The organism is Hyphomicrobiales bacterium (assembly GCA_030688605.1).
Lineage (GTDB): Bacteria > Pseudomonadota > Alphaproteobacteria > Rhizobiales > NORP267 > JAUYJB01.
Genome location: JAUYJB010000042.1, coordinates 1 through 50,255 on the forward strand (window position 1 = coordinate 1; position 50,255 = coordinate 50,255).

Sequence of the window (50,255 nt, forward strand, 5' to 3'; positions counted from 1 at the left end):
AATTCGTCTCGCTCGCTCTCCGCAAGCACCAGTTCTCTTTCCTGAGGTCGTCCAATGCGCGCCATGATCCCCTCCCTGGCAGGAGCGAATCATGAATCCGTTCGCAAGATATGTAAATTTATTAATGGGACAGAACACTAGCAGGCTGTTGAAAAAGTCGTTTGTTCACGAAACGTCATAGAATCTGAGCATGAACAGACCAGAATCATAACGCGAACATCGTTCCTTTTTCAACAGCCTGCTAGAGCGCTTTTCGTGAAACCGGAGTCACTCAAAGCGCTCTAACTTCTTTATTTTACGCGCATTTTTGTCCGAAAACCGGTTCCCACTTTTCGGAATGCGCTCTAGTCCTCGAACGGGTCGTGGACGAGGATCGTGTCCTCGCGTTCGGGGCTGGTGGAGAGCAGCGCCACGGGCGCCGCGATCAGCTCCTCGAGACGGCGGATATATTTGACCGCCTGGGCCGGCAAATCGGCCCAGCTGCGAGCGCCCGCCGTGCTCTCGCCCCAGCCCTCGAGCGTCTCGAATATCGGCTCGACGCGCGCCTGGGCGCCCTGGGAAGCCGGCAGATAGTCGATCTCGCCGCCGTCGAGCTTATAGCCGACGCCGACCTTGACCTCCTCAAAGCCGTCGAGAATGTCGAGCTTGGTGAGCGCGATGCCGTCGATGCCGCTGGTGCGCACCGTCTGGCGCACCAGCACCGCGTCGAACCAGCCGCAGCGCCGCGAGCGCCCGGTGACCGTTCCGAACTCGCGCCCGCGCTCGCCGAGCCGCCGGCCGATCTCGTTCGCCTGCTCGGTCGGGAACGGCCCCTCGCCCACCCGTGTCGTATAGGCCTTGGTGATGCCGAGCACATAGTCGATGGCGCGCGGACCGACGCCCGAGCCGATCGCCGCCTGGCCCGCGACCGTGTTCGACGAGGTGACGAAGGGGTAGGTGCCGTGGTCGATGTCGAGCAGGGCCCCCTGGGCGCCCTCGAACAGGATGCGCTTGCCCGCCCGCCGCTCGCCGTCGAGCAAGGCCCACACCTTGTCCATGTAGGGCAGCACCTTGGGCGCGACGGAGGCGAGCTCCTTGTAGAGCGCGTCGGCGCCGATCTCGTCCTGGCCGAGGCCGCGGCGTAGCGCGTTGTGGTGGGTGAGCAGGCGCTCGATCTTGCCCTTCAGCGTCGGCAGATTGGCGAGGTCCATGAGCCGGATGGCGCGGCGCCCGACCTTGTCCTCGTAGGCCGGGCCGATGCCCCGCTTGGTGGTGCCGATGCGGGTGCCGCTGGTCAAGGATTCGCGGAAGGCGTCGAGGTCGCGGTGCAGCGACAGGATCAGCGGTACGTTCTCGGCGATGCGCAGATTGTCGCGCGAGACGCTGACGCCGAGCGCTTCGAGCCGGCCGATCTCGTCGACCAGCGCGTGCGGGTCGAGAACGACGCCATTGCCGATCACCGCGAGCTTGCCGGGCCGGACCACGCCGGCGGGCAGCAGGCTCAGCTTGTAGGTCGTCTTATTGATGACAAGGGTGTGGCCGGCATTGTGACCGCCCTGGAAGCGAACCACGATGTCGGCGCGCTCGGACAGCCAGTCGACGATCTTGCCCTTGCCCTCGTCGCCCCATTGCGAGCCGACGGCCACCACATTCGCCATGCCTCAACGCCCCTTTATGCCGCGCGGCGCCCTTAGTCCGGGCCAACCGGGACTTCTGCCACACTCAACGGCAATTGAAAACGCCCGAGCGCGCATCGCGACCATTCGTCCGGCCGCCTTTACAGCGCAGCGGCAAGCCTTTACCAACCGAGCGTTTTGCGGGAGCCCATGAATGACCGACCCGGTCCGACGCGCCTTCGTCTGGTCCTACCAGCAGCCGACGCTGCTCGCGCTCATCACCATGCTGTGCTGGGCGGGAAACTTCATCGCCGCGCGCGGCGTGCGCGCCGACGTACCGCCGATCACGCTGGCCATGATCCGTTGGGTCGGCGCCTTCGTGGTCCTGCTGCCCTTCGCCTGGCCGCATCTGAAGCGCGATCTGCCGACGATCCTCAGGCGCTGGCGCATCATGCTGGTGCTCTCCGTCATCGGCATCGCCTGCTTCAATACATTCGCCTATATCGGCCTGCAATACACGGTGGCGATGAACGCGGTCCTGCTGCAATCGAGCATGCCGGTTCTGATCGCGCTGGTCGTATTTGCGACCTATCGCGAGACGCCGACCCTGTTCCAGGTCATCGGCGTGGCGGTTTCGCTGACCGGGGTCATCTATGTCGTCGTTCGCGGCGACCCGGCGGTGCTGCTGACGCTCGACCTCAACCGCGGCGACCTGTGGCTGCTGGCGGCCATGTTCAGCTGGGCGGCCTACACCGCCTGGCTGCGCGAAAGCCCGCAGATCCACTGGCTGAGCTTTCTCGTCGCCACCTTCTTCATTGGCTGCCTGGTGCTGTCGCCGTTCTGGGCGATGGAGCTTGCCGCCGGCCGCACCGTCAATCCGACCTGGGCGGCGGCGGCGGCAAGCCTCTACATGGTCCTGTTTCCCGCAGTCATCGCCTATACGTGCTACAACCGCGCCGTGCAGCTTGCCGGCGCCAACTGGGTCGCGCCGTTCTTCCATCTGATCCCCGTTTTGGGCTCGATCCTCGCCATCCTCATTCTCGGCGAGCGCATTCAATTCTATCACGCGCTCGGCTTCGTCCTGGTCATGAGCGGCATCGCCATTGCCAGCCGGCGGAAGGCTTCCGGCGCCCCTGTGTGAGGGGCGCGGCGCCGAAAGCGGCCAAAAAGGGCCAGAAACATTCCGGGTTTCTGGACTCCCAAACATAAGCGCACGACAACTGATCAAAAAGCGCGAAAAGAGGGGCCCCCGCGCGCAGGAACATCCCACCGGCATTGCTGACAATTCAAATCAACCAGCGCGACGGCAAGGGCAGTCCTGGATTTTTGCAGAACCGGAAGAAGGCATGCGCGGCGGCCGAAAAATAGAGCAACAACGGCTAGCAGGGCAGAATTCCTTCACCCTCCACAAAGAAGGGGCAAGCGCGCGCACAATTGCGCCACATTGGAGGATACGCTGACGCTGTCCCCCGGATGGTCAATGATGGCTCTACTCCACCGCTGCCCGATGCGGAAGTCGCAAAGACGGCTGTAAGCGCGCGTCTTGTCACGTCAACGGCCACGGCGGTCGCCCAGCGCGGCCCCTGACACCTTGTTCTAGCTGCCGAAACGCGACACGTTCTCGCCCCTCTTCACCGCGGCGCGAACCTCCTCGCGCTTCTCCGCAGAGAGCGGAATGAGCCCGCCTTCGGAAAGATAGCCGTCGTCGCCCATCGACTGTTCGGAAACATACTCGGTGACGAACTCCTCAAGGCCGGGGATGACGCCGCGATGCGCGTTCTTGATGTAGAAGAACAGGGGCCGCGATACCGGGTATGAGCCGTCGGCGATCGTGTCGATGCTCGGCACGATGCCTCCTATCGCAACGCCCTTCAGCTTGTCCTCATTCTCGTGCAGGAAGGAAAAACCGAAAATGCCGAAGGCGTTATGGTCGGCATCGAGCCACTGGACGATGAGATTGTCGTTCTCGCCGGCCTCGATGAAGTGGCCATCCTGGCGCATGCGCGCGCAGGCCGCCTTCCAAATGCGGTTCTTGTCGAGCTTCTTGATGGCCGCAAACTCCTCGCAGCCTTGCTCCATGACGAGCTCGACCCAGGCGTCGCGTGTGCCGGAAGTGGGCGGCGGTCCAAACACGGTGATCGGCGCATCGGGCAGCGAAGCGTCGATGTCGCTCCACTTTCTGTAAGGATTGGCGACGATCTTGCCGTCGACCTCGACTTCGGCGGCCAGAGCCTGGAAGAGCTGCTTCTTGGCGAGGACCATTTCAACGCCGCTGCGCGCGTGCGCGAAGGCAATTCCGTCGAAGCCGATTTGAACCTCGGTGATGCTGTCAATGCCGTTGGCCACGCAAGCCCTGTACTCGGACTCTTTCATCGGCCGCGACGCGCCGGTGAGGTCCGGATGGTCCGGGCCGATGCCGCCGCAGAACAGCTTCATGCCGACGGCGGTGCCGGTCGACTCGACGACGGGTGCGGCCTCACCGGTCTTGTTGGCGAACTTCTCGGCCACGGCCTGCGTGAACGGGAAGACCGTCGAGGAACCGACGATCGATATGCGGTCGCGGACGGCCGCCGCATACAGGGCGGTACCTATAACCAACGCAGCAAGAACGGTGAGGACCTTGGATGTCACCTGCGCCTTCCTTGATTACTCGACACTCGGCGATTGACGCCGGAGGCAAACCTCATCGACGCGATTCCGCCTGCGCGGGGACTTTAGTGCAGCCACATCAAGCTTGTATGAAGCTCACGTGATGATTGGATGACAATCCAACGCCTTGATCGGTCTTCTTTTTTCCAGTCTTTCGCGGGAGATCATCGCGATCGCCACCCGCAATCCTTGCCGATCGCCCAAAGCGGTGGGCCGACGGCGAAGATGGCCCATTGGCCTTGAACCGAGAGCATCAGAAAGGCGCCCCTGTGCGAGGAGTTCCCTCTGTCTGCTCATTGTCTCGCCGGTTTTTGCCGGATTGGTCCGGGAGACGACGTGCCCGGCCATCTGACCGGCGCCTCCGGGGGCAGCCTCTTCTCAAGGAACCGGCAGGGGCGTTTCCTTCCTCAGTGCCGGAAATTTCGACGCTAATCGCTGTCGAACCGACGAAGGAGACGTGCGCCGTATGCCCGCTTGAGGTCAGACCCGCTCGTACGAGTTGCAGCCCCTGCGGCGTCCGCCGCTCAATATGGCAGCAGACCAACTCTGCTCCGCCACCGCATGTCCCGTCTCGGCGCATGGCGGTCCCTTCCGAGCGCAAGACTCCATCTAAAACCGCAGCGGTTTGACCTGGCGGATATGCGGCAAGGCGCTGACTTTCTTCAGCGTTTCGGGGTCGAGCGGCTCGTCGATCTCCACGAGCGAAATCGCGTTGCCGCCGGCCCTGTCGCGGCCGAGATTGAAGGTGGCGATGTTGACGCCGGCATTGCCCAGAGTGGTCCCCAGCGCGCCGATGATGCCCGGCTTGTCGTCGTTGGTGATGTAGATCATGTGCGGCTTGAGCTCGGCGTCCATATTGATGCCCTTGACCTGGATCAGCCGCGGCCTTCCGTCGGAGAAGACGGTGCCGGCCACCGAGCGCTCCTGGCGGTCGGTGATGACGGTCAGCCGGATATAGGTCTCGTAGGCGCCGGACTGGGCGCGGCGGATTTCCTCGACCTTCATGCCGCGCTCGCGGGCCATGATCGGCGCGCTCACCGTGTTGACGTCGTGCAGGAGCGGCCGCAGCAGGCCGGCCAGCGCCGCGTTGGTCAGCAAGGTCGTGTTCATCTCGGCCACGAAGCCGTCATATTCGAGCCGGACGGCCTTGATCGCGGTCTCGGTCAGTTGGCCCGCGAACAGGCCAAGCTGCTCGGCAAGGGCGCAGAAGGGGGCAAGCCGCGGCGCCTCCTCGGCCGAGATCGACGGCGTGTTGACGGCGTTGACCACCGCGCCGGTGAGCAGATAGTCGGACATCTGCTCGGCGACCTGCAGGGCGACGTTCTCCTGCGCCTCGCGGGTCGAGGCGCCGAGATGCGGCGTGCAGATGACGCCGGGCACGCCGAACAGGATGTCCTCGTGCGCCGGCTCCTCGACGAACACGTCGAAGGCGGCCCCGGCGATATGGCCGTCCTCGAGTGCCACCTTGACGGCGGCCTCGTCGGCGAGACCGCCGCGCGCGCAATTGATCAGGAAGGCGCCCTTTTTCATCTTCTTGAGGGCCGCCGCGTCGATGATGTTGCGGGTCTTGTCGGTCAGCGGCGTGTGCAGAGAGACGAAGTCGGCACGGCTCAAGAGCGCGTCGAGCTCGACCTTTTCGACCCCGATCTGCTTGGCCCGCTCGTCCGACAGGAACGGGTCGTAGGCGATCACCTTCATGGCCAGGCCCTGGGCGCGGTCGGCGACGATCGAGCCGATATTGCCGCAGCCGATGATGCCGAGCGTCTTGCCGGTGATCTCGACGCCGATGAATTTCGACTTTTCCCATTTGCCGGCCTGGGTCGAGGCGTCGGCGGCGGGGATCTGGCGGGCCAGCGCCAGCATCAGCGCGATGGCGTGCTCGGCCGTCGTGATCGAATTGCCGAACGGCGTGTTCATCACGATGATGCCCTTCTGGGAGGCGGCCGCGATGTCGATATTGTCGACGCCGATGCCGGCGCGGCCGATGACCTTCAGCCGATCGGCCTTGGCCAGCACCTTTTCCGTCACCTTGCTCGCCGAGCGCACGGCAAGCCCGTCATAACCGCCGATGATCTCGGCGAGCTCCTCCTTGGAGAGCCCGGTCTTCACATCGGTCTCGATACCGCGCTGCCTGAAGATGCCGACCGCCGCGGGGCTGAGCTTGTCGGAGATCAATACCTTGGGAGCCATGCTCTTGTTCCTCTTGCGGTCCGCCGCGCGGAGATCGAGCGGCAGTCTCTGATGATGGGAATGGACGAAGGGTCGGTCAGGCGGCCGGGACCGAGGCGCCGGCCTCGGCAAAGGCCCAGTCGAGCCATGGCGTGAGCGCCTCGATGTCGCCGGTCTCTACCGTGCTCGCGCACCAGATGCGCAGTCCCGGCGGCGCGTCGCGATAGGCGCCGATGTCGTAGGCGACGCCTTCCTGCTCGACGAGCCGCACCAGGGATTTGGCGAACGCCGCCTGTTCCCCGGCCGGCAGGCCGGCGATGCCGGGATCGACAATGGTTAGGCATACCGACGAGTTGGAGCGGGTTTGCGGCTCGCGGGCGAGAAAATCGACCCAGGGGGTTTTGGCGACCCACGCGCTCACCGCCTTGAGGTTGGCGTCGGCGCGGGCGATAAGCGCGTCGAGGCCGCCGATCTCCTGCGCCCAGTTAAGCGCGTCGAGATAGTCCTCGACGCACAGCATCGACGGCGTGTTGATCGTTTCGCCGACGAAGATGCCCTCGATGAGCTTGCCACCCTTGGTCAGGCGGAAAATCTTCGGCAGCGGCCAAGCCGGCGCGTAGGTCTCGAGCCGCTCGACCGCGCGCGGCGAAAGTACAAGCATGCCGTGCGCCGCCTCGCCGCCCATCACCTTCTGCCAGGAGAAGGTGATAACGTCGAGCCTGTCCCAGTCAAGCCTCTGGGCGAAGGCGGCCGAGGTTGCATCGCAGATGGTGAGGCCGGCGCGGTCGGCGGCGATCCAGTCACCGTCGGGAACCCGCACGCCCGACGTGGTGCCGTTCCAGCAGAAGACCACGTCGCGGTCGAAATCGACCGCGCCAAGATCGGGCAAGTCGCCGTAATCGGCGGTGAGCGTGCGCACGTCGGGAAGCTTCAATTGCTTGGTCACGTCGGTGACCCAGCCGGAGCCGAAACTCTCCCAGGCCAGCAGGTCGACGCCGCGCGCGCCCAACAGCGACCACAGCGCCATCTCCACCGCACCGGTGTCCGACGCCGGCACGATGCCGATGCGGTAGTCAGTCGGCACGCGCAAGATGTCGCGGGTCAGGTCGATGGCGCGCTTGAGCCGCGCCTTGCCTTCCTTGGAGCGATGCGAGCGGCCGACCAGGGCTTGTTTGAGGTTTTCGAGGGACCAGTCCGGCCTCTTGGCGCACGGACCGGAGGAGAAGTGCGGATTGACCGGCCGCACCGCCGGGCGTTGTTGCGTCATGTGGTTCTACCCTTCCAGATAGAGGCCCCTCGTTGGGGAGGGGTGTCCCACGGACGCTGCTACGCCCCCGCTCCTGTCATGTCAATGGTCAGAACGCGATAGACTGTCGCGCTACCAGCCGGGCAGTACGGCGGCGCCGATGATCGGCCCGGCGTAGCCCGCCTGCAGCAGCACCGCGCAGCCGTCATAGCCGCGGCCCCGCACGTCGCTCTTCGGCAAGTCGACGCTCATGGCCTTGCCGTGCCACATGCCGATCGGGCTCATCTCGCGCACCACATTGTAGTAGCGGATGGTCCTGCCGGCATTCTCGCCGCGCTTGATGCTGACTTCCTCGACCTCGGAGTAAAGCACCAGCCACAGCGTCCCGGACCCGTAGCGCGCCTCGCCGTTCGAATCCGCCGCGTGCACCCGCAGCATGTCGCCCTTGCTGTCGACCGAAATCGGCACCCATTCATCCTCGAGCCGGTCGCGCGCGTCGGCGGACGCCTCGGCCACACTCGCCGGATCGTTGCCGGCGGCATGGACGACGCCGTTGACCACCACCTGCGGCGTATACACGGCGCGGTCGTGGCGGGCATGGGCGTAGGCGCGCTGGCGGGCGGAGTTTGCGGGGCTGGCGAGCGTGTCCTTCCAGCCGAGATAGTCCCAATAGTCGACCGGCAGGGACAGCGCCACCATGTCGTCGCGCCTGGCGAGCTTGCCGAGCAGCGCGTCGGCGGGCGGACAGGAGGAGCAGCCCTGGCTGGTGAACAGCTCGATGACGGTGGTGAAGCCGCCCCCCGCGGCAGCCGGCCCCGCGGCAGAAGAGGCGGCGATGCCCACAAGTAGCGCCACAGTCGCGCGAAACGTTCCTGCCCGGTGTGTTTTCATCGACCTTGCGCCCGAATTCGCCCCCGCGGCGAGCCGACCGCGTTTGCACAATCAATAGGCGCGTGGCCGCTCACTTGCGAGTCACGATCGGGTGAGGCGCGCGGGAGGTCCCCCGCTCAGGCGGCTTCCGCCATGTTGCGCAGCACGTAATGCAGGATACCGCCATTCTTGAAATAGTCGATCTCGTCGAGCGTATCGATGCGGCAGAGAAGCGGCACCGACTTCTTGCTGCCGTCGGCATAGGTGATCTCCGCCTTCATCTTCTGGCGCGGCGTGATCTCACCCGAAAGGCCCTTGATCGTCACCGTCTCGTCGCCCTTCAGCCCCAGTGACTGCCAGGAGGTTCCCTCCTCGAAGGTCAGCGGCAGAATGCCCATGCCGATCAGGTTGGAACGGTGGATGCGCTCGAAGGACTGGGTGACGACGGCGCGCACGCCGAGAAGCCGCGGCCCCTTGGCGGCCCAGTCGCGGCTTGAGCCGCTGCCATCTTCCTTGCCGGCGAAGACGACGAGCGGCACGGCCTCCTTCTGATAGCGCACCGCCGCGTCGTAGATCGGCATCCGCTCGCCCGAGGGGTAATGCACCGTCACGCCGCCCTCGATGCCCGGAACCATCTGGTTCTTGATGCGGATATTGGCGAAGGTGCCGCGCATCATCACCTCGTGGTTGCCGCGCCTCGTGCCGTAGGAGTTGAAGTCCCTCGGTTCGACGCCTCGGGCGACGAGATATTTGCCGGCCGGGCTGGCGGCGGGGAAAGCGCCGGCGGGCGAGATGTGGTCGGTGGTGATCGAATCCAGGAACAGGCCGAGAATGCGGGCGCCGACAATGTCGGAGACCGGTTCCGGCGCATGCGTCATGCCGTCGAAATAGGGCGGGTTGCGGACATAGGTCGAGGCGTCGTCCCAATCATAGTTGAGGCCTGCCGCAACCTTGATCTTGCGCCAGCTCGCGTCGCCCTTGAACACGTCCCCATAGCGCTTCTTGAACATCGAGCGGCGCACCGATCTGCGCACCGTGTCGGCGACTTCCCGCGCCGACGGCCAGATGTCCTTCAGATAGACGGGCCGCCCCTTCCTGTCGGTGCCCAGCGGATCGCGCGCGAGGTCGACATTGAGGCTGCCGGCGAGCGCATAGGCGACGACCAGCGGCGGCGAGGCGAGATAGTTGGCGCGCACGTCCTGGCTCACCCGGCCCTCGAAATTGCGGTTGCCCGAAAGCACGGAGCAGACCGCCAGATCGTGCTTGGCGATGGCCTTGGAGATCTCCTCCGGCAACGGCCCGGAATTACCGATGCAGGTGGTGCAGCCATAGCCGACGAGGTTGAAGCCGAGCTTGTCGAGCTCCTTCTGCAGATCGGCCTTGTGGAGATATTCGGTGACCACTTGGCTGCCCGGCGCGAGCGAGGTCTTGACCCACGGCTTGACCTTCAGCCCCTTGGCGTTGGCGTTGCGGGCGATGAGGCCGGCGCCGAGCATGACGCTCGGATTGGAGGTGTTGGTGCACGAGGTAATCGCCGCGATGACCACGTCGCCATGGCCGAGATCGTAGTTCTTGCCGGCGACCGGAAAGCGCTTTTCGGCCTCCGCCCCCTTGCCGTATTCCTTGGCGAGCGCCTCGCGGAAGGCAGTGCTTGCATCCTCGAGCCGCACCCGGTCCTGCGGCCGCTTCGGCCCGGCGAGGCTCGGCTCGACGCTGCCGAGATCGAGCTCCACTGTTTCGGTGAACACCGGATCGGGCGTCGTCTTGGCCCGGAACAGGCCTTGGGCCTTGGCGTATTTCTCGACCAGCGCCACGCGCCCCGGCTTGCGGCCGGTCGCCTTCAGATAGGCGATGGTCTCCGCGTCGATGGGGAAGAAACCGCAGGTGGCGCCATATTCCGGCGACATGTTGGCGATGGTCGCCTGGTCGGCCAGCGACAGATGGTCGAGGCCGGGCCCGTAATATTCGACGAACTTGCCGACCACGCCCTTGGCACGCAGCATCTGGGTCACGGTCAAGACCAGGTCCGTCGCGGTGACGCCGTTCTTCAGCTTTCCGGTCATCTTGACGCCGATGACCTCGGGGATCAGCATCGAGATCGGCTGGCCGAGCATCGCCGCCTCCGCCTCGATGCCGCCGACGCCCCAACCGAGCACGGCAAGGCCGTTGACCATGGTGGTGTGGCTGTCGGTGCCGACCAGCGTGTCCGGATAGGCGACATCGACTCTGGTCTTGCCCTTGCGGCCGGCCCGCTTCTCGCGCCGGGTCCACACGGTCTGCGACAGATACTCCAGATTGACCTGGTGGCAGATGCCGGTTCCCGGCGGCACGACGCGGAAATTGTCGAACGCCTCCTGGCCCCATTTGAGGAAATTGTAACGCTCGCCATTGCGCGCATATTCGAGCTTCACATTGCTCTGAAACGCGCTGGGCCTGCCGAAGGCGTCGACCATGACGGAGTGGTCGACGACGAGGTCGACCGGGACCAGCGGATTGATCCTCTTGGCGTTGCCGCCGAGCGCCGTCATCGCGTCGCGCATCGCGGCAAGATCGACCACCGCCGGCACGCCGGTGAGGTCCTGCATCAGCACCCGCGCCGGACGGAAGGCGATCTCGCGGTCGCTCTTGCGGCCCTTCAGCCATTTGGCCATGGCGCGGATATCATCGGCTTTGACCGTGCGTCCATCCTCGTGGCGCAGCAGGTTCTCGAGCAACACCTTGAGCGAGAAGGGCAGTTTCGAGATGCCGGCAAGGCCGTTCTTTTCCGCGGCCTTCAGGTCGAAATATTCGTAAACCTTGTCGCCCACCTTCAGCTTCTTGCGGGCCTTGAATGTGTCAAGCGAGGTCGAGGGAGTTGTCACGGTGTCCTTACCCTTATGTCGTCATGGCGCCGTTTATGAGTTCGGAGGAACTCTCCGCCGCTGCTGCCCGGCTCGGAGCATGCAGGACATGGTTTTGGCAGGCATCGACGATGCCGCCTAACCGGTGTTGCGGGTAGGCGCGCCGTCGCTGGCCTTATATAAGAATTCCGCGACGGCTGCCAACCGAAGGAATGGTGCGGAGAAGAAGGGACGCGTGAGGATGACAACCAAGAAAACGGCCGTCCCATGCGCCTGATCGGCGAGGGGCTCACCTGCGAGCGCGGCGGACGGGAGCTGTTTCATGGCGTCGGCATCCGGCTCGCCTCCGGCGAGGGGCTGCTGATCGAGGGTCCCAACGGCAGCGGCAAAACGACGCTGATCCGGGCGATCGCCGGCCTCGGCCGCTTCGCCGCCGGCAGCCTGAATCTCGAAGGCGGCGAAGCGGAGGCCTCGCTCGGCGAGCAGGCGCATTATGTCGGTCACGCCGACGCCACCAAGGCGCAGCTTACGGTTGCCGAGAATCTCGCCTTCTGGACGCGCTTTCTGGGCGGCGGCGACATCTCCGAGGGGCTAGCCGTTTTCGATCTGAACGATATCGCCGACCTTCCGGCGCAGTTTCTCTCCGCCGGCCAGCGGCGCAAGCTTTCCCTGTCGCGTCTCAAGCTGGTGCCGCGGCCGATCTGGCTCTTGGACGAGCCGACCGCCTCGCTCGACCGGATGGCGCAGGAACGCCTCGCGCGGCTGATGGACGATCACGTGGCCACAGGCGGGATCCTGCTCGCCACCACTCACATGGAGCTTGGCGCCAAATTCGCCCAGCGCCTTTCGCTGGGGGGAACGGCGCCATGAGTTTCACCGCTCTTCTCAAGCGCGACCTGCGGCTTGCCGTGCGCCAGGGCGGCGGCGCCGGCATGGCGGTCGGCTTCTTCCTGATCGTCGTGTCGATGATCCCGCTCGGCGTCGGGCCCGACCTCAATCTCCTGTCGCGTGTGGCGCCGGGGATATTGTGGGCGGCGCTGCTGCTGGCGGCGCTGCTGACGCTCGACCGCATCTTCCAGGCCGACTATGAGGACGGCTCGCTCGACGTGATGATGATGGCGCCGCTGCCGCTGGAGCTGGTGGCGGCGGCCAAGAGCCTCGCCCACTGGATCACCACCGGCGTGCCGCTTGCCGTCTCGGCGCCGCTGCTCGGCGTCGTGCTGAATCTCGAGGCAAAGGCGATCGGTCCCCTGGCGCTGACCATGCTGGTCGGCACGCCGGCGATCAGCTTCATCGGCGCCATCGGCGCCGGGCTCACCCTGGCGTTGCGGCGCGGCGGGCTGCTCACCGCGGTGCTAGTCATGCCGCTCTATGTGCCGGTGCTGATCTTCGGGGTTTCCGCGATCAAGGCGGCAATTGCCGGGCCGGTGCCCTTCGCGACGCCGTTCCTGATCCTGGTGGCGCTGAGCCTGGCAAGCGTGGTGCTTTCGCCGCTGGCCGCCGCCGCGGCGCTGCGCGCAGCCGTGCAGTGATGGAGCAAGGGCGTGGTCGGGCCATGGGGCGGGATGTCCCGAGAGCCGAAATTCATTCAGGCTTCCAGTCAGTCGTAAAGTCGAGTGCCTCGATTACGTCGAATAGCGTCCCGCACGGGATACCGAGTTCATTACAGATATCTGGCACTTTCCGCTTCGCCCTTTGCTTGCTCGGCGCCGAAACTTCAAATGTCACCACAAAACGCTCACCGATTGCAGCGTATCCGTAAGCTATCAAGAAGGGATCGCAACCAATTTCTTCCTGTTCTGCCTCATTAAGGTCGGGGGCATAGCCAGTCTGTGTCACGGCCGCGACAATCGCCGGGTCCGCCTCTTCATGGAGCAGAAGGGCTGCTCTAATATCCTCTTCGTTCAGCCAGTCGACAAGCAAGCCTTTTCCGACCGTAATTTCCTCATACTGCTCAATCGGTACCTTTACGGCGCCGGCAATTCCCATGTGCTGGAGCCATTCCCAGAAAACCGGAAAGCGCCTGAGAGGGTAATACGTACTGTCAGCTCGGATCAGTGTGTCGGCATCGAGGAGATAGAGCACAAGTCCCCCACTATGCAGCGCGACTGCCATCTACGAGACGATTGACAGCGGTCGGTTTGACGCCCAACACGCGCCCAGCTTTTGTGGTCGTGAGAGTGCCAATTGCAACCATGCGCTTCACAAGGCCAATCAGACCCGGCCCAACGCGATGCCGCCTCACAACGTAATAGTCCGGGCCTGTCTCTGCCTTCGGATGGGCCTCCTTTTGAGCCACACGTTCAGTGTCAAAGGCATCGCTCAATGTCGAATAAACTGCGCGGGAAATAACGTCAGACCGCCAAAGGTTATAGGCGACCATCTTTCGACTGAGGTTCCGGTCACCGGCGAACGCGGTGATCCGATCCTTCAAATCGTCGAAATTCGCTGCCTTGCGCACGCCGACTTCTTCAAGTTCCGCTGGGTCCAGCAGAAACCTCGCAGCAACCGCATCGCAAAACCTCTCGACTGCAGCCTCGCCGTCGTAACCGCTGATGCCTGTTTGACCGAGCCATATATGCGCGAGCTCGTGCACAAGAGTGAAGGACCATGCCGCCCGTGAGTCATTTTCATTGACTATGACAAAGGGCGCGACGTTATCAGCAAGTGCAAAGCCACGAAAAAATCTCACGTCAATGTTGGTGTGATGCGACCCGAGATTCCCCATAAGGAGCACCAAGACACCCGCTTTCTCAGTTGCTGCGCGCAGTGCCGCAAAGGCGTCTGTAACGGTACCCTGGCTGCGGAAATCGTTCGCGTTAAAACCCAACGCTGTTCTGATGGAGGCTACGAGCGGCTCAATGCCGTCCTTCATCTCGGCAGACCCGACGAAAGGAAGCGGCACGTCCTCTTCTGCCTCCTCAAGAGCCGTTCGGACAAGCGCCTGTCGAGCATGAACATCGCGAAGAAGGGCATCAACCAATGCCTCGGAGCCCGCCGCTCCCCCACCGGGAAGCGTACGAAAATCTTGGCCTTTATCGCTTTCCGGTGGCTGCTCAGGCAAATAGAATGCTAAGAGGGGTCGGCGATAGGTCTTGGACATGTTCACCAATTGGCGTCGGCTGGGGTCTCGAATGCCCTCCTCCAGCGCCTTCAGCCTTTCCGGTCCGCTTAGGCCGAGTTTCTTGGCAGCCTCCTCTTCGGAAAGCCCGGCCGTCACGCGTGCCCAAACCAATATGTCTTTATTCACCTTTGGCATGTTTCCATTTTGCAGAGATTTGAGTGGTCGTCGAGATGCCTTTTGAGTTCGCTTGGAACTGCGCCCAATAGTGTTCAATCGCTTAGCTCCTGCTCTTGGTCTCTCGGCGGTACGAATTGCACCCTTGGATTGTCCGCTGTGCGATCTCATAGGTGAGCAAGCCTGCTCTATCACCGGACGTCCCTGGGTAACGCTCAGCCGCCACTTCCCCATCCCAAGACACGACTAAAAGCCGCAGCGCATTGCACGCGAACCTGAAGCGTTCTAGATAAGCCCCCATGGGTATCGTGCAGTTTGCCAATCCGACCCGATTCCTCAAGCTCGCGGGCGCGGTTCTGCCGTGGCTGATCGGATCGAGCGCCATCGCTTTCGCCGTCGGCCTCTATATGAGCTTCTTCACCGCGCCCGCCGACTATCAGCAGGGCGAGACGGTGCGCATCATGTACATCCATGTGCCGGCGGCCTGGATCGCGCTGGCCTGCTATACGCTGATCGCCTTCTCCGCGCTCGGCACGCTGGTGTGGCGGCATCCGCTTGCCGATGTCTCCGCCAAGGCGGCGGCCCCGATCGGCGCCGCCTTTACGCTATTGGCGCTGATCACCGGCTCGATCTGGGGCAAGCCCACCTGGGGCGCCTGGTGGGTGTGGGACGCGCGGCTGACCTCCGTATTGGTGCTGTTCTTCCTTTATCTCGGGCTGATGGCCCTGTGGCAGGCGATCGACGAGCCTTCGCGCGCCGGCCGGGCGGCGGCGATCCTGGCGCTGGTCGGCTTCGTCAATGTGCCGATCATCAAATTCTCGGTCGACTGGTGGAACACGCTTCACCAGCCGGCAAGCGTGTTCCGCATGAGCGGGCCGGCGATCCATCCGAGCATCCTCGCGCCGCTTCTGGTCATGGCCGTGGCCTATACGCTGTTGTTCATCGCCCTGCATCTGATGGCCATGCGCAACGAGATACTGCGCCGCCGGGTGCGCAGCCTGCGGCAGAGCCGCGCCGACGCCGCCCAGCTTTCCGGCGCGGAAGCGGGAGCGCGCTGATGTTCACCGGTCACCTGGCTTTCGTCGCCGCGGCTTACGCCTTTGCCACTGTCATTCTGCTGTTGCTCATCGTCTGGGTTGTCGCCGACCACCGCATACAGCGGCGCACCCTCGCCGACCTCGAGGCGCGCGGCATCCGCCGCCGCTCGGCAAGCGCCGGAGACAACTAGCCGATGGTGACCTCGACCGAACCGCGTGAGGCCCGCCCGGCGCGGCGGCGCACGCTCGCGGTTGTCATACCGCTCTTGATCTTCCTCGGCCTCGCCGGCCTGTTCTATGTCCAGCTTTTTTCCGGCGACCCGCACCGCATCCCGTCGGTGCTGATCGACAAGCCGGTGCCGAACTTCGAGCTCAAGCCGCTCGAAGGCCTGCTCGAAAAAGGCCGGCCGATGCCCGGCTTTTCCAGCGCCAACCTTGCCGAGGGCGAAGTCAGCCTGGTCAATATCTGGGCCTCGTGGTGCGGGCCGTGCCGGCAGGAGCATCCCCATCTGATGGAACTGGCGCAGGACGGGCGCGCGCGCATGTATGGCCTCAACTACAAGGACGCGACGGAGAACGCCCTGCGCTTCCTCGGCCAGCTCGGCAATCCGTACCAGGCCGTCGGCGTCGACGATAGCGGGCGCGTGGCCATCGATTGGGGCGTCTATGGGGTGCCCGAGACCTTCGTCGTCGATGGCAAGGGCATCATCCGCTACAAGCATATCGGCCCGCTCGACGAAGGCAGCCTGGCGTTGCTGCGCAAAATCGTCGCCAAGGTCGCAGCCGAAGCCGGCTCGGCCGCCGGAGCCGCCGGTCGGAGCGGCGGCTGAGCCGCGTTTTAATCAATCGATTGTTTATCCTTGCCCCGCTGTTCGAAGCGCTGCATGAGCGGCACCTGCGCGACCGCGAAGAGGAGGGTCAGCGGCAGAAAGCCGAACACCTTGAAGGCGACCCAGGTGTCGGTCGAGACGTTGCGCCAGACGATCTCGTTGAGTACGGCAAGGGCGAGGAAGAATCCCGTCCAGCGCCAGGTCAGTAGCCGCCAGCCAGTCTCGGAAAGCGCCAGCATGGTGCCGAGCAAGGGCTTCAGCAGCGGCCGCTGGAAGGCCATGCCGGCGCCGAGAATGACGGCGAAAAGGAGATAGACCAGCGTCGGCTTGACCTTGATGAAAGTCTCGTCCTGCAGCCACAGCGTCAGGCCGCCGAAAATCATGACGAAGGCCAGCGTGACCAGCGGCATCAGCGCGACGGTGCGCGAAATCGCATAGGAGACGGCAAGGCTCAGCACCATGGCGCCCATGAATGTCCCCGTCGCCCAGAAAATGCCGAGCCTGGCATTGACGACAAAGAAGACCAGAAGCGGGCCAAGGTCGAGCGCCAGCTTGAGCCAGGGATTGAGCTTTCTTTCCATGCGCTTAGTCTGCAAGACCCGCAATGGCGCGGGCGAACTGGCGCGCCTCGAATGGCTGCAGATCGTCGAGCCCCTCGCCGATGCCGATGGCGTGCACCGGCAGAGCGTATTTCGCCGCGATGGCGACCAGAATGCCGCCGCGGGCGGTGCCGTCGAGCTTGGTCATGACGAGGCCGGTGACGCCGGCCACGTTCCTGAAGATCTCGACCTGCTGCACGGCGTTCTGTCCGGTGGTGGCGTCGAGCACCAGGATCACGTCGTGCGGCGCAGTTTCGTCCTGCTTGTTGATGACGCGTACCACTTTTTCAAGCTCCGCCATGAGGTTAGCCTTGTTCTGCAGCCGGCCGGCCGTGTCGATCATCAGAATGTCGGTCCCCGCCTCCTTCGCCGCCCCGATGGCGTCGAAGACGAGGCCGGCGGCGTCCGCGCCGATGTCGCGGGCGATGACCGGGGCGCCGGTGCGCTCGCCCCAGATCCGGAGCTGCTCGATGGCGGCGGCGCGGAAGGTGTCGCCGGCGGCGAGCATCACCGAGCGGTCCTGATTGCGGAAGGAATGCGCGAGCTTGCCGATGGTCGTGGTCTTGCCGGTGCCATTTACACCAACGATTAGAATGACATAGGGCTTGTGGGCGGGATCGACGGAAAGCGGCGTGGCGACCGGCTCAAGCACCTTCTCGACCTCGGCGGCGAGCACCTCCTTGACCTCGTCGGGCGCGATCTCCTTGTCGTAGCGGCCGCGGCCCACGGCCTGCGCGATCTTCATCGCCGTCTCGACCCCGAGGTCGGCGGAAATGAGAACGTCTTCAAGCTCTTGCAGCATCTCCTCATCGAGCTTGCGCTGGGTGAAGACGGCGGCGATGTTGTCGCCGAGCGCGCTGGAGGAGCGGGAAAGCCCGGTCTTGAGCCGCGCGAGCCAGGTTTTCTTGGCGGGCTCGGGCGCGGGTTGCGGGGGCTCACTTTTTGCAACTGGAACGGGAGAGGATGGCGGTTCTTTCCGCCGAGTTTCCGGTTCTTTCCGCCGAGTTTCCGGTTCATTCCGTTCCGCTTTCCGCGCGGCCGGTCTGGGCTCCGGTCCGGGCTTCGGTTTCGGCTTGGCGGCCGCCGGTTTTTCAGGCTTGGGCTTAACCGCCTCCTCGATCGCCTCCTCGGCGGGCCCACGCAACAGACGGAGGAAGAAGCCGGGCCTGTTGCCCCTCTCCTCGCTCATGCCGCGATCCGCCCGGCGAGCGCCTTGTCGCTCGTACCGGTGATGGTCACCGGCGCGATGACGCCGGGCCGATGGGCGCCCGTGACCGCGACGGGAGTGAACTGGGCGGTGCGGCCGATTTGCCCGGTCTCGAACAGCACATCCTGCGTCGTCCCGCGCTGGCTTTGCAGATGGCGGGCGAGCGCCCGGGCGCCAGCCCGGCGCAGGCGGGCCGCGCGCTCCTTGACCACGGCGCGGTCGAGCTGGGGCATGCGGGCGGCGGGTGTCCCCTCGCGCGCGGAGAACGGAAAGACGTGCAGGAAGGTCAGGCCGCACTCCTCGACGATCGAAAGCGAGTTCTGAAACATCGCCTCGGTCTCGGTCGGGAAGCCGGCGATGATGTCGGCGCCGAAGACCATGTCCGGGCGCAGTTCGCGCAGCCGATCACAGAAGCGGATCGTATCGGCGCGGGAATGGCGCCGCTTCATGCGCTTCAAAATCATGTCGTCGCCCGACTGCAGCGACAGATGCACGTGCGGCATCAGCCGGGCTTCCTCGGCGAAGGCGGCGACGAGCGCCGCGTCGGCCTCGATGGAATCGATGGAGGAGAGCCTGAGCCGCTTCAGGTCCGGCACGCCGCGCAGCACGGCGCGCGCGAGCGAGCCCAGCGACGGGCACCCGGCCAAGTCGGCGCCGTAGGCGGTGATGTCGACGCCGGTCAGCACGATCTCCGCATGGCCGTTCTCGGCGAGCCGGCGCGCCTCGGCGACCGCGGCCCCCATGGGCACCGAGCGCGACGGCCCGCGGGCAAAGGGGATGATGCAGAAGGTGCAGCGGTGATCGCAGCCGTTCTGCACCTGGAGGAAGGCGCGGGTCCGCCCCGCGAAAGAACCGATCATGTGGGAGGCGGTCTCGCGCACCTGCATGATGTCGTTGACCCGCACCCTCTCCTCGTCCCCGAGGCCGAAATCGCGGTAACTTGCATATGCAAGCTTCTCCTCGTTCCCGAGCACCAGGTCGACCTCGGCCATGGCGGCGAAGCGCTCAGGCTCGAGCTGCGCCGCGCAGCCGGTGACGACGATGCGCGCCCGCGGGTTGTCGCGGCGGGCCTTGCGGATCGCCTGGCGCGCCTGGCGGGTCGCCTCCGCGGTCACCGCGCAGGTGTTGACGATGACGGCGTCGCCGAGGCCCGCGGCCTCCGCCTTAAGGCGGATGACCTCGGACTCGTAGGCGTTGAGCCGGCAGCCGAAGGTGATGATCTCATTGCCCATCAGGCGGCGCTCCCGGCGATGAGGGCGGGCTCGATGATGCCTTCGAACTCGGTCTCGACCGGGCCGGTCATGATAATCCGGTCGTCGGCGCGCCATTCGATGTCGAGCACACCGCCCGGCAGCGTCACCGCGACGCGGCGGCCGGTGAGCTTTTTCCGCGCGGCGCACACGGCCGCCGCGCACGCCGCCGTGCCGCAGGCCCTGGTGAGGCCGGCGCCGCGCTCCCAGACCTTGAGCGCGATCGCGTCCGGCGCCGTCACATGGGCAAGCGAAATGTTGGCGCGGTCGGGGAAGACGGGGTGGTTTTCGAGCAGCGGCCCGAAGCGGGCAAGATCGTGGGCCGTCACGTCGTCGACCCAGAAGACGGCGTGCGGGTTGCCGACATTGACGACGCTCGGCGAATGCAGCACCGGCGCGTCGATGGGGCCGATCTGAAGCTCGATCGCGCGCGTATCCCGAAACTCCTCGGCGAGCGGGATGTCCTGCCAGTCGAAACGCGGGCACCCCATGTCGACGCTGACGGCGCCGCCTTCCGCGGCCCACGCCCTGAGCCTTCCCGCGCGGGTTTCGAAGACGGCCTCGGCGCGGCCGGTCTCCGCGAAGATCAGCGCGGCGATGCAGCGGGTGGCGTTGCCGCAGGCCGCCACCTCGCCGCCGTCGGCATTATGGATGCGCATGAAGAGGTCGGCCGTGTCGCTGTTTTCCAGGAGGATGAGCTGGTCGCAGCCGACGCCGCGCTCGCGGTCTGCGACGCGCGCGACCTCGGCCGGCGAAAGGCGCACCGGGGCCTTTCGGGCATCGACGATAACGAAATCGTTGCCGAGCCCGTTCATCTTGACGAAGGGGATGGCGCGCGGTGCGCTTTGTGCGCTCATGGTGGGGAGTATATGGCGGAAAAAGGGGGGAGAAGCCAGAGGGGGAAGGGGTATGGTGGAGATGCGGCCCGGCGTGATGCGGCAAGATGAGCCTCGCTACACTCACCCCATCCGGATTTGTTAAGCAGCAGACTCCATCATCTCTTGGACAACACTTCGAACATGGTGCTTCGACATCTGCAGAGCCCGACCCACGAGCAACAGAAAGGCCATTTCTTGTTCAGCAAGATCGCCGTCCGACATCGCGGTAAGGAAGACAGCCTTTACAACCATTTCCTTCCCTTCATCATTCAGCAGTCCGGCGAGCCCGACGAGGTAGTCGCGGATGTCAACAGTCGTACCTGTTTGGGCCATTGCCTCCCGACGAACCTCATCCGCCGTTAGAACGTCACCCGTCAAGCTTTCGTAGACGGCTGAGACAGCCTCTACCTCCTTTTCGTCAATTCGACCGTCAGCTAGCATCATCTGAAGCATGACGTGTCGCAGAGCCCGGCGAAACTCGGCTTCTATGCGCTCTGCCTGCCTGTCGGGGTCGTACTGTAGAACGTTAGTTCGGTAAGTGCCCTTGCAGACTTGGCACTCGACGAATTCGCCCAAGGCGTCCAAAGGGATGACGGGGATGAAGTAGAGCGTGAAGAAACGTCGAGCTTTTTTTAGCTTGTACGGTTGGCGGGTTGTGCACTCAGGGCAATAGAAGGTGCCGGATTCTTTCGAAATGGTGACGCCCCTCGTTCCGAATATTATCATTGCGCCAGCTCCTGTATCTTGGCCTAGGCTAAAGACGTGGCAAGCGTGTCCCGGACGAAAGCCGTCGTTGAAGCGGCGGGGCCAATCCGCGGATTTCGTTTGCGCGCCATCCAGGTGATGCTGCTGTTCTTATCAGAGGGCAGATGTCCTAGTCTCCCTTATCGCTTTCCGGCAACGGATTGCGGGAAATTAGCCCCCAAACTAAATTGCCCGTTTGCGAACCACGGGCGCCTATTTCCAAGAGAAGACGTATGGTTGTCGGCTCGTCAGCGCCGATGACGCGGGTCAGTGTTTCAAGCGTCCGCCATTTGTCTCCAGTCTGGAGCATGGCCAGCAAGAGTTCTTTCCTCTTGGCGTCAAGCCGATCTGTGCGGCGCATTTGGAGCCAATGGGCCAAATATGTAGCGCCGAGAGTGCCAGCAATACCGATGCCGCCGCCAGCAAGGGCCACCCAAGCGCCATCAGCCATTGATGCCTCCCCTAAAGACGACAGCAGGCATAACAAGCGTAGCCCGGAGGAATTTCGGCGTGAAGCGGCAAGGCCGGTCGCGGATTTCGCTATCGCTCCATCCGGGCTACGCTTGCTATCATCGTAATTCCGTCACCGTAATTCGTAATTCAGACTCTTTGTCGCCGGTGCATGCGTTGGGTGAAGTGAACGCACCTTCACCGTCATCCGATTCCTCGTACCGGGGAATATTCTATCTTGAAACTGGAATACCTCTCTTTGAGCAGCTGCATGGCCGTGTGCCACATCTGTCCACCCCACTGATTCGAGAAGGCATAGGTTTTCCCGTCAGCGTGGACGAGCTCAGCATCTCCGCAGAACCATCGGCGGTTATCAAAAGTCGAACCGCCTATTGACGACCTCTCAGAGGCAAGCCTTTCAAATTCTGAAGCATTCAACGTGCCGTCCATTGAAAACCAGACACGGTGCTTGCACCCCTCCAACAGCGTGGTGATTTCATCTGGATCAATTCCATGTTCACAGAGATGCTTGCATACAACAAAAATGGCGTTTCTCTTCCACATTGTCGGATGCGTCTCACCTCCAACCTGGATATCAAATCGCGTGAAATCGGCATTGCTGCGGGCCTCACGCTCTTTCCGAGCCTTCTCACGGAATAGGGTCTGATAGTCTGCGGCCTCCGGAAGCGGAATAATTTGCTGCACATCCACGAGGACTCGTCCATCAAGGTTGTAGGGTTTCAGCCGGACACACCGAATATCGATATCACGCTCATTGAGCCACAGCACCGAAGACGTCAGCTCCTTGGAGAACTCGGCGGAAGCAAGAACGATCCGAACGTCTTGCGCAAATTGCTCGTGGTCTGGTTCATCCCAACCGAGGAAATCGAGGATTTTCGCTCGGGGGTCTTGATCTTCCTTGCCGTGCTGCTTGAGATATTGTCCAAATGCGTCAGCTGCTCGCTCGAAAGTCATTGTCGATACCATTGCCGCATAACGAATGGACTGAAGTTCCATATGGCCGCCGTCTTCGGTACGCTTCAGTTCGATGACGACAAGGTTTGCAGCCTTGTCGATGGCAAGTAGATCGATGCGCCTACGGGAATCCTCCCAATCCCCAAACTCCTCCGAAATCACAAGAGTTTCCGGGGCGATAACCTCGACGTGCTCGCGCAAGAGCCGCTGCAAGTCGCGCCGTTCATGCAAGCCGACCTCACTAAACGCTGTTGCCTCAAGCCGTCTTATCGCAGTCTGAGCAAATTCGTAGATCGGCATTTCAGCATCCGCTGCAAACTATTAGCAAGCGTGCCCTGGCCAATTTCCGCATTGAAATGGCAAGCTAGGACTACATGGGATCTTTCTTAAAACGAAAATCTACAAACATTGTGAGTTTTACGCCAAAAATTTGTAGGAAAATCCACACAAATGAAACATTACGGTGACAGTGCATTTAATTTGCTCAATGCGCTCCGCGGCGATGGTCAATTAAATGCACTGTCACCGTAATTCGTAATTCCACTGTCACCGTAATTTTGTCACGTAATTGGTAATTGCGTAATTGGAGTCCCAAGCGAAACGGCGGTGCGAACCACAGGCGCATGAGGCTACTGGTTTACCCGCCTTCGCGGGTAATGACGGATGGAGGCCGCCGCCCGGCCTTAACCGTTGGGGTGGCGGGTCACATTGGTGCGGGCGATGGCGCTGCCAAGATACATGTCGCGGTCGTACATGTCGTCATAGTAGCGCACGGTGCCGTCCGGCGCCGGCCAGGCGGTGAAATAGGCGACATAGACCGCGACGTCGGCGGTGACGGGGTCGGAATCGTTGCGCCCCTCGGCAATCCGCTTGTCGACATAGGCGATCGGCTTGCCGAGCACGGCGGCGGCCATTTCCCGCGGCTTCTGCAGCCGCACGCAGCCATGGCTGAAGGCGCGGGAATCCTCGTCGAACAGGTTCTTGGTCGGGGTGTCGTGCATATAGATCGAATGCTTGTTGGGAAACAGGATCTTCACCACGCCGAGCGCGTTGTCCTGGCCCGGAGGCTGGCGCACGTTGACCGACACCCGCTTGGTGGCGACGCCGTACCAGTCGACCGAGCGCGAGGAGACGCGCCGCCCCGATTCCGTCGTCACCTCATAGCCGATCCGATCGAGATAGGACGGGTCGTTATAAAGCTCCGGCATCATCTCGTTGACGAGGATCGACAGCGGCACGCCCCAATAGGGATTGTATTCCACGGTCTCGATCCGGTCGGCGAAGAAGGCGGTCTGGTTCGACTTCTTGCCGACGATGATCCGCGTCGACAGCGGTTCCTTGCCGGTCTGCATATAGGCGGCTTCGAAGGCGGGCTGGTTGATGAACACGTAGCGCGAGCCGAGATAGGACGGCAGCCAGCGCGCCCGCTCCATGGCCAGCAGGACCTTGTCGATCTTGTCCTTGATCGGCCTGTCCGTCAGCGCGGCGATGGTGCGCCGGCCGATGATGCCGTCGGGGCCGAGATCGTTCTCGCGCTGGAAATCGCGGACCACGGCGACGAGCTCCGGCGCGTAGTCCGCACCGCCGTCATAGGCGGCCAACGCGGGCGCATGAATGGCCAATAGCCCGAGGGAGCCGCGCAGCCGGATCGCCGCGATCACGTTGGCGATCTCGGGGCTGGAGGCGCCGGGCCGCAGGAACGTGCCGGGCGCGATCTCGACGCCCCTGGTCTCGCCCTTGGCGCGCAGCGCGGCGAGCTCGGCGACCAGCGCCTTGAACTGCGGGTTGCTCGGGTTTCGGCTGTCGAGATAGGCGCCGACATTGCCGATCGACGCCAGGATGCCCATGGCCGCGTGAAGATCGACCTCCTTGCGGGGCAGGTCGTGATAGCCGGAAATCCGGTTCGGGTCGATGCGGCCGCGCGTTGCATCGAGCACATAGGTCAAGAGCGCCGCCGAAAGCTCCATCTCGAAGCGGATCAGCCGCTCGTGCCGCGCCGCCTCCTCGCCGGGATCGAACCCGTCCTCGGGCACTTCGACGAGATAGTCGCGGGGCGAAAGGCCGAACCGGCCGGCCCTGGCCAGAGCCGCCAGCGCGGCGCGCGCCTTGTCGTTCACCTGGCCGTCGGTCACCCAGACGAAATGCGGGTTCTCGGAATAGTGGGCCCTGATGGCGCCGGCGACCTCGCGGAACGTCCTGATCTTCAGCTCCGGCGACAGGTGCGCGAGCGCGGCGGCGAAGGGCGTCGTCTCGGGCTGCACGGCCGAGGGATCGGCCGATGCCGTCTTCACCTCCGCCAGGCTGGCAAGCGAGACCGACGTCAGCACGTCGGGCTGATAGGTGTAGTAGCTCGGGCTCTTGACGCGGATCTGCGGGTCGGAAGGGACAAATATCCGCGGTCCGTGCTGGTACCCGCGTTGCCACTCGCGCCGCTCATATCGCGGTTGACCAAACAGTAACTCGAAAAAACCCTGCGCCTGAACCGGCTTTACCGTGCCGCCCGCAAAACCGGCAGCCAACAGGCCCATCGCCGCGACGGCGCTAAGGCGCTTTTTCACTCTCATGCCGACCCCGAAATCATACCATGTTGAACTCTGCGTCTTCGGCCTCAAGAGCTCCGCCAATGTTACTCTACACGAGCAATCCCGGGTTGGATATGACCCCTTTCGGCCAAATGGGTAACATCTTGGTGTGTACCGCAAAATCCTTAACGGAAATCCGCCGATGCGGACTTTCTCCGCGAGAAAACGACCAGGCGCGCTCCCCGAGATAACGAACGGGCGAACGAACGGTTCCGTGGCCGCCGCGCGGCCGTGAAACGCCCCGCTCCCCTATCGGGCGGCCGCCTCGCGCACCGCGGCGAAATCCTTGGCGCGCGCGGTGCGCACCAGGGCGGCGGCGAGGCGCGCAAACGCCTCCTTGGAGACCAGTGTCGCAAGTTCGCGGGCCGTTTCCCCGAGGCCGAGGGCGCGGGCGGCCGTAAGCGCGCGGGCGTCGGCGAAGGGGTAGAGCTCGTCCCACGATACTTGCGCCTCGCGGCAGAAGATGTCCGCGCCGACATCGCCGATGCCCTTGAACTGCTTCAGCAGCCGGCGCTCCTCCTCCGGATCGCGGCCGGCCGACTCGCGCAACATGCGCAGGTCGCCGCCATAGCGCGCGACCGTCAGCGCGCAGGTGTCGCCGAGCATGCGCGAGGTGCTCTCGTCGTAGCGGGCATAGCCCGACCGGTTGAGCGCGCGGGTGCGCGCCTCCCAGCCCGCACCGGCCATCTTCTCAGGCGTCGTCCAGCCCTGCTCGATGAGCGCGGCCGCCGCCGCGAGGGCGATATCGGCGCTGACGCGGGCGGAGAACAGCAGCGCCGCGACGAGCCAGCAGAACAGGGCCTCGGGCGTGTCGGCGGCCAGATCGATGCCGAGCTCTTCCGAGAACAGCCGTCCGCGCGTTTGCACGAGATGGCGGGCGATGGCGCGGGATGAAATGCGGGGCATGGTCTGTCGTCTTCGCGCTCTTGCGGCGATCGGGGCAAGCGATTCTACGAATTCTCGATTTGAGGGTCACTATTGGGAACGGTCGAAGGGCAGGGAAAGCCACCGGCCGCGCGCCCAGACACCAATTAACCGCCATCCGCGCCGGGCATTGCCGGCGCCGGCCCAGCCGGTTAGCCTAATTTTTTGAGTATCGCCTTGGCGGGAGGACCATCGGATGAAATTCGTTCTTGCGTACGGCGCGGCATTGGCCGCGCTCGCAATCGGGCCTGCGAGCGCGCAGGACATGACCCCGCATTCGAGCTTCAAGGATTGCGAGCATTGCCCCGAGATGGTCGTGATCCCGCCGGGCGAGTTCATGATGGGATCCGATAACGACCTGGAGGCCCCGCGCCACAAGGTCACCATCGGCTACAGCTTCGCGATCGGCGCATTCGAGGTCACGATCGGGGAGTATGCGCGCTTTGTCGAAGAAACGGGCTTCCAGTCCGGCGGGGTCTGCGTCATCCGCACGCCGGACAAGGGCAAGCTGAAGTTCAAATATACCGGCACGCTGCATCCCGATAGCGCCAAATACTCGCAAGGTCCGAATCTCGCCTACATCGCCGACGGGGCATTCAATCAACCGGGCTACGAACATACGGACCGGCATCCTGCCACTTGCCTGTCGCGGGACGAGGCGAAGGCCTACCTCGACTGGCTCAGCGAAAGGACCGGCAAGCGATACCGGCTGCCCACCGAGGCGGAATGGGAATATGCGACCCGCGCCGGGAGCGAGACGCAATTCTTCTGGGGAAAGAACCCCAACGAGGCGTGCAAATACGCAAATCATGCAGACAAGGCTTCGGTCTACCAGGCTTGGGTGGCCTCCGGCTGCTCGGAAAAGGTCAATCCGGTCTGGGCCGCGCCCGCCGGCAGCTACGAGGCAAACCCCTGGGGGCTGTTCGATACCGTCGGCAACGTCCAGGAGATGCTCGAGGACTGCTGGCACAAGAACTATAACGGCGCGCCTGCGGACGGCTCGCCCTGGATGGACGAGGGTTGCACCCTGTTCATCGCCCGAGGCGGCGATTATGAGCTACCCGCCGTGGTGATGCGCTCGGCCGAGCGGCTGTTCTACGGCATCAGCGAGGATATCCCCGATCCCCACGTCCGCTACAATCTGCTGGGCTTCAGGGCCGCTGTGTCGCTCGGCGGCGGAGCCTGGGACGGCAAGTAGGGGGCGACGGGCCAGCAGAACAGGGGCCAGGGGGTCCCGCGTTCGAGCCTTATTCCAAGCTCCCGCGAATAGAGCCGGCCGCGCGCGGCGACCAGATGGCGGGCGATGGCGCGGGGGGAGAGGCGTGGCATGGTCGGAGCCAAATGGGGCTATGGTCGAAAGATGGGAAAATGCTGGACGCTCATTCGCCTTTCTTCTCGCATATTCTATGTTGTGATCGGAGCAAAAGTTCCCCAGACTTTCGCCTATGCGTCATTTCTTCTTGACAGTCTTGTTCATAGCCGGGTTTGCCGGGATGGCCGCCATGGCCGAAGAGGCCGTGTCGCCGGCCGAGAAACTGTTGCGCGCGATCGAAGATGAGGACGCATCTTTAGAGGCCGAGGAAGAGGTGTGGCGCGAATATCCCGCCGCGTCGGCGCAAGAAGCGCTGGCGCCGGACGTACTTAAACGCTATCGCGCGTTGCTGGAGCGGGAGGATTGCGAGGCGGTGCTGCCGCTTCTGCTCGACGCCTATCTCGACCGCCATCCGGAGATCAAGGGCGCCTTCTTCTCCGACAAGGTCGTGCACTCCTGGCTCGGCACCGTCGTGGACGAAGCCTATCCCGAGCAGGACTTCTGCGAAGCCAAGCAGGGGCTGGCGAAAGAATTGGCACGGTTGCGCGAGGAGGGAGTCGCACTCGCGCCCTATAGCGGCATGTATATCGTTCATACGACGCCTCCGGCCGCCAGTGAGCGCGACCGCCATCTGCGTAGTATCGAGTTCCTGGCCCGTGACGACTATGTCCCGGCCATCCGCTTGTTCCTGAAAATGGAAAGCGACCCGCTGCTGGTGCGCCTACATCCGGCTCAAAGGTTGTACCTGGTGCACCGGCTCCGCATCCTGGGTGCCCCGTTCCCCGACCAGGAGGCGCGCGAGGCCGCGGCGGCCGCGGCGCTGCCGGCTGATAGAGTGCGCGAGATGCTTTGCCGCGCGGAACTGGGACCGGCTCCGCTCGACGAAGTCTTTCGCGAGTGCTTCAAAAACGAGGATCGCTAAGAATTGGCAGGACGCGGAGTTACCTCTTCGCAGCCATTCGCGTTCCACTTAATCACCGACTCGCCGACCAGCCTGTCGAACTGCGACCACTGTTGCTCGGCATGCTGCAATTCTTTTTCCTTTTCGGCCAGCTCCTGGCGGGCAACGCGTAGCTGGTCTTCCAGTTGCCCGCGTCGAATCGTCATCGCTGCCTCAGCCATGATGGCGGCAGCCGCATCCACCGGCCCGCGCGGGAAGGTCAGGGGCAGCCGGCCCAGAGCGTCGAGCTTTCCTTGCAGATCCCACACTTTGCTGCGCTTTTCATTCGCCTCGAGGCGGATGCGGTTTTTCTTTTCATCCCATCCTTTCCTCAAAGCCAGATTATGGCTCCAGTACTGGGCAATGATCTCGCATTGCCGCCGTTGATCGAGGGAAACGGTCTTCGCCATCGCTATCAATGCTTTCGCTGTTTCGAACGGACCGAAGTCCGATGACGATTATCCGGGAGGTTTCGAAAGCGGGGATAAGTTTTCCTAGTCGTGTCCAAGTCATTGAAGGAACAGAGCAAAGTAATCGCGGTTGCGCGTATGTCCCGATGCCGTCAGGATGGCGCCATGCGTGTCATTCTATTGTTGGTGAGTTTCCTGGCGGCCGTTCTCGCCGGCACCGGCGCCATGGCCGAAGAGGCCCCGTCTGCGGCCGAGCGGCTGCTTCGCGCGATCGAGGCCGCTCCGGCGGCTTCCGGGATCGAGGAAAAGGCCTGGCGCGACTATCCCGCCCCGCCGGCCGAAGAGGCGCTGGCCCCGGGCGTATTGGAACGCTATCGCGCGTTGCTGGAGCGGGAGGATTGCGAGGCGGTACTGCCGCTGCTGCTCGACGCCTATCTCGACCGCCATTCCGAAATCAAGGGCGCCTTCGTTTCATTCAGCGTCCGGTCCTCCTGGATCTACAAGGTGGCGAACCAAGCCTATCCGGAATACGCCTTTTGCAGGGCCAGGAAGGGGCTTGCCGAGGAACTGGCGCGGCTGGGCGAGCGGGACGTCGAGCTTGAGCCCTATGGAGGGGTGTATCCGCCGCGCCAATCGCCCTCGGCCGCCGGAGAGCGCGACGCCTTTCTGCGCGGCATCGAGTTGCTCGCCTATGACGACCATGTCCCGGCCATGCATTATTTTCTGATGCTGGACAGCGACGGTCGGCTGGTTCGCCTCGACCCAACCATGCGGCTCTATCTCCTGGGCCGGGCGCGGGTCATCGGCGCGCCGGTTGCCGACCATGAAGCCCGCGAGGCTCGGGCCTCCGCCGCCCTGCCGCCGGACATGACGCGGCAAATACGCTGTATGGTGGAAAAGGGGATGGGGCAGATGATGGAGAACCCGGCCGAATGCGTCAGGGAAAGTCCGCAAGAATAGCGGACAGCAAGCGTAACCCGGATGAAATCCGGGAGTAAGCGGCGAGGCCGGTCCCGGATTTGCAGCATGCTGAGTCCTCCCTCTTCGTCGTGCCCCGGCTTGACCGGGGCACCCAGTAATCGGCGGAGCCTTAGGCCGAGCGCCAGTGCGGACCGTCCAGCGCATGAGGCTACTGGATTCCCCGCTTTTCGCGGGGAATGACGGACAGGCAGGAGCACCGTAGGGGTAAAGCGGGGACGACCAATTGGCGGTGGAGCGGAGATAAGGTCGTTGACTTGAGGGGGCAGCCCGCATAGGGTCGCGGCCGAATTTCTAAAGACGGTCAGGCGCCGCCCGGCCGACCGGCACGAAGGAGGGGACAAATCCTCCGGGAGGCCGGGAGGCCAACACCCGCCAGCGAGGTTTCGCCCGCGGGTGCGTTTGGCGTTTGGCCGCGGGAGACCTATTTGTGCCGCACGGAAACGCGAACGTTTTCGCAATGAGAAGCGTCGGAACGCTGCTACAGCCAAGAATGACCCCCACACCGCCCTCCCCCTTGCAGGGGGAGGGAAGAGGGCGCAGGGCTCTGCCCGAGATTCTCTCCCTTTCAGGGGGAGGAAAAAAGGGGCGGGTGCTTGCCCTCCCCCTTGCACGGGGAGGGAAAAGAGTCCGGGGACCTGCCCAAGGTCCCTCCCCCCTGCAAGGGGGCAGCGGGAGGGGGGTCAAATCGGAAGACAAAAGGCGAGAAGCGTCCACAGGACGGGACCGGGATTAGGAATGTTCGAGAGTCTATCCGACCGCCTTTCCGGCATCCTCGACAAGCTCACCAAGCGCGGTGCGCTGAGCGAGAAGGATGTCGGCGAGGCGCTGCGCGAGGTGCGCCGGGCGCTCATCGAGGCCGACGTGGCGCTCGACGTGGTCCGCTCCTTCGTCGACAAGGTGCGCAGCAAGGCGGTCGGCCACGAGGTGCTGAAATCGGTCACGCCCGGCCAGCAGGTGGTCAAGATCGTCCATGACGAGCTGGTCGCCATGCTGGGCGCCGAGAGCGAGCCCATCGATCTTGCCGCCGCCCCGCCGGTGCCGATCATGCTGGTCGGCCTGCAGGGCTCGGGCAAGACGACGACGGCGGCGAAGATCGGCTTGCGCCTCAAGACCCGCGACAAGAAGAAGGTGCTGATGGCCTCGCTCGATACGCGCCGGCCCGCCGCCCAGGAGCAGCTCAGACAGCTCGGCGAGCAGACCGGGGTCGAGACGCTGCCCATCGTCGCCGGCCAGACGCCGGTGCAGATCGCCAAGCGGGCGTTGCAGGCGGCGCGGCTTTCCGGCTTCGACGTGGTCATCCTCGATACCGCCGGCCGCACCCATCTCGACGAGCCGCTGATGGCCGAGATGGCCGAGATCAAATCCGCCACCAGCCCGCACGAGATCCTGCTCGTCGCCGACGCACTGACCGGCCAGGACGCGGTCAATCTGGCGCGGTCCTTCGACGAGCGGGTCGGCATCACCGGCATCGTGCTGACGCGGCTCGACGGCGACGGGCGCGGCGGCGCCGCCTTGTCGATGCGGGCGGTCACCGGCAAGCCGATCAAGCTTGCCGGCGTCGGCGAGAAGATCGACGCGCTCGAAGAGTTCCACCCCGAGCGCATCGCCGGACGCATCCTCGGCATGGGCGACATCGTCTCGCTGGTCGAGAAGGCGGCCGAGACCATCGACCAGGAGAAGGCCGCGCGCGTCGCCCGCAAGATGCAGAAGGGCACCTTCGACCTCGAGGACCTCGCCGACCAGCTCAACCAGATGAAGCGGATCGGCGGCATCGGCGGCATGCTCGGCATGCTGCCCGGCATCGGCAAGGTCAAGAAGCAGCTCGAAGGGGCCAATCTCGACGACACCATCATCAAGCGGCAGACGGCGATCATCTCCTCGATGACGCCGCAGGAGCGGCGGCGGCCGGAAATCCTCAAGGCGAGCCGCAAGAAGCGCATCGCCGCCGGCTCCGGGACGCAGGTGCAGGACGTCAACCGTTTGTTGAAGATGCACCGGCAAATGGCCGACATGATGAAGAAAATGGGAAAGCGCGGCGCGTTCAAGGGGCTGTTCGGCGGCGGCGCGCCGGAGCTGCCGCCCGAGATGATGCCGCCCGGATTGTCCGGACCTGGCGCCGGCCTGCCGGGTGGACTGTCCGGGCTTCCCGGCGGCATGCCGAAGCTGCCCGGCCTCGGCGGCGGCCTGCCCGGTCTGCCCAGGGGCTTCACGGACAAGAAGAAATGAGGCGCCGGCCCCCGGCGCCCAAGTCAACGCAACGAAAGGAACGCAGCATATGTCACTGAAGATCAGGCTCTCGCGCGGCGGCGCCAAGAGGCGCCCCTATTACCGCATCGTGGTGGCCGACGCGCGCATGCCCCGCGACGGGCGCTTCATCGAGCGGCTCGGTCACTACAATCCGCTGGTGCCGCGCGACAGCGAAGACCGCCTCAAGCTCGATGTCGAGCGCGCCAGGCACTGGCTGTCGAAGGGGGCGCAACCGACCGACCGGGTGCTGCGCTTTCTCGACGCGGCCGGAATCATGACGCGGCCCGCGCGCAACAACCCGATCAAGGGTCAGCCCGGCAAGAAACGGCTGGAGCGCGAGGAGGCGAAACGCGAGGCGGAGGAAAAGGCCAAGGCCGAAGCGCCGGCCAAGGAAGCCGCCGCCAGGGAGGCCGCCGCCGCGGAAGCCGCCGCCAAGGAAGCGGCCGCCGCGGAGGAAGCGACCGCCGCGGAGGCGCCAGCCGAGGAGGCGCCAGCGGAAGAGGCCAAGGCCGAGGCTCCGGCCGAGGACGCTCCGGCCGAGAAAGCCCCCGCCGAGGAGGCGCCAGCGGAAGAGGCAGTTGCCGAAGCGCCTGCCGAAGCGGCCCCCGCCGGGGAAGCGCCTGCCGAGGAATCGCCTGCCGAGGAACCGGCCGCCGAAGAGCCCGAGACGAAGGCCGACGAACCGGCGGCAGGCTGAGGCTCGCGGGCGAGGCCATGGCGGGCGCCGAAAAGCGCAGCCTGTTGGGCGTCATCCAGAGCCCCAGGGGCCTTGCCGGAGAGGTGCGGATCAAAACCTATACCGAGCGGCCGGAGGACATCGCCGCCTACGGCCCGCTGACCGACGAAGCGGGAAAGCGGCGCTTCAAGATTCTCTCTCTCACCGCGGCCAAGGACGGCGTCGTCGCGCGCATCGCCGGCATCGACGACCGCCCGGCAGCCGAGGCGCTGAAGGGTGTCCGGCTCCATGTCGACCGCGCGGCGCTGCCGCGGCCGGGGGCCGATAGCTGGTATCATTGCGACCTGATCGGACTTCGCGCCGAGGCCCCGGACGGGACGACAATCGGCACGGTCAAGGCGGTGCGGAATTTCGGCGCCGGCGACCTTCTCGAGATCGCTTTCGCCGGCCGGCGGGCAGCCGAGCTTGTGCCGCTGACGGCATCCTTCGTGCCCGAGGTCGATGTCGAGAAGGGTCGCATCGTCGTGGCGCTGCCGGAGAATTTCTTTGAGCCCGGCGAAAAGGAGGGAGCCGATGGCTGAGGCGCCCTGGCAGGCGAGCGTGCTGACTCTTTTTCCCGACCTGTTTCCGGGCCCGCTCGGCGCCAGCCTGACCGGCCGCGCGCTCGAGCAGGGGCTGTGGCGGCTCGACGCCGTCGACATCCGCGACTTCGCCGCGGACCGGCACCGCAGCGTCGACGACACGCCGGCAGGCGGCGGGCCGGGCATGGTGATGCGCATCGACATTTTGGCACGAGCCATCGACCATGCGCTTGAAACGGGTCCCGAACGGCCGCGCATCCTGCTCAGCCCGCGCGGCGCACCGCTGACGCAAAGGCGCGTGCGGGCGCTTGCCAGAGGCCCCGGCGCGCTTGTCGTTTGCGGCCGCTTCGAGGGCGTCGACGAGCGCATCGTCGCGGCGCGGGACTTAGAGGAAATCTCGCTCGGCGACTTCGTGCTGTCCGGCGGCGAGGTCGCGGCGATGGCGCTGATCGAGGCCTGCGTCAGGCTTCTGCCCGGCGTCATGGGTGCCGCGGAGTCGGGCGCGGAGGAAAGCTTCGAGAAAGGCCTTCTCGAATATCCGCACTATACCCGCCCGCAGAGCTTCGAGGGCCTCGATATTCCCGCCGTGCTGACCTCCGGCGATCACGGCGCGGTCGAGCGCTGGCGCCGCGAAGAGGCCGAGCGCATCACCCGCGCCCGCCGCCCCGACCTGTGGGCGGTCTACGAAAAAAGGGCGCGGAAGAAGGCGGATTGAGTTGCCACACGCCTCATCGTCGTGCTCGAGCAGTCGGGGACCCATTGGCAGTGCATCTTGTACACGCTTGAGAAATCAATCCATCCAATCGACCCCGGCAACGGCCAATGGATTCCCGATTGCTCGCGAATGACGGGGTCGGCAAGACCGTGCCCCATAACCCCCAGTTACCCTGCCTCACCCCGCTCCTTCACCAGAGCCGCGAAGTGGCCCTGGCGGTCGAGCCACCACAAGAGCGCCAGGCCGGGGATGGCTGCGAGCGCCGACAGGGCGAAGAACCAGAACCAGCCCGACGACGCGGCGAGGAAGCCGGAGAGCGAGGCGAGTGTCGTGCGCCCGACCGCCGACAGCGCGGTCAACAGCGCGAACTGGGTCGCGGTGTGCAGCGGGCTTTTGCACAGGCCCGACAGATAGGCGACGAAGATCACCGTGCCGATGGCGCCGGTGAAGTTCTCTATCGTGATGGTTAGGGTCAGCGCCGCGTGGTTTGCGCCGACCAGGGCCTGCCAGGAAAACACCAGGTTCGAGGCCATCTGCAGAAGGCCGGCGATCCACAGCGCCTGGCCGAACGGCAGGGCGCGCGCGACGAGCCCGCCGACGATGCCGCCGGAAAGCGAGGCGGCAAGGCCCACCCCCTTGACGATCGCCGCATAGGCCGCCTTGTCGAAGCCGATGGCAAGCACGAAGGGGCCCGTCATGATGCCGGCAAAGGTGTCGCAGAGCTTGAACAGAATGACGAACAGCAGGATGGCGATGGCCCAGTCCTTGGTGAGGAAATCGGCGAAGGCCTGATAGGCGGTGACGGCGAGCCGCGCGACCGGGTTGCCCTCGGCGCCGAGCGCCGCGTCGCGCGCCTCGGCCCCAACGCCGCCCGGCTCGACCGCCGCCAACGCCGCGCCGGTGCCGATCACCACCAGCACCGCCATCGACGCATAGCCGTAGAACCAGACCTTGTCGGCGGCGATGCCGATATGCTCCAGATAGGCGACGAGGCCGATGACGCCGGCCGTCGCCACCAACAGGCCGACCCGGTAAGTGGCGATGAAATAGGCCATGCCGGCGGCCTGCTCCTCGGTTTTCAGCGACTCGACCCGGAAGGCGTCAATGACGATGTCCTGGGTCGCCGACGCGATCGCGACGAGCACCGCGCCGCCGGCGACCATGAGGGGAGCCGAGAGCGGGTCGAGGGAGCCGAGGAACAGGATGGCCGCCATCAGCAGCGCCTGGGCGACGAGCATCCATGCGCGGCGATGGCCCAGGAGGCGGCCGAGCACCGGCACCCGCAAGGCATCGACGATGGGCGCCCAGAGGAATTTCAGCGTGTAGGGGACGCCGACCAGCGCATAAAGCCCGATGGCGCGGATGTCGACGCCGATATCGGCCATCCATAGCGTCAGTGTCGAGCCGGAGAGCGCCAGCGGCAGGCCGGACGAAAAGCCAAGAAAAAGAACGATGAGGACGCGGCGCTCGAGAAAGACCTTGAGCGCGGCGGAAAAGCGCTCAGCCAGGCTCTTAGGGGCAGGAGTCCGCGCGGCTTCCTCGCTCATGCGGCGGGCGGCCTACTCGCCGGCCTCGGCGCGGGGAGCCGGCAACGCCGCCTCGCCTTGCGTCTCGTCCTCCCCGTCCGCCTTGACGATGCTGCTCGCGAATTCCAGGCTCTCGATCCGCCCGCCGCGGCGGGTCAGCTTGCGGGTGGAGATCAGAATATTCTCAACATCGCCGTTGGCTTGCGCGAAATGGGTCTGCAATTTGAGCACCCTGTCGTTGAGCCTTGCCACATCCTCCATCAGATGGGCGACCTCGAACTGGATCACATGCGCCTGCTCGCGCATGCGCTGGTCGCGCAGCACCGCCTGGATCACCTGGATCGACAATAGCAGCAGAGACGGCGAAACGATGACGATGCGGGCGCGGTAGGCGCGCTGGACAATGTCGGCGAAGCGCTCATTGAGCTCGGCGAACAGCGATTCGGAGGGCACGAACATGAACGCCGTGTCCTGGGTCTCGCCGGGCAGGAAATAGCGCTCGGCAATGTCGGCGATATGCTTGAACACGTCCTGGCGGAACCGCGCCATGGCCGCCTTCTCCGCCTCCGCCGTCTCCGCCGCGCGCAGGGCATTATAGGCTTCGAGCGGGAATTTCGCGTCGATAACGAGGTCGGGCGCGTCGTTCGGCATATGAATGAGGCAGTCCGGCCGGCGCTCGTTCGACAGCTTGGCCTGGAACGTATAGGCACCCTTGGGCAGCCCGTCGGCAACGATCGCCTCCATGCGCCCCTGGCCGAAGGCGCCGCGGGTCTGCTTGTTCGACAAGATCGCCTGCAGCTCGACCACCTGGCCGGCGAGCGCGGTGATGTTGGCCTGCGCGGAATCGATCACCGCCAGCCGCGCGTGAAGTTGCTGCAGATTCTCGTGCGTGTTCTTCTGCGTCTCCGACATCGACTGGCCGAGCCGGTGCGAGACATTGTCGAGCCGGTCGGTGAGCGCCTTGACCAGCTCGGCCTGGCGGGCGCCGAAGACTTCCGCCATCGCCTGGACGCGGCCGGTCATCTCTCCCTGGGTGCGCGCCAGCTCGGCGAGCCGCGTCTCAAGCTCGCGCGCCGCCGCCTCCGCCGCGGCGCCCGCGCGCGCATTGCGCCACAGGACCACGATCACGACCAGCAGCAGCACCAAAGCCAACGCGCCGCCGGCAAGCACCAGAGCGGCGAGCGGCAGTTCCTGGCCGAAGAGCGTGGTGACAGGTTCGAACATGGATTAGCTATAGCCGATTCGCCGCCGCAAACGAGACCAAAGAGTGAACATTCTTGCCGTCAATTTATTGACCTGACAAGGGCTTTCGCCTATCTGACCGCAATGGCGATACGCGACATCATCACCCTTCCGGACCCGCGGCTGCGGCTTGAGAGCACGCCGGTGGGCAAGATCGACGAGGCCTTGCGCGCGCTCATGGACGACATGTTGCAGACCATGTATGACGCGCCGGGCATCGGCCTTGCGGCGATCCAGGTCGCGGTGGCAAAGCGGGTCGTCGTCGTCGACGTCGCACGCGAGGAGGAGGAGCCGAACCCGATCCGCCTCATCAACCCGGAAATCGTCTGGACCTCGGAGGAAACCTCGACCCACGAGGAGGGCTGCCTGTCGATCCCGGAATTCTACGGCGATGTCGAGCGCCCGGCGCGCTGCCGGGTCGCCTTTCTCGACGATACGGGGGAAAGGCGCGAGATGGAGTGCGAGGGCCTGCTCGCCACCGTCGTCCAGCATGAGGTCGACCACACCAACGGGGTGCTGTTCATCGACCACCTCTCGAAACTGAAGCGCGACCGCATCGTCAAGAAATTCTCCAAGGCGAAAAAGCGCGAGAGCGCGGCATAGAGCGGATTCCGGCGGGAGGCCGCGATGCGCGTCGTCTTCATGGGAACACCGGAATTCGCAGTGCCGACCTTGTCTGAAATCCTCGGCCAGGGCCATGAGGTCGCCTGCGTCTATACGCAGCCGCCGCGGTCCGCCGGCCGCGGCATGGGCGAGCGCAAGAGCCCGGTGCATGCCTTCGCGGAGACCGCCGGGCTTGCGGTGGAAACGCCGCCGAGCCTGAAGAGCGCCGAAGCGCAGGCGCGCTTTGCCGAGTTCAAGGCCGATGTGGCGGTCGTCGTCGCCTATGGGCTGATCCTGCCGCAAAACGTGCTCGACGCGCCCGATCTGGGCTGTCTCAATCTGCACGCCTCGCTGCTGCCGCGCTGGCGCGGGGCCGCGCCGATCGAGCGCGCGGTGATGGCCGACGACAGGGAAACCGGGGTTTCGGTCATGCGGATGGAGGCGGGGCTCGATACCGGCCCGGTGTGCATGGTGGAGAAGGTCGCCATCGGCCCCGACATGACGGCCGGCGAACTGCACGATTTGCTGGCCCGGCGCGGCGCCGATCTGATGATCCGGGCGCTGGCGGCCCTTTCCCGCGGCGCGCTCGACTGCCAGCCACAGCCCGGAGAGGGCGTCACCTACGCCGCCAAGATCGACAAGTCGGAGACCCGCATCGACTGGTCGCGGCCGGCAGCGGAAGTGCACAATCACATTCGCGGCCTGTCGCCCCATCCCGGCGCCTGGTTCGAGGCCGGCACGGGCGGCAAGGCCGAGCGCGTCAAGGTGCTGCGCTCCACCCTTGCCGAAGCCACCGGCGCCCCCGGCACGGTGCTCGATGATCGCTTGACCGTCGCCTGCGGCAGAGGCGCGGTGCGTCTTGTCGAATTGCAGCGCGCCGGCAGGAAGCCGATGCCGGCCGAGGAATTCCTGCGCGGCGCGGCGATCGTCCCAAAACAGGCACAGCTGTGAGGTTTGCGGTGAGCGAACACGGCGACGTGACGGTTCGCCCGGTCAGGAACGAGGACCACGCCGAAATTCAACGGCTGTTGAAGGTCGCCTTCGGCGGGCCTGACGAGGCGGTGCTTGTGGACCTGCTGCGGGGAAACGGCGACATGCTGCTTGAATTGGCGGCCCTGCGCGACGCTCGGATTGCGGGCTGCATTGCCTTTTCGCGTGCATGGATCGAAACGGCTGCAGAAAGGGTGCCGGTTGCATGCCTGGCGCCAGTTGCCGTCGATCCAGCCTGCCAATCGAGAGGTATCGGGGCCGAACTGGTTCGTCGCGGCCCCGCAATGCTGGAGAAAATGCAAGAGACCGTCGTCTTTGTACTGGGCGAACCGGGCTATTATTCGCGGTTCGGTTTTGTCTCAAAAGCAGCACAGAGCTTTCCCTCGCAATTTTCCGAGGCCGCAAGCGATGCGCATATGATCAAACAATCGGCCGACCGACAGCCGATTCCGCCCGGCCGGCTTGTCTATTCGGCGGCGTTCGATGCAGTGTCCGGGTGAGCGCGCGCCATGCCGCGCTACAGGCTCATCATTGAATATGACGGCACGCCCTTCGTCGGCTGGCAGGCGCAAGCCAACGGCCGCGCCGTGCAGCAGGCGCTCACCGAGGCGATCGAGAAATTCGCAGGCGAGCGCGTCACCGTCCATGGCGCCGGGCGCACCGATGCCGGCGTCCACGCGCTGGGACAGGTCGCTCATATCGACCTTGCCAAGGATTGGGACCCGGACACGGTGCGCGAGGCCATCAACCAGCACCTCAAGCCGGAGCCGGTCGCCATTCTCGAAGCATCGCGAGCCGCCGAGGATTTCGACGCCCGCTTTTTTGCCCGCAAGCGGCATTACCGCTACCGCGTCGTCAACCGCCGCGCGCCGCTGACGCTGGAGCGCGACCGCGCTTGGCGGGTGCCGGTGCCGCTCGACGCGGAGGCCATGGACGAGGCAGCGCAGGCGCTCGTCGGCAAGCATGATTTCAGCACGTTCCGCGCCGCCGAATGCCAGGCCAAATCACCGGTCAAGACGCTCGATGCGCTCAGCGTCGGGCGCGTCGGCGCGGAAATCCGCATCGAAGCTTCGGCGCGCTCCTTCCTGCATCACCAGGTGCGCTCCATGGTCGGGACGCTGAAGCTCGTCGGCGAGGGCAAATGGAGCAAGGCGGATGTCGCGGCCGCGCTTGCCGCCCGCGACCGCGCGGCCTGCGGCCCGGTCGCGCCGGCTTACGGTCTCTACCTGGTCAGCGTCGATTACGGAGAGCCGAACCGCTTGAAATAAGCGTCTAGGAAAATCCGGTAAATCTTTGTCAACGCTTCCAGATCTGCGGTCGGAACATGCTCGTCGATCTGATGGATGGTGCGGCCGACAAGGCCGAACTCGACCACCGGGCAATGGTCCTTGATGAAGCGCGCGTCGGACGTGCCCCCCGAGGTCGAGAGTTCCGGCGTAAGACCGGTGACCTCCTTCACCGCGGCGCTCACCAGCTCGGTCAGCTCGCCGGGCTCGGTCACGAACACGTCGCTCACGACCGGCTCCATCGCCAGCGTGTAGTCGACCACGCCGCCGGCGGCATCGTCGAGTTCCTCGCGCAGCCACGCCTCCAGGCGCTCCGGCGACCAAAGGTCATTGAAGCGGATGTTGAACGCGGCCCGCGCCTCGGCGGGAATGATGTTCCACGTCGGATTGTCGACATCGATGCTGGTGAATTCGAGGTTCGACGGCTGGAAATGGGTGCTGCCGTCGTCGAGCTTCCGGGCGAGAAGACGGGCGACCAGCTGCACCAGGCCGGGGATCGGATTGACGGCGAGCTTCGGATAGGCGACGTGGCCCTGCCTTCCCCAGACGCGGATCGTCCCCGACAGGCTGCCGCGCCGCCCGATCTTGATCATTTCCCCGAGGCTCGCCGGATTGGTCGGCTCGCCGAGGAGGCAATGGTCGAGATGCTCGCCATTTTGTTCGGCCCAGCGCAGCACCTTGGCGGTGCCGTTGACCGCCGGGCCTTCCTCGTCGCCGGTGATGAGCAAACTGATGGCGCCCGGCACCTGGCCGTCATGGGCGTCGAGATAGTCGAGCGCCGCGGCGATGAACGCCGCGATTGCGCCCTTCATGTCGGCGGCGCCGCGGCCGTAGAGCATGCCGCCGTGAACCTCGCCGGCGAAGGGCGACACGCTCCACGTCGCCTCGTTGCCGGGCGGGACGACGTCGCTATGCCCGGCAAAGCACAGGTTCGGCCTCCCCTCGCCGAACCGCGCATAGAGGTTTTCGACGTCGGGGGTGTCCTTGTCGCAGAAACGCAGGCGCTCGCACGTAAAGCCCGCCGAGGCGAGCAGCTCCTGAAGATAGTCGAGCGCGCCGCCGTCCGCAGGCGTGACGCTGCGGCTGCGGATCAGCTGCTGCGCGATGGTCAAGACATCCCTATCGCCGGCCCCGTCGGTCATGACAAAAGCTTTAGAGCACTCGCCGGTCAATTGCATCAACCGGGATGAATCAGGCTTTAATCCATCAAAGCTGCCCCTCGCCCCGCGAGCGAGCGAGGTCTGGGTGAGCGGCAGCGGGGGCATATGCGGCGGCCTCCGCTTCGACCGGGACCGTGGCGGCGCGCGGCGCGCCGCCATAGTCGTTCTCGCCTTCGGTGCCGCGCATGAACCCCAGTTCGATGACCAGCCAGCCGCCCATGATCATGGTGAACACGGTCAATCCGGCGGTCAGCGGCGTGATCGGGTTTTCGCCGGCCTGAATATGCCCGCCGCCGATCGCCAGGTTGGCGAGAAAGGCGATGGTCACCACGCCGACGACCCACAGGCCGGAGGCGCCGCGGTCGTGCATGCGCTTGACGGCGAGGCTGAGCTCGGCGACGAGGGCGACGATCGCGATGCCGCCGCCGATGAAGATAGGTCCCCAGATGCGCAGGCCCTCAAGTCCCGGCAAGGTCGACAACACCCCGGCAATGAAGCCGCCGATCAGGCTCATGATGACGGTGGCGCCGAAGATGATCGCGTGACCGATCCAGAACTCGCGGCGCGAGATGCGGCCGTCGGACGATAGGAATAGCCTGAGGAAACTGAACACGCTGCCCCCCTCCTCGCCGGGATTGTGTCCCAGGGCGTGGCAGCGATTGTTCGTATTTCGCAGCGGCCACGCAAACCTAAAGTTAACGAATGGTTAACGCCAGGCGCGGAGCTTAAAGCGGTTCTAAATCTTATGGAAGCCTATGGCCGGAAACCGCCCTAATCGCGCAGAAGGTCGTTGATCGAGGTTTTCGAACGGGTCTTCTCGTCGACCCGCTTGACGATCACCGCGCAATAGAGCGACGGGCCGCCCTTGGGATCGGGCAGAGCGCCCGGCACGACCACCGAATAGGCCGGCACGCGCCCGAAGGTCACGCCGCCGGTGGCACGATCGACGATCTTGGTCGAGGCGCCGATATAGACGCCCATCGACAGCACCGAGCCCTCGCCGACGATCACCCCTTCGGCGACCTCGGCGCGGGCGCCGATGAAGCAATTATCCTCGATGATGACCGGGTTCGCCTGCACGGGCTCGAGCACGCCGGCGATGCCGGCGCCGCCGGAGATGTGGCAGTCGCTTCCGATCTGGGCGCAGGAGCCGACGGTCGCCCAGGTGTCGATCATGGTGCCGGAGCCGACATGGGCGCCGAGATTGACGAAGCACGGCATCAGCACGGCACCGGGGGCGATATAGGCGGAGCGGCGCACCACGCATCCGGGCACGGCGCGGAAGCCGGCGGCGGAGAATTCCTTTTCCGTCCAGCCGGCGAATTTCGACGGCACCTTGTCCCACCACACCGCATCGCCCGGCCCGCCGGAGATGATCGCCATATTGTTGAGCCGGAACGACAGCAGGATGGCCTTTTTCAGCCATTGGTTGACGTGCCATTGGTTGCCGCGCTTCTCGGCGACGCGGACAGCCCCCGCGTCGAGCAGGTCGAATGCAGCCTCGACCGCCGCGCGCATCGGCCCGCCGGTGCCGGGGCCAATGTCGCCGCACGCCTCGAACGCCGCCTCGATGGTGCTGCGCAGCTCTTCGGTGTCCATGGGCGGGCCTCTCGGTCGCGGTTATGGGAGAATGAAGCGAGATGAAATGAGATCGGCTCGGATGGAGGGATAATAGGGCCGATCGCATAAAACCCTTCTCCCCCTTGGCGGGGGAGAAGTTGTATTTGTGCGTCTACCTGAAAGTGCCATGGCCTGGATCTGCTTCGCTTCAAGTCAACCGCTGCCGCGCGCCATTGAGCACGCCCAGTATCTCGTCCAGGAACCCGGCGAGATCCTGGGTCACATGGTGGACATGTTCGGCGGTCTCGTCGTCCGGCGTCCAGTCTTCGCGGGTGTCCGGATGCGGCCTGCCGGCGACCTTGACAAGGACCGTGGTCATGCCGAGCGCGCTGGGCGCCTCGAGATTGCGCGACAGGTCCTCGAAGATGACCGCGCGCGCGGGCGCAATGGCAAAGCGCTCAATGAAGCGCTGATAGATCACAGGGTCGGGCTTGGGCACGAAGTCCCCTGCCGCGATGTCGAAAATGTCGTCGAAATGCTCCAGCACGCCGATCCGCCGGGCGACCTTCTCGGCGTGCGCGCGGGTGCCGTTGGTGAGGATGAATTTGCGCCCCGGCAAAGCGGCGATCGCGGCCGCCAGCGTCACGTCCGGCGCCACCGGCGACAGGTCGATATCGTGCACATAGTCGAGGAAGCCCAGCGGATCGACCTTATGCTCGCTCATCAGGCCGCGCAGGGTGGTACCGTAGACATGGTAATAGCGCTTCTGCACCCGGCGCGCCTCGCCGAGGTCCACATTGAGGAGCGCCGCGATGAACGCGCCCATGCGCTGGTCGACCTCGGCGAACAGGTTGCACTCGGCCGGATAGAGCGTGTTGTCGAGGTCAAAGATCCATGTATCGGACAAAGAAAACAATGGCTTAGTTGAGGTCCCGGTCATTCGGCTTGAGCCTCGTTTTCCATTCTGCTTACGGCGCCTCGTGCAGCCGCCTCCGCCGCCCTGTAAAGGGCGTCGAACAGCGCTTCGCCGTCCACGCCGGATCGCGAAAGCCCGTGCGCCCGCTTGAACGCGGCCAGGGCCGCGGGCAATTTGTCGCCGCGGCCGGGAGCGTAACCGGCGATCGCCAGCAGGCGCGCGATTGCGGCATTACGCGCCTCCTCAAGGCTTGCCCCCGAGCCGTCGGTCAGCAGCGTGGTCGTGGTCTCGCCGTCCCTTTCCGCAGCCACCTCGGTGAAGGCTGCGAGCGCGCCGCCCTTGTTATCGCAACTTGTCGCGCCGGGAAGCAGAAAATCGCCGGGCAGGACGCAGAACATGCGCGAAACCTCGGCCGCTTCCGGCCGTTCGCCATAGAAGGGCGGCGTGCGGGTATGGACGAAGAAGCGCTCGCCGGCGGCAGCACCCGAAAGCACCGCGCTGCACGCGCCCGGCAAGATGCGGAACCAGCCCTGTGTCGCCGTGCCGCCAGCGGTCTCGATGGCCAGCGCCGCGTCGAGAATGTAGCCGGTTCGATTGCACAGCCGGTATTCGGCCCGCGCAACAGGGGTCATGGCGAGCACCATCAGCGCGGCAAGGCCGATGCCGGGCCTAAAGGCGAATGAGCGTGCCGATGCCATGCTCGGTGTAAAGCTCCAGCAGTACCGAATGCGGGACCTCGCCGTCGAGAATGACGACGCCGCCCACGCCCTCGTAAAGCGCTGAGATGCAGGTCTCGATCTTCGGGATCATGCCGCCGCTGACGACCCCGTCATGGATCAGCTTGCGCGCGTCGCGGACCGTCAACTCCCGGATCAGCTTGCCGTCGCGGTCGAGCACGCCGGGAACATCGGTCAACAACAGGAACCGCTCGGCTCTCAGCGCGCCGGCGATGGCGCCGGCGAAGGTGTCGGCGTTGACATTGTAGGTCTCGCCGCTGGCCGACGTCGCCACCGGAGCGAGGATCGGGATCAGGTTGGAGTTGATGACGACGTCGAGCACCTCGCGATTGACCTCCTCCGGCTCGCCGACAAAACCGAGGTCGACGATCCGCTCGATATTGGAGTCGGGGTCCTTGACGGTGCGCGTCACCTTGCGCGCCAGCACCATGTTTCCGTCCTTGCCGGAAAGCCCGATGGCGCGCCCGCCGACGCTGTTCATCGCCGAAACGAGCTGCTTATTGATGCCGCCCGCGAGCACCATCTCGACGACCTCCACGGTCTTGCGGTCGGTGACGCGCAAGCCGGCCGCAAATTCGCTCTTGATGCCGAGCCGCTCGAGCATGGCGCCGATCTGCGGCCCGCCTCCATGGATCACGACCGGGTTCACGCCGGATTGCTTCAACAGCACGATGTCGCGGGCGAAATCGCGGGCGACCGTCTCGTCGCCCATGGCGTGGCCGCCATATTTGACGACGATTGTGCGCTCGGAATAGCGCTGCATAAAGGGCAGCGCCTCGGCGAGGATCGCGGCACGCTCCTGCGCGGAGATGCCGGGCTGCGCGCTGGGTGCGGCCGGTTGCCGCCTTTTCTTGTCTGCCATGGCACTCTCCGCGGTGATACGCGCTTCCTCTTAGCCGATTTGCAGGGCTTCGCTCAATGCCGAGCCACGGTTTCAGCAAGCCCGGCGATCTCGGCGCGCAATTCGGCGATGCCCTCGCCGCTGCGCGCCGACGTCGCCATGACGCGGGGGTGCGCCGCCGGCCGCCTGGCGAGCTCGCTGGCAAGCCGCGCCACCGCCTCCCTACGCGCAGCGGCCGGGATGGCGTCGATCTTCGTCAGCACCGCCTGGTAGACGACGGCGGCGCGATCCATCAGCGTCATGACCTCGATGTCCGAGGTTTTCAGGCCGTGGCGCGCGTCGATCAACAGGAACACGCGGGCGAGCCCGGCGCGGCCGGCAAGATAGCGCTCGATCAGCGCCGTCCAGGCCTTGATCTCGGCCTTGGGCGCGCGCGCATAGCCGTAGCCCGGCATGTCGACGAGAAAGACGCCGTTGCCAAGCGCGAAGAAGTTGAGCGCCCGCGTGCGGCCTGGCGTATTGGAGATGCGGGCCAGCGTCTTGCGGCCGGTCAGCGCGTTGATCAGGCTCGATTTGCCGACATTGGAGCGCCCGGCAAACGCGACCTCGACCGGGCGGGGCGAAGGAAGCTGGCCGATGCCGAGCGCGGAGACGACATAGTCGCAAGGTCCGGCGAACAGGACCCGCCCCTTCTCGACGAGCCTGGCATCGGCATCCGCCATCATCGTCTGGCCCCGCACGTTTGGAGCGCTATTCGCTCCCCTTGGCGCTTGCCTTGCCGGGGATCAGCCGCTTGAGGTTCGACCACAGCTCGATCTTCACCCCCTGCCTGCGCATGATCACATATTGCTGGATGACCGACAGCAGGTTGTTCCAAGCCCAATAGATGACGAGGCCGGCCGGGAAGGAGGCCAAGAGAAAGGTGAAGAACAGCGGCATCCAGTTGAAGATCATCGCCTGGGTCGGGTCCGGCGGTGGCGGGTTGAGGCGCATCTGGACGAGCATGGTCAATCCCATGATCAGCGGCCATACGCCGATCATCAGAAACTGCGGCAGATCGATGGGCAGAAGCCCGAACAGGTTGAACAGCGAGGTCGGGTCAGGCGCGGCAAGGTCCTTGATCCAACCAAAGAACGGCGCGTGGCGCATCTCGATGGTGACGAACAGCACCTTATAAAGCGCGAAGAAGACCGGGACCTGCAGCGCGATCGGCACGCAGCCCGACATCGGGTTGATCTTCTCCTTCTTGTACAGCTCCATCATCGCCTGCTGCTGGCGCATCCGATCGTCCTTGTAGCGCTCGCGGATCTTGACCAGCTCCGGCTGCACCAACTTCATCCGGCTCATCGAGACGTAGGATTTGTTGGCGAGCGGAAAGAAGGCGATCTTCACCAGCACGGTGACGATCAGGATGGCGACGCCGAAATTGCCCACCAGCCGGAAGAAGAAGTCGATGACGTGGAACAGCGGCTTGGTGATGAAGTAGAACCAGCCCCAGTCGATCAAGAGATCGAAATTGAGGATGCCGAACTGCTTCTCGTAGCCGTCGATCAGATTCACGATCTTGGCGCCGGCGAACAGGTGGGCCGACGCCGTGGCGCTGCCGCCGGGCGCGATCTCGCGGCCGCCGAGCAGGAAGTCGGTCTGATAACTGGCATCGTCCTCGCCGCGCGGCTCGGCGGTCATGCGCGCGGTATAGGGCATGTCCTGATCGGGGATCAGGGTCGCGGCCCAATATTTGTCGGTGATGCCGAGCCAACCGCCGGTGGCGGAGAAGCTCATCAGCCGTTGGTCGCGCAGATCGTCATAGTCGACTTCTTGCAGCCCGGCCTCGCCGAGGACGCCGATCAGGCCCTCGTGCAGGACGTAGTAGCCGAGCGTGTCGGGCGTTCCGTGCCGCGAGATCAGAGCGTAGGGATGCAGGCTGACCGGCTGGCCCGACCGGTTCTCAACCGTCTGGCCGACCGTAAACATGAAATTCCGGTCTACCGCATAGGTGCGACGGAAAATGAGCCCGTCGCCATTGTCGTAAGTGAGCCTCAGCGGCGCTTCTGGGGTCAGGGGCCCGTTCCCTTCCGCCGTCCATAGCGTTTCGGCATCGGGCAGCTTGACGGTCACGCCACTGCCGGCAATCCAGCCGAACTCGGCATAGAAGGGATCGGCGCTGCCCGACGGCGAGAACAGGACGATGGGGGCGCTGTTCGGATCGACCGTCTCGCGATAGCCCTTCAGGACAATGTCGTCGATACGCCCGCCCTTGAGCGCAATCGAGCCGCCGATCGCCGGCGTCTCGATCCTGACCCGTGCGCTTTCGGCGAGCGCCGCGCCGCGCGCCAATTCCGCTTGCGGCGCCGCCGGCGTTCCCGGCGGCGTCGGCAGGCTACGCGCGTCGGGCGCAGGCAAGCCTGCCGGCGGAACAGCCGGCGCCGGCGCGCCGGGGACACTGGGCGCACCGGGAGTCTGAACCGGCGGCTGTGCCTGCTGCTGTGGCTGTTGCTCGGCCTGCTGCGCCTCCTGCTTCAGCCGTTCCTGCTCGATCCGTGGCCCGGCGATGAAAAACTGCCAGGCGATTATGATGATCAGCGACAGCGCGATCGCCAGTATGGTGTTTCTATTGTTTTCATCCATTGCCTGGTTCCGTCTTCCTGACCGCGGCCGCGCTGCCGGGGTCTCCCGCATCGGGCCGACGCGGCGGACCCTTTCCGGTTCGCACAAGCGCCTCGTGCAGGTCGGCGAGAATGCGCTCGAAGGGAGCTTTTACAGCGCTCTTGCGGCCGATCAACACATAATCATGGCCGGGCCGCGCCGCCACCGAGCCAATGAGGCGGACGGCTTCGCGCAGACGCCGGCGAATGCGGTTGCGCACGGTGGCGATGCCGACCTTGTTGGTGACGGTGAAACCGAAGCGCGGCGGCGCCTCGTCGGCCGGCGTGCGCTTCAGGATCTGAAGGGTAAAATGCTCCGTGTTCCACTTGCGCCCGCGCGCGGCTTTAAGAAAATCGGCCCGTTTCTTGAGGCGTTGAAAGCCATTCATTGCGTGGCAGGTATCAGGGGTCAGAAGTCAGAAATCAGATGTCAGAAATCGGCCTACTGACTTCCGCCTTCCGCCTTCTGGCTTCCGATTTCTGATATCTGGCTTCTGACTTCCGACACCCGGTCACGCTGAAAGCCGCTTGCGCCCGCGCGCGCGCCTGCGGGCGAGGACCCTGCGTCCGGCGGCCGTCGCCATGCGCTGGCGAAATCCATGGCGGCGCTTGCGGATGATCCTGCTCGGTTGAAAGGTGCGTTTCACGTTCGCTTCCTCAGGCCGGTAACGGCCGGTTCGGCTTATAGAAGCCGGCGCCAATCAAGTCAATCGCGCGGGGCGCTAGCCTTGGGGCTTCGCCGCGTAGTCATCCTCCGACACCGGCTCAAGCCAATCGACATGCACGCCATTGAGCGCTTCGTGAATGGCCAGATGCACCATTGCGTATGTCGGCGCCGCGCCGTGCCAGTGCTTTTCCGCAGGCGGAATCCAGACCGTGTCGCCGGGCCGGATCTCGCGCACCGGCTCGCCCCAGGTCTGCACCCGGCCGATGCCGGAAAGCACGTGAAGGGTCTGGCCGAGCGGATGGGTGTGCCACGCGGTTCGCGACCCCGGCTCGAAGCTGACGCGCACGGCCCTGACCCGCGCCGGCTCCGGGGCATCGATGATCGGGTCCTGCCAAACGGTCCCGGTGAACCATTCCGGCTTGCCGCGGCGGGTCGGGGTGATCGCGGCGGAGCGAATTTCCATGTCGTCCTCCTTATGCTGAAAGTCGGGCATTCAGAATATAGGCCGCGCCCGGCCACAGCGAGATGATACGAAATCGAAGCAATTTCCCTTCATATTATCTCGCACCAGATTGCCGGCTCGGCGTGCGCGCGGTTGCGTCACTTCTGATGACGGTCCATCACATGAGCTTGATCTTTCCCCCCGGGGCGGCGATTTCGGTCTATCTGAGAAAAGCACGGCGCGCGGTCGGGCGGCGCTCTCGTGCGGGGTCCGACAATGTCGCGGCAATCGGAGCTTTGATCGGCCCGAGCAAGGCAGGCAATATGGCGCAGGCGGAGGACTGGATGCGGACAGACGCTCGAACGGACGATGTTACGACGGGTCGCAGGATCGTCCGCCGATTGGCGCCGCTTGTCGTGCTGCTGGCGCTTGGCGGCTTCGCCATCGCCATGGGCTGGCACAACTATCTGACCTTCGATGCGCTGGTCGCAAACCGCGAGGCGCTCGCAGCCTTCGTTGCGGCGAACCGGCCGCTGGCGCTCGCCACCTATATGGCGGTCTATGTGGTGGCGGTGGCGCTATCGCTGCCCGGTGGCGCGATATTGACCATCACCGGCGGTTTTCTGTTCGGCTGGATCGCCGGCGGGCTTGCGGTCGTCGTCGCGGCGACGGTCGGCGCCTCGATCCTGTTTCTGATCGCCAAGAGCGCGCTCGGCGAGCCGCTGGCCGAGCGCGCCGGCCCGTGGCTCGACAAGCTGCGCAAGGGCTTCCAGGAAGACGCGCTCAATTATCTTCTGTTCCTGCGCCTGGTGCCGGCATTCCCCTTCTGGCTCGTCAATCTGGCGCCGGCACTGCTCGGCGTGCGGCTCTCGACCTTCGCCATCGGCACCTTTTTCGGCATTATTCCAGGCACCTTCACCTTCGCCTTTCTCGGCGCCGGCCTGGACAGCGTCATCGACGCGCAGATCGACGCCAACCGGGAATGTCTCGAAAGCGGCGCGGATTGCGACTTTCGGTTCGACCCAAGCGCGCTGGTGACCAAGGAAATCCTGATCGCCTTCGTCGCGCTCGGGGTCATCGCGCTGCTTCCGGTGTTCATCAAGAAGCTGCGGGCGCGGCGCGGGCGCGCGACGGGCTGAGGGACTTCGAGCCATGGCCGAGATCCTCAAACCCGACATCTGTGTCATCGGCGCAGGCTCCGGCGGGCTGTCGGTCGCCGCCGCGGCAGCCGCCTTCGGCGTCTCTTGCGTGCTGATCGAAAAAGGCAAGATGGGCGGCGACTGCCTGAACTATGGCTGCGTGCCGTCGAAGGCTCTCCTTGCCGCCGCCAAGCATGCGCAGTCGGTGCGCGAGGCGGCGCGGTTCGGCATCTCCGCCGGCGAACCGCAGATCAACTTCACCACGGTCCGCGATCATATCCGCGACGTGATCGCGGTGATCGAGCCGAACGACAGCGTCGAGCGCTTCACCGGGCTCGGCGTGCGGGTGATCGAGGCCGAAGCCCGCTTCAAGGACAAGCGGAGCGTCATCGCCGGCTCTTACGACGTGCGGGCACGACGCATCGTCATCGCCACCGGGTCGCGGCCCTTCAACCCGCCGATCGCGGGCCTCGACACCGACTCCTACGTGACGAACGAGACGATCTTCGCCCTGCCGCGACGTCCGACGCATCTGGTCATCATCGGCGGCGGGCCG

At 64.8% G+C, this 50,255-nt stretch carries 49 protein-coding genes and 1 pseudogene; 19 read left to right on the plus strand and 31 right to left on the minus strand.

What is annotated here, in order from left to right:
- Window positions 1–344: 344 nt before the first annotated feature.
- Window positions 345–1,637 (minus strand): adenylosuccinate synthase, encoded by a 1,293-nt coding sequence (locus tag Q8P46_05260; GenBank protein MDP2619569.1) that lies wholly within the window; start codon window positions 1,635–1,637, stop codon window positions 345–347.
- A 172-nt stretch (window positions 1,638–1,809) separates the two neighbouring features.
- Between Q8P46_05260 and Q8P46_05265 the strand changes: the two genes are divergently transcribed.
- Entirely contained in the window at window positions 1,810–2,736 is a 927-nt protein-coding gene (locus Q8P46_05265) for a DMT family transporter (GenBank protein ID MDP2619570.1), read from the plus strand.
- 455 nt (window positions 2,737–3,191) lie between these two features.
- Here Q8P46_05265 and Q8P46_05270 read toward each other — a convergent pair whose 3' ends face one another.
- The 5 genes from Q8P46_05270 to acnA form a co-directional block, all read right to left on the minus strand.
- Window positions 3,192–4,226: a substrate-binding domain-containing protein gene (locus tag Q8P46_05270; GenBank protein MDP2619571.1), complete on the minus strand. Its 1,035-nt coding sequence runs from the start codon at window positions 4,224–4,226 to the stop codon at window positions 3,192–3,194.
- A gap of 627 nt (window positions 4,227–4,853) precedes the next feature.
- Complete coding sequence (serA, locus tag Q8P46_05275; GenBank protein MDP2619572.1) at window positions 4,854–6,434, minus strand: phosphoglycerate dehydrogenase; 1,581 nt, start codon at window positions 6,432–6,434, stop codon at window positions 4,854–4,856.
- A 76-nt stretch (window positions 6,435–6,510) separates the two neighbouring features.
- A complete protein-coding gene (locus Q8P46_05280) occupies window positions 6,511–7,680 on the minus strand; it encodes a phosphoserine transaminase (GenBank protein MDP2619573.1) in 1,170 nt (389 codons plus the stop codon).
- Window positions 7,681–7,791: 111 nt separating this feature from the next.
- Window positions 7,792–8,514: a DUF1223 domain-containing protein gene (locus Q8P46_05285; GenBank protein MDP2619574.1), complete on the minus strand. Its 723-nt coding sequence runs from the start codon at window positions 8,512–8,514 to the stop codon at window positions 7,792–7,794.
- Between the two features lie 152 nt (window positions 8,515–8,666).
- On the minus strand, window positions 8,667–11,390 hold the full coding sequence (acnA, locus tag Q8P46_05290; GenBank protein MDP2619575.1) for an aconitate hydratase AcnA: 2,724 nt from the start codon (window positions 11,388–11,390) through the stop codon (window positions 8,667–8,669).
- Window positions 11,391–11,636: 246 nt separating this feature from the next.
- On the opposite strand from acnA, the gene ccmA reads away from it, so the two are divergent.
- Window positions 11,637–12,239: a heme ABC exporter ATP-binding protein CcmA gene (ccmA, locus tag Q8P46_05295; GenBank protein ID MDP2619576.1), complete on the plus strand. Its 603-nt coding sequence runs from the start codon at window positions 11,637–11,639 to the stop codon at window positions 12,237–12,239.
- Entirely contained in the window at window positions 12,236–12,901 is a 666-nt protein-coding gene (ccmB, locus tag Q8P46_05300) for a heme exporter protein CcmB (GenBank protein MDP2619577.1), read from the plus strand. The genes ccmA and ccmB overlap by 4 nt, the downstream gene beginning before the upstream one ends.
- A 52-nt stretch (window positions 12,902–12,953) precedes the next feature.
- Here ccmB and Q8P46_05305 read toward each other — a convergent pair whose 3' ends face one another.
- Both Q8P46_05305 and Q8P46_05310 read right to left on the minus strand, forming a co-directional pair.
- Window positions 12,954–13,484 carry a DUF4411 family protein gene (locus Q8P46_05305; protein ID MDP2619578.1) on the minus strand — a complete coding sequence of 177 codons (531 nt, stop codon included), beginning with the start codon at window positions 13,482–13,484 and terminating at the stop codon, window positions 12,954–12,956.
- On the minus strand, window positions 13,465–14,628 hold the full coding sequence (locus Q8P46_05310) for an XRE family transcriptional regulator (GenBank protein ID MDP2619579.1): 1,164 nt from the start codon (window positions 14,626–14,628) through the stop codon (window positions 13,465–13,467). The genes Q8P46_05305 and Q8P46_05310 overlap by 20 nt, the downstream gene beginning before the upstream one ends.
- Before the next feature lie 278 nt (window positions 14,629–14,906).
- On the opposite strand from Q8P46_05310, the gene Q8P46_05315 reads away from it, so the two are divergent.
- Genes Q8P46_05315 through Q8P46_05325 form a run of 3 tightly spaced genes read left to right on the plus strand, consistent with a single transcriptional unit; the run spans window position 14,907 to window position 16,474 of the window.
- Window positions 14,907–15,665 (plus strand): heme ABC transporter permease, encoded by a 759-nt coding sequence (locus Q8P46_05315; GenBank protein MDP2619580.1) that lies wholly within the window; start codon window positions 14,907–14,909, stop codon window positions 15,663–15,665.
- Window positions 15,665–15,835, plus strand: a complete 171-nt coding sequence (ccmD, locus tag Q8P46_05320; protein ID MDP2619581.1) for a heme exporter protein CcmD — start codon at window positions 15,665–15,667, stop codon at window positions 15,833–15,835. The genes Q8P46_05315 and ccmD overlap by 1 nt, the downstream gene beginning before the upstream one ends.
- Before the next feature lie 3 nt (window positions 15,836–15,838).
- Window positions 15,839–16,474 carry a DsbE family thiol:disulfide interchange protein gene (locus Q8P46_05325; protein MDP2619582.1) on the plus strand — a complete coding sequence of 212 codons (636 nt, stop codon included), beginning with the start codon at window positions 15,839–15,841 and terminating at the stop codon, window positions 16,472–16,474.
- Between the two features lie 8 nt (window positions 16,475–16,482).
- Here the strand turns inward: Q8P46_05325 and Q8P46_05330 are convergent, their stop codons facing one another.
- The 9 genes from Q8P46_05330 to Q8P46_05370 all read right to left on the minus strand — a co-directional run bounded on the left by Q8P46_05330 (window position 16,483) and on the right by Q8P46_05370 (window position 26,065).
- Window positions 16,483–17,055: a septation protein A gene (locus Q8P46_05330; protein ID MDP2619583.1), complete on the minus strand. Its 573-nt coding sequence runs from the start codon at window positions 17,053–17,055 to the stop codon at window positions 16,483–16,485.
- 4 nt (window positions 17,056–17,059) lie between these two features.
- Window positions 17,060–18,262, minus strand: coding sequence for a signal recognition particle-docking protein FtsY (ftsY, locus tag Q8P46_05335; protein MDP2619584.1), 1,203 nt, complete (start codon window positions 18,260–18,262; stop codon window positions 17,060–17,062).
- Window positions 18,259–19,512, minus strand: coding sequence for a tRNA (N(6)-L-threonylcarbamoyladenosine(37)-C(2))-methylthiotransferase MtaB (gene mtaB, locus Q8P46_05340; protein MDP2619585.1), 1,254 nt, complete (start codon window positions 19,510–19,512; stop codon window positions 18,259–18,261). Before mtaB ends, ftsY begins: the two co-directional genes overlap by 4 nt.
- Window positions 19,512–20,387, minus strand: coding sequence for a diaminopimelate epimerase (gene dapF, locus Q8P46_05345; GenBank protein MDP2619586.1), 876 nt, complete (start codon window positions 20,385–20,387; stop codon window positions 19,512–19,514). Before dapF ends, mtaB begins: the two co-directional genes overlap by 1 nt.
- A 120-nt stretch (window positions 20,388–20,507) precedes the next feature.
- A complete protein-coding gene (locus Q8P46_05350; protein MDP2619587.1) occupies window positions 20,508–21,134 on the minus strand; it encodes a TerB family tellurite resistance protein in 627 nt (208 codons plus the stop codon).
- A gap of 148 nt (window positions 21,135–21,282) precedes the next feature.
- Window positions 21,283–21,603, minus strand: a complete 321-nt coding sequence (locus tag Q8P46_05355) for a hypothetical protein (protein ID MDP2619588.1) — start codon at window positions 21,601–21,603, stop codon at window positions 21,283–21,285.
- Window positions 21,604–21,806: 203 nt separating this feature from the next.
- The gene (locus Q8P46_05360; protein MDP2619589.1) at window positions 21,807–22,877 is read right to left on the minus strand and encodes a hypothetical protein; all 1,071 of its coding nucleotides are present in this window, start codon (window positions 22,875–22,877) and stop codon (window positions 21,807–21,809) included.
- A gap of 383 nt (window positions 22,878–23,260) precedes the next feature.
- Window positions 23,261–25,141, minus strand: coding sequence for a L,D-transpeptidase family protein (locus Q8P46_05365; GenBank protein MDP2619590.1), 1,881 nt, complete (start codon window positions 25,139–25,141; stop codon window positions 23,261–23,263).
- A 267-nt stretch (window positions 25,142–25,408) separates the two neighbouring features.
- Window positions 25,409–26,065, minus strand: coding sequence for a hypothetical protein (locus Q8P46_05370; protein MDP2619591.1), 657 nt, complete (start codon window positions 26,063–26,065; stop codon window positions 25,409–25,411).
- A 214-nt stretch (window positions 26,066–26,279) separates the two neighbouring features.
- Between Q8P46_05370 and Q8P46_05375 the strand changes: the two genes are divergently transcribed.
- Window positions 26,280–27,281, plus strand: a complete 1,002-nt coding sequence (locus Q8P46_05375; protein ID MDP2619592.1) for an SUMF1/EgtB/PvdO family nonheme iron enzyme — start codon at window positions 26,280–26,282, stop codon at window positions 27,279–27,281.
- A gap of 304 nt (window positions 27,282–27,585) precedes the next feature.
- Window positions 27,586–28,317 (plus strand): hypothetical protein, encoded by a 732-nt coding sequence (locus Q8P46_05380; GenBank protein MDP2619593.1) that lies wholly within the window; start codon window positions 27,586–27,588, stop codon window positions 28,315–28,317.
- Here the strand turns inward: Q8P46_05380 and Q8P46_05385 are convergent.
- Window positions 28,314–28,745, minus strand: coding sequence for a hypothetical protein (locus Q8P46_05385; GenBank protein MDP2619594.1), 432 nt, complete (start codon window positions 28,743–28,745; stop codon window positions 28,314–28,316). The genes Q8P46_05380 and Q8P46_05385 overlap by 4 nt on opposite strands.
- Window positions 28,746–28,910: 165 nt before the next feature.
- Here Q8P46_05385 and Q8P46_05390 point away from each other — a divergent pair, with 165 nt between their 5' ends.
- The 5 genes and pseudogenes from Q8P46_05390 to trmD all read left to right on the plus strand — a co-directional run bounded on the left by Q8P46_05390 (window position 28,911) and on the right by trmD (window position 33,945).
- The gene (locus Q8P46_05390; GenBank protein MDP2619595.1) at window positions 28,911–29,705 is read left to right on the plus strand and encodes a hypothetical protein; all 795 of its coding nucleotides are present in this window, start codon (window positions 28,911–28,913) and stop codon (window positions 29,703–29,705) included.
- Between the two features lie 756 nt (window positions 29,706–30,461).
- Window positions 30,462–31,952: a signal recognition particle protein gene (gene ffh, locus Q8P46_05395; GenBank protein ID MDP2619596.1), complete on the plus strand. Its 1,491-nt coding sequence runs from the start codon at window positions 30,462–30,464 to the stop codon at window positions 31,950–31,952.
- Between the two features lie 49 nt (window positions 31,953–32,001).
- Window positions 32,002–32,412, plus strand: a pseudogene (gene rpsP, locus Q8P46_05400) (30S ribosomal protein S16).
- A gap of 275 nt (window positions 32,413–32,687) precedes the next feature.
- The gene (gene rimM / locus Q8P46_05405; protein MDP2619597.1) at window positions 32,688–33,230 is read left to right on the plus strand and encodes a ribosome maturation factor RimM; all 543 of its coding nucleotides are present in this window, start codon (window positions 32,688–32,690) and stop codon (window positions 33,228–33,230) included.
- Entirely contained in the window at window positions 33,223–33,945 is a 723-nt protein-coding gene (trmD, locus tag Q8P46_05410) for a tRNA (guanosine(37)-N1)-methyltransferase TrmD (GenBank protein ID MDP2619598.1), read from the plus strand. Before rimM ends, trmD begins: the two co-directional genes overlap by 8 nt.
- A gap of 167 nt (window positions 33,946–34,112) precedes the next feature.
- Here the strand turns inward: trmD and Q8P46_05415 are convergent, their stop codons facing one another.
- Entirely contained in the window at window positions 34,113–35,492 is a 1,380-nt protein-coding gene (locus tag Q8P46_05415; GenBank protein ID MDP2619599.1) for an MFS transporter, read from the minus strand.
- Window positions 35,493–35,504: 12 nt separating this feature from the next.
- A complete protein-coding gene (gene rmuC / locus Q8P46_05420) occupies window positions 35,505–36,695 on the minus strand; it encodes a DNA recombination protein RmuC (GenBank protein ID MDP2619600.1) in 1,191 nt (396 codons plus the stop codon).
- Window positions 36,696–36,797: 102 nt separating this feature from the next.
- Between rmuC and def the strand changes: the two genes are divergently transcribed.
- The 4 genes from def to truA are packed head-to-tail and all read left to right on the plus strand — an operon-like array spanning window position 36,798 to window position 39,574.
- A complete protein-coding gene (gene def / locus Q8P46_05425) occupies window positions 36,798–37,316 on the plus strand; it encodes a peptide deformylase (protein ID MDP2619601.1) in 519 nt (172 codons plus the stop codon).
- Window positions 37,317–37,340: 24 nt separating this feature from the next.
- Window positions 37,341–38,267, plus strand: a complete 927-nt coding sequence (gene fmt / locus Q8P46_05430) for a methionyl-tRNA formyltransferase (GenBank protein MDP2619602.1) — start codon at window positions 37,341–37,343, stop codon at window positions 38,265–38,267.
- Between the two features lie 8 nt (window positions 38,268–38,275).
- Entirely contained in the window at window positions 38,276–38,806 is a 531-nt protein-coding gene (locus Q8P46_05435; GenBank protein MDP2619603.1) for an N-acetyltransferase, read from the plus strand.
- 9 nt (window positions 38,807–38,815) lie between these two features.
- Window positions 38,816–39,574 (plus strand): tRNA pseudouridine(38-40) synthase TruA, encoded by a 759-nt coding sequence (gene truA, locus Q8P46_05440; GenBank protein MDP2619604.1) that lies wholly within the window; start codon window positions 38,816–38,818, stop codon window positions 39,572–39,574.
- On the opposite strand, the gene dapE is transcribed toward truA, so the two are convergent.
- The 11 genes from dapE to Q8P46_05495 form a co-directional block, all read right to left on the minus strand.
- Window positions 39,547–40,734 (minus strand): succinyl-diaminopimelate desuccinylase, encoded by a 1,188-nt coding sequence (dapE, locus tag Q8P46_05445; GenBank protein MDP2619605.1) that lies wholly within the window; start codon window positions 40,732–40,734, stop codon window positions 39,547–39,549. The two genes, truA and dapE, sit on opposite strands and share 28 nt — an antisense overlap.
- Window positions 40,735–40,798: 64 nt before the next feature.
- Window positions 40,799–41,365, minus strand: coding sequence for a DUF805 domain-containing protein (locus Q8P46_05450; protein MDP2619606.1), 567 nt, complete (start codon window positions 41,363–41,365; stop codon window positions 40,799–40,801).
- A gap of 158 nt (window positions 41,366–41,523) precedes the next feature.
- A complete protein-coding gene (dapD, locus tag Q8P46_05455; GenBank protein ID MDP2619607.1) occupies window positions 41,524–42,351 on the minus strand; it encodes a 2,3,4,5-tetrahydropyridine-2,6-dicarboxylate N-succinyltransferase in 828 nt (275 codons plus the stop codon).
- A gap of 169 nt (window positions 42,352–42,520) precedes the next feature.
- Window positions 42,521–43,252 (minus strand): pyrimidine 5'-nucleotidase, encoded by a 732-nt coding sequence (locus tag Q8P46_05460; protein MDP2619608.1) that lies wholly within the window; start codon window positions 43,250–43,252, stop codon window positions 42,521–42,523.
- On the minus strand, window positions 43,249–43,926 hold the full coding sequence (locus tag Q8P46_05465; GenBank protein MDP2619609.1) for a DUF1036 domain-containing protein: 678 nt from the start codon (window positions 43,924–43,926) through the stop codon (window positions 43,249–43,251). Before Q8P46_05465 ends, Q8P46_05460 begins: the two co-directional genes overlap by 4 nt.
- Window positions 43,898–44,827 (minus strand): acetylglutamate kinase, encoded by a 930-nt coding sequence (gene argB / locus Q8P46_05470; protein MDP2619610.1) that lies wholly within the window; start codon window positions 44,825–44,827, stop codon window positions 43,898–43,900. Before argB ends, Q8P46_05465 begins: the two co-directional genes overlap by 29 nt.
- Before the next feature lie 53 nt (window positions 44,828–44,880).
- Entirely contained in the window at window positions 44,881–45,528 is a 648-nt protein-coding gene (gene yihA, locus Q8P46_05475) for a ribosome biogenesis GTP-binding protein YihA/YsxC (protein MDP2619611.1), read from the minus strand.
- Window positions 45,529–45,556: 28 nt separating this feature from the next.
- Entirely contained in the window at window positions 45,557–47,434 is a 1,878-nt protein-coding gene (gene yidC, locus Q8P46_05480) for a membrane protein insertase YidC (GenBank protein MDP2619612.1), read from the minus strand.
- Complete coding sequence (gene rnpA / locus Q8P46_05485; protein MDP2619613.1) at window positions 47,427–47,840, minus strand: ribonuclease P protein component; 414 nt, start codon at window positions 47,838–47,840, stop codon at window positions 47,427–47,429. The genes yidC and rnpA overlap by 8 nt, the downstream gene beginning before the upstream one ends.
- 123 nt (window positions 47,841–47,963) lie before the next feature.
- Window positions 47,964–48,098, minus strand: a complete 135-nt coding sequence (gene rpmH / locus Q8P46_05490; GenBank protein MDP2619614.1) for a 50S ribosomal protein L34 — start codon at window positions 48,096–48,098, stop codon at window positions 47,964–47,966.
- Window positions 48,099–48,173: 75 nt separating this feature from the next.
- Complete coding sequence (locus Q8P46_05495; protein ID MDP2619615.1) at window positions 48,174–48,581, minus strand: cupin domain-containing protein; 408 nt, start codon at window positions 48,579–48,581, stop codon at window positions 48,174–48,176.
- Window positions 48,582–48,883: 302 nt separating this feature from the next.
- On the opposite strand from Q8P46_05495, the gene Q8P46_05500 reads away from it, so the two are divergent.
- Window positions 48,884–49,699 (plus strand): VTT domain-containing protein, encoded by an 816-nt coding sequence (locus Q8P46_05500; protein ID MDP2619616.1) that lies wholly within the window; start codon window positions 48,884–48,886, stop codon window positions 49,697–49,699.
- Window positions 49,700–49,712: 13 nt separating this feature from the next.
- Window positions 49,713–50,255, plus strand: a 543-nt coding sequence (locus Q8P46_05505; protein ID MDP2619617.1) for an FAD-dependent oxidoreductase, incomplete at its 3' end; no start/stop codon positions are given.

Coding starts and splice junctions, on each gene's coding strand:
- ffh (MDP2619596.1), top strand. CDS start 30,462: ATGTTCGAGAGTCTATCCGACCGCCTTTCCGGCATCCTCGACAAGCTC.
- dapF (MDP2619586.1), bottom strand. CDS start 20,387: ATGAGCGCACAAAGCGCACCGCGCGCCATCCCCTTCGTCAAGATGAAC.
- ccmB (MDP2619577.1), top strand. CDS start 12,236: ATGAGTTTCACCGCTCTTCTCAAGCGCGACCTGCGGCTTGCCGTGCGC.
- Q8P46_05310 (MDP2619579.1), bottom strand. CDS start 14,628: ATGCCAAAGGTGAATAAAGACATATTGGTTTGGGCACGCGTGACGGCC.
- rnpA (MDP2619613.1), bottom strand. CDS start 47,840: ATGAATGGCTTTCAACGCCTCAAGAAACGGGCCGATTTTCTTAAAGCC.
- rmuC (MDP2619600.1), bottom strand. CDS start 36,695: ATGTTCGAACCTGTCACCACGCTCTTCGGCCAGGAACTGCCGCTCGCC.
- Q8P46_05460 (MDP2619608.1), bottom strand. CDS start 43,252: ATGACCGGGACCTCAACTAAGCCATTGTTTTCTTTGTCCGATACATGG.
- Q8P46_05355 (MDP2619588.1), bottom strand. CDS start 21,603: ATGGCTGATGGCGCTTGGGTGGCCCTTGCTGGCGGCGGCATCGGTATT.
- Q8P46_05280 (MDP2619573.1), bottom strand. CDS start 7,680: ATGACGCAACAACGCCCGGCGGTGCGGCCGGTCAATCCGCACTTCTCC.
- ccmA (MDP2619576.1), top strand. CDS start 11,637: ATGCGCCTGATCGGCGAGGGGCTCACCTGCGAGCGCGGCGGACGGGAG.
- Q8P46_05380 (MDP2619593.1), top strand. CDS start 27,586: ATGGCCGAAGAGGCCGTGTCGCCGGCCGAGAAACTGTTGCGCGCGATC.
- trmD (MDP2619598.1), top strand. CDS start 33,223: ATGGCTGAGGCGCCCTGGCAGGCGAGCGTGCTGACTCTTTTTCCCGAC.
- Q8P46_05465 (MDP2619609.1), bottom strand. CDS start 43,926: ATGGCATCGGCACGCTCATTCGCCTTTAGGCCCGGCATCGGCCTTGCC.
- def (MDP2619601.1), top strand. CDS start 36,798: ATGGCGATACGCGACATCATCACCCTTCCGGACCCGCGGCTGCGGCTT.
- ccmD (MDP2619581.1), top strand. CDS start 15,665: ATGTTCACCGGTCACCTGGCTTTCGTCGCCGCGGCTTACGCCTTTGCC.
- yihA (MDP2619611.1), bottom strand. CDS start 45,528: ATGGCGGATGCCGATGCCAGGCTCGTCGAGAAGGGGCGGGTCCTGTTC.
- Q8P46_05495 (MDP2619615.1), bottom strand. CDS start 48,581: ATGGAAATTCGCTCCGCCGCGATCACCCCGACCCGCCGCGGCAAGCCG.
- dapE (MDP2619605.1), bottom strand. CDS start 40,734: ATGACCGACGGGGCCGGCGATAGGGATGTCTTGACCATCGCGCAGCAG.
- Q8P46_05415 (MDP2619599.1), bottom strand. CDS start 35,492: ATGAGCGAGGAAGCCGCGCGGACTCCTGCCCCTAAGAGCCTGGCTGAG.
- Q8P46_05305 (MDP2619578.1), bottom strand. CDS start 13,484: ATGGCAGTCGCGCTGCATAGTGGGGGACTTGTGCTCTATCTCCTCGAT.
- Q8P46_05365 (MDP2619590.1), bottom strand. CDS start 25,141: ATGAGAGTGAAAAAGCGCCTTAGCGCCGTCGCGGCGATGGGCCTGTTG.
- yidC (MDP2619612.1), bottom strand. CDS start 47,434: ATGGATGAAAACAATAGAAACACCATACTGGCGATCGCGCTGTCGCTG.
- Q8P46_05315 (MDP2619580.1), top strand. CDS start 14,907: ATGGGTATCGTGCAGTTTGCCAATCCGACCCGATTCCTCAAGCTCGCG.
- Q8P46_05360 (MDP2619589.1), bottom strand. CDS start 22,877: ATGCCGATCTACGAATTTGCTCAGACTGCGATAAGACGGCTTGAGGCA.
- Q8P46_05385 (MDP2619594.1), bottom strand. CDS start 28,745: ATGGCGAAGACCGTTTCCCTCGATCAACGGCGGCAATGCGAGATCATT.
- Q8P46_05260 (MDP2619569.1), bottom strand. CDS start 1,637: ATGGCGAATGTGGTGGCCGTCGGCTCGCAATGGGGCGACGAGGGCAAG.
- Q8P46_05370 (MDP2619591.1), bottom strand. CDS start 26,065: ATGCCCCGCATTTCATCCCGCGCCATCGCCCGCCATCTCGTGCAAACG.
- rimM (MDP2619597.1), top strand. CDS start 32,688: ATGGCGGGCGCCGAAAAGCGCAGCCTGTTGGGCGTCATCCAGAGCCCC.
- Q8P46_05265 (MDP2619570.1), top strand. CDS start 1,810: ATGACCGACCCGGTCCGACGCGCCTTCGTCTGGTCCTACCAGCAGCCG.
- Q8P46_05330 (MDP2619583.1), bottom strand. CDS start 17,055: ATGGAAAGAAAGCTCAATCCCTGGCTCAAGCTGGCGCTCGACCTTGGC.
- argB (MDP2619610.1), bottom strand. CDS start 44,827: ATGGCAGACAAGAAAAGGCGGCAACCGGCCGCACCCAGCGCGCAGCCC.
- Q8P46_05350 (MDP2619587.1), bottom strand. CDS start 21,134: ATGATAATATTCGGAACGAGGGGCGTCACCATTTCGAAAGAATCCGGC.
- Q8P46_05325 (MDP2619582.1), top strand. CDS start 15,839: ATGGTGACCTCGACCGAACCGCGTGAGGCCCGCCCGGCGCGGCGGCGC.
- ftsY (MDP2619584.1), bottom strand. CDS start 18,262: ATGAGCGAGGAGAGGGGCAACAGGCCCGGCTTCTTCCTCCGTCTGTTG.
- Q8P46_05500 (MDP2619616.1), top strand. CDS start 48,884: ATGGCGCAGGCGGAGGACTGGATGCGGACAGACGCTCGAACGGACGAT.
- Q8P46_05390 (MDP2619595.1), top strand. CDS start 28,911: ATGCGTGTCATTCTATTGTTGGTGAGTTTCCTGGCGGCCGTTCTCGCC.
- dapD (MDP2619607.1), bottom strand. CDS start 42,351: ATGGACACCGAAGAGCTGCGCAGCACCATCGAGGCGGCGTTCGAGGCG.
- mtaB (MDP2619585.1), bottom strand. CDS start 19,512: ATGGGCAATGAGATCATCACCTTCGGCTGCCGGCTCAACGCCTACGAG.
- truA (MDP2619604.1), top strand. CDS start 38,816: ATGCCGCGCTACAGGCTCATCATTGAATATGACGGCACGCCCTTCGTC.
- Q8P46_05375 (MDP2619592.1), top strand. CDS start 26,280: ATGAAATTCGTTCTTGCGTACGGCGCGGCATTGGCCGCGCTCGCAATC.
- fmt (MDP2619602.1), top strand. CDS start 37,341: ATGCGCGTCGTCTTCATGGGAACACCGGAATTCGCAGTGCCGACCTTG.
- serA (MDP2619572.1), bottom strand. CDS start 6,434: ATGGCTCCCAAGGTATTGATCTCCGACAAGCTCAGCCCCGCGGCGGTC.